This is a genomic window from Neobacillus dielmonensis, assembly GCF_000612665.1.
Classification (GTDB): domain Bacteria; phylum Bacillota; class Bacilli; order Bacillales; family Cytobacillaceae; genus Neobacillus; species Neobacillus dielmonensis.
Map to the genome: position 1 here is coordinate 1 of NZ_HG942041.1, position 56659 is coordinate 56659.

At 39.5% G+C, this 56659-nt stretch carries 61 protein-coding genes, 1 tRNA gene and 5 pseudogenes (1 of these 67 cut by a window edge); 44 read left to right on the forward strand and 23 right to left on the reverse strand.

The features are described 5' to 3' along the window. Positions 1–186 precede the first annotated feature (186 nt). Together BN2425_RS04325 and BN2425_RS04330 are read right to left on the reverse strand one after the other, a co-directional pair. Positions 187–978, reverse strand: a complete 792-nt coding sequence (locus tag BN2425_RS04325; protein ID WP_042455454.1) for a GNAT family N-acetyltransferase — start codon at positions 976–978, stop codon at positions 187–189. Positions 979–1004: 26 nt separating this feature from the next. Next, a complete protein-coding gene (locus tag BN2425_RS04330; RefSeq protein ID WP_074433006.1) occupies positions 1005–1520 on the reverse strand; it encodes an NUDIX hydrolase in 516 nt (171 codons plus the stop codon). 320 nt (positions 1521–1840) lie between these two features. Between BN2425_RS04330 and BN2425_RS04335 the strand changes: the two genes are divergently transcribed. Further along, entirely contained in the window at positions 1841–2359 is a 519-nt protein-coding gene (locus tag BN2425_RS04335; RefSeq protein ID WP_042455457.1) for a YbaK/EbsC family protein, read from the forward strand. A 117-nt stretch (positions 2360–2476) separates the two neighbouring features. Continuing rightward, positions 2477–3880, forward strand: a complete 1404-nt coding sequence (gene pdxR / locus BN2425_RS04340; protein WP_042455459.1) for a MocR-like pyridoxine biosynthesis transcription factor PdxR — start codon at positions 2477–2479, stop codon at positions 3878–3880. Positions 3881–3930: 50 nt separating this feature from the next. Here pdxR and BN2425_RS04345 read toward each other — a convergent pair whose 3' ends face one another. The 3 genes from BN2425_RS04345 to BN2425_RS04355 all read right to left on the reverse strand — a co-directional run bounded on the left by BN2425_RS04345 (position 3931) and on the right by BN2425_RS04355 (position 5865). Continuing rightward, positions 3931–4431 carry a GNAT family N-acetyltransferase gene (locus BN2425_RS04345; protein ID WP_042455463.1) on the reverse strand — a complete coding sequence of 167 codons (501 nt, stop codon included), beginning with the start codon at positions 4429–4431 and terminating at the stop codon, positions 3931–3933. 6 nt (positions 4432–4437) lie between these two features. Continuing rightward, positions 4438–5328, reverse strand: a complete 891-nt coding sequence (locus BN2425_RS04350; RefSeq protein ID WP_042455465.1) for an alpha/beta hydrolase — start codon at positions 5326–5328, stop codon at positions 4438–4440. Positions 5329–5460: 132 nt separating this feature from the next. Continuing rightward, positions 5461–5865, reverse strand: a complete 405-nt coding sequence (locus BN2425_RS04355) for a hypothetical protein (protein ID WP_319922064.1) — start codon at positions 5863–5865, stop codon at positions 5461–5463. 229 nt (positions 5866–6094) lie between these two features. On the opposite strand from BN2425_RS04355, the gene BN2425_RS04360 reads away from it, so the two are divergent. Continuing rightward, the gene (locus BN2425_RS04360; RefSeq protein ID WP_042455468.1) at positions 6095–6643 is read left to right on the forward strand and encodes an isochorismatase family protein; all 549 of its coding nucleotides are present in this window, start codon (positions 6095–6097) and stop codon (positions 6641–6643) included. Between the two features lie 160 nt (positions 6644–6803). Next, the gene (locus BN2425_RS04365) at positions 6804–8282 is read left to right on the forward strand and encodes a hypothetical protein (RefSeq protein WP_042455471.1); all 1479 of its coding nucleotides are present in this window, start codon (positions 6804–6806) and stop codon (positions 8280–8282) included. A gap of 259 nt (positions 8283–8541) precedes the next feature. Here BN2425_RS04365 and BN2425_RS04370 read toward each other — a convergent pair. After that, positions 8542–8615 (reverse strand) — tRNA-Pro (locus BN2425_RS04370). 204 nt (positions 8616–8819) lie between these two features. On the opposite strand from BN2425_RS04370, the gene BN2425_RS04375 reads away from it, so the two are divergent. The 3 genes from BN2425_RS04375 (at position 8820) to BN2425_RS04385 (ending at position 10528) form a co-directional block, all read left to right on the forward strand. Continuing rightward, positions 8820–9296: a GNAT family N-acetyltransferase gene (locus BN2425_RS04375; RefSeq protein ID WP_042455476.1), complete on the forward strand. Its 477-nt coding sequence runs from the start codon at positions 8820–8822 to the stop codon at positions 9294–9296. A 148-nt stretch (positions 9297–9444) separates the two neighbouring features. After that, positions 9445–9894, forward strand: a complete 450-nt coding sequence (locus tag BN2425_RS04380; protein WP_052352772.1) for a hypothetical protein — start codon at positions 9445–9447, stop codon at positions 9892–9894. Positions 9895–10036: 142 nt separating this feature from the next. Then, positions 10037–10528 (forward strand): GNAT family N-acetyltransferase, encoded by a 492-nt coding sequence (locus BN2425_RS04385; RefSeq protein ID WP_042455479.1) that lies wholly within the window; start codon positions 10037–10039, stop codon positions 10526–10528. Between the two features lie 55 nt (positions 10529–10583). Here the strand turns inward: BN2425_RS04385 and BN2425_RS04390 are convergent, their stop codons facing one another. Together BN2425_RS04390 and BN2425_RS04395 are read right to left on the reverse strand one after the other, a co-directional pair. Beyond that, positions 10584–11201: an RraA family protein gene (locus tag BN2425_RS04390; protein ID WP_042455628.1), complete on the reverse strand. Its 618-nt coding sequence runs from the start codon at positions 11199–11201 to the stop codon at positions 10584–10586. Positions 11202–11406: 205 nt separating this feature from the next. After that, positions 11407–12084 (reverse strand): SOS response-associated peptidase, encoded by a 678-nt coding sequence (locus BN2425_RS04395; protein ID WP_042455482.1) that lies wholly within the window; start codon positions 12082–12084, stop codon positions 11407–11409. Positions 12085–12360: 276 nt separating this feature from the next. Between BN2425_RS04395 and BN2425_RS04400 the strand changes: the two genes are divergently transcribed. Next, the gene (locus tag BN2425_RS04400; protein ID WP_042455485.1) at positions 12361–13134 is read left to right on the forward strand and encodes a TerC family protein; all 774 of its coding nucleotides are present in this window, start codon (positions 12361–12363) and stop codon (positions 13132–13134) included. Positions 13135–13177: 43 nt separating this feature from the next. Here BN2425_RS04400 and treR read toward each other — a convergent pair whose 3' ends face one another. The 3 genes from treR to treP all read right to left on the reverse strand — a co-directional run bounded on the left by treR (position 13178) and on the right by treP (position 17088). Then, on the reverse strand, positions 13178–13894 hold the full coding sequence (gene treR / locus BN2425_RS04405) for a trehalose operon repressor (protein ID WP_042455487.1): 717 nt from the start codon (positions 13892–13894) through the stop codon (positions 13178–13180). Between the two features lie 17 nt (positions 13895–13911). Next, positions 13912–15579 carry an alpha,alpha-phosphotrehalase gene (treC, locus tag BN2425_RS04410; RefSeq protein WP_042455490.1) on the reverse strand — a complete coding sequence of 556 codons (1668 nt, stop codon included), beginning with the start codon at positions 15577–15579 and terminating at the stop codon, positions 13912–13914. A gap of 84 nt (positions 15580–15663) precedes the next feature. Further along, positions 15664–17088, reverse strand: coding sequence for a PTS system trehalose-specific EIIBC component (gene treP, locus BN2425_RS04415; protein WP_042455493.1), 1425 nt, complete (start codon positions 17086–17088; stop codon positions 15664–15666). A 452-nt stretch (positions 17089–17540) separates the two neighbouring features. On the opposite strand from treP, the gene BN2425_RS04420 reads away from it, so the two are divergent. Together BN2425_RS04420 and BN2425_RS04425 are read left to right on the forward strand one after the other, a co-directional pair. Further along, positions 17541–18095 (forward strand): GNAT family N-acetyltransferase, encoded by a 555-nt coding sequence (locus BN2425_RS04420; protein ID WP_195891899.1) that lies wholly within the window; start codon positions 17541–17543, stop codon positions 18093–18095. Between the two features lie 32 nt (positions 18096–18127). Beyond that, on the forward strand, positions 18128–18535 hold the full coding sequence (locus BN2425_RS04425) for a VOC family protein (RefSeq protein WP_042455496.1): 408 nt from the start codon (positions 18128–18130) through the stop codon (positions 18533–18535). Positions 18536–18588: 53 nt separating this feature from the next. On the opposite strand, the gene BN2425_RS04430 is transcribed toward BN2425_RS04425, so the two are convergent. Continuing rightward, positions 18589–18981, reverse strand: coding sequence for a thiol-disulfide oxidoreductase DCC family protein (locus tag BN2425_RS04430; protein ID WP_042455499.1), 393 nt, complete (start codon positions 18979–18981; stop codon positions 18589–18591). Between the two features lie 147 nt (positions 18982–19128). On the opposite strand from BN2425_RS04430, the gene BN2425_RS04435 reads away from it, so the two are divergent. Next, positions 19129–19500: a DUF2500 domain-containing protein gene (locus tag BN2425_RS04435; RefSeq protein ID WP_052352773.1), complete on the forward strand. Its 372-nt coding sequence runs from the start codon at positions 19129–19131 to the stop codon at positions 19498–19500. A gap of 93 nt (positions 19501–19593) precedes the next feature. On the opposite strand, the gene BN2425_RS04440 is transcribed toward BN2425_RS04435, so the two are convergent. After that, a complete protein-coding gene (locus tag BN2425_RS04440; protein ID WP_042455502.1) occupies positions 19594–20688 on the reverse strand; it encodes a DUF4236 domain-containing protein in 1095 nt (364 codons plus the stop codon). A 212-nt stretch (positions 20689–20900) separates the two neighbouring features. On the opposite strand from BN2425_RS04440, the gene BN2425_RS04445 reads away from it, so the two are divergent. Further along, positions 20901–22379, forward strand: a complete 1479-nt coding sequence (locus tag BN2425_RS04445; RefSeq protein ID WP_042455505.1) for a pyruvate kinase — start codon at positions 20901–20903, stop codon at positions 22377–22379. Positions 22380–22452: 73 nt separating this feature from the next. Here the strand turns inward: BN2425_RS04445 and BN2425_RS04450 are convergent, their stop codons facing one another. Next, a complete protein-coding gene (locus BN2425_RS04450) occupies positions 22453–22539 on the reverse strand; it encodes a YjcZ family sporulation protein (RefSeq protein WP_235714569.1) in 87 nt (28 codons plus the stop codon). Positions 22540–22798: 259 nt separating this feature from the next. On the opposite strand from BN2425_RS04450, the gene BN2425_RS04455 reads away from it, so the two are divergent. The 4 genes from BN2425_RS04455 to BN2425_RS04470 all read left to right on the forward strand — a co-directional run bounded on the left by BN2425_RS04455 (position 22799) and on the right by BN2425_RS04470 (position 25532). After that, the gene (locus tag BN2425_RS04455) at positions 22799–23404 is read left to right on the forward strand and encodes a flavin reductase family protein (RefSeq protein ID WP_042455507.1); all 606 of its coding nucleotides are present in this window, start codon (positions 22799–22801) and stop codon (positions 23402–23404) included. 53 nt (positions 23405–23457) lie between these two features. After that, positions 23458–24075, forward strand: a complete 618-nt coding sequence (locus BN2425_RS04460) for an alpha/beta hydrolase (protein ID WP_042455510.1) — start codon at positions 23458–23460, stop codon at positions 24073–24075. Position 24076: 1 nt separating this feature from the next. Beyond that, a complete protein-coding gene (locus tag BN2425_RS04465) occupies positions 24077–25045 on the forward strand; it encodes a ring-cleaving dioxygenase (RefSeq protein ID WP_042455513.1) in 969 nt (322 codons plus the stop codon). Between the two features lie 139 nt (positions 25046–25184). Beyond that, a complete protein-coding gene (locus BN2425_RS04470; protein ID WP_042455516.1) occupies positions 25185–25532 on the forward strand; it encodes a hypothetical protein in 348 nt (115 codons plus the stop codon). A 144-nt stretch (positions 25533–25676) separates the two neighbouring features. On the opposite strand, the gene BN2425_RS04475 is transcribed toward BN2425_RS04470, so the two are convergent. After that, positions 25677–26384 carry a hypothetical protein gene (locus BN2425_RS04475; RefSeq protein WP_042455518.1) on the reverse strand — a complete coding sequence of 236 codons (708 nt, stop codon included), beginning with the start codon at positions 26382–26384 and terminating at the stop codon, positions 25677–25679. Positions 26385–26587: 203 nt separating this feature from the next. Here BN2425_RS04475 and BN2425_RS04480 point away from each other — a divergent pair, with 203 nt between their 5' ends. Then, the gene (locus BN2425_RS04480; protein WP_042455521.1) at positions 26588–27526 is read left to right on the forward strand and encodes a ring-cleaving dioxygenase; all 939 of its coding nucleotides are present in this window, start codon (positions 26588–26590) and stop codon (positions 27524–27526) included. 221 nt (positions 27527–27747) lie between these two features. Here BN2425_RS04480 and BN2425_RS04485 read toward each other — a convergent pair whose 3' ends face one another. After that, positions 27748–28311, reverse strand: coding sequence for a CBO0543 family protein (locus BN2425_RS04485; RefSeq protein ID WP_042455524.1), 564 nt, complete (start codon positions 28309–28311; stop codon positions 27748–27750). 197 nt (positions 28312–28508) lie between these two features. Here BN2425_RS04485 and BN2425_RS04490 point away from each other — a divergent pair, with 197 nt between their 5' ends. From BN2425_RS04490 to BN2425_RS04525, 8 genes and pseudogenes are all read left to right on the forward strand, one after another. Further along, entirely contained in the window at positions 28509–29276 is a 768-nt protein-coding gene (locus BN2425_RS04490) for an SDR family NAD(P)-dependent oxidoreductase (protein ID WP_042455527.1), read from the forward strand. 92 nt (positions 29277–29368) lie between these two features. Then, complete coding sequence (locus tag BN2425_RS04495; protein WP_042455529.1) at positions 29369–30016, forward strand: GAF domain-containing protein; 648 nt, start codon at positions 29369–29371, stop codon at positions 30014–30016. A gap of 24 nt (positions 30017–30040) precedes the next feature. Next, complete coding sequence (locus BN2425_RS04500; protein ID WP_042455532.1) at positions 30041–30397, forward strand: helix-turn-helix domain-containing protein; 357 nt, start codon at positions 30041–30043, stop codon at positions 30395–30397. 177 nt (positions 30398–30574) lie between these two features. Next, positions 30575–31576 (forward strand): annotated as a pseudogene (locus BN2425_RS22220) (IS1595 family transposase). A gap of 108 nt (positions 31577–31684) precedes the next feature. Then, a complete protein-coding gene (locus BN2425_RS04510; RefSeq protein ID WP_052352774.1) occupies positions 31685–32848 on the forward strand; it encodes a serine hydrolase domain-containing protein in 1164 nt (387 codons plus the stop codon). A gap of 592 nt (positions 32849–33440) precedes the next feature. Then, a complete protein-coding gene (locus BN2425_RS04515) occupies positions 33441–33749 on the forward strand; it encodes a hypothetical protein (RefSeq protein WP_042455536.1) in 309 nt (102 codons plus the stop codon). Positions 33750–34299: 550 nt separating this feature from the next. Beyond that, positions 34300–34689: a MerR family transcriptional regulator gene (locus BN2425_RS04520; RefSeq protein ID WP_042455539.1), complete on the forward strand. Its 390-nt coding sequence runs from the start codon at positions 34300–34302 to the stop codon at positions 34687–34689. A gap of 71 nt (positions 34690–34760) precedes the next feature. Then, positions 34761–35573: an NAD(P)-dependent oxidoreductase gene (locus BN2425_RS04525; protein ID WP_074433008.1), complete on the forward strand. Its 813-nt coding sequence runs from the start codon at positions 34761–34763 to the stop codon at positions 35571–35573. Between the two features lie 354 nt (positions 35574–35927). On the opposite strand, the gene BN2425_RS04530 is transcribed toward BN2425_RS04525, so the two are convergent. Next, on the reverse strand, positions 35928–36284 hold the full coding sequence (locus BN2425_RS04530) for a winged helix-turn-helix transcriptional regulator (RefSeq protein WP_042455542.1): 357 nt from the start codon (positions 36282–36284) through the stop codon (positions 35928–35930). Between the two features lie 168 nt (positions 36285–36452). Between BN2425_RS04530 and BN2425_RS04535 the strand changes: the two genes are divergently transcribed. The 3 genes from BN2425_RS04535 (at position 36453) to BN2425_RS04545 (ending at position 39756) form a co-directional block, all read left to right on the forward strand. Then, positions 36453–37199: an SDR family NAD(P)-dependent oxidoreductase gene (locus BN2425_RS04535; RefSeq protein WP_042455544.1), complete on the forward strand. Its 747-nt coding sequence runs from the start codon at positions 36453–36455 to the stop codon at positions 37197–37199. Between the two features lie 503 nt (positions 37200–37702). Then, on the forward strand, positions 37703–38860 hold the full coding sequence (locus BN2425_RS04540; RefSeq protein WP_052352775.1) for a sensor domain-containing protein: 1158 nt from the start codon (positions 37703–37705) through the stop codon (positions 38858–38860). 59 nt (positions 38861–38919) lie between these two features. Next, the gene (locus tag BN2425_RS04545; RefSeq protein WP_042455547.1) at positions 38920–39756 is read left to right on the forward strand and encodes an EamA family transporter; all 837 of its coding nucleotides are present in this window, start codon (positions 38920–38922) and stop codon (positions 39754–39756) included. Between the two features lie 137 nt (positions 39757–39893). On the opposite strand, the pseudogene BN2425_RS04550 reads toward BN2425_RS04545, so the two are convergent. Continuing rightward, positions 39894–40220, reverse strand: a pseudogene (locus BN2425_RS04550) (thioredoxin family protein). Between the two features lie 290 nt (positions 40221–40510). On the opposite strand from BN2425_RS04550, the gene BN2425_RS04555 reads away from it, so the two are divergent. After that, entirely contained in the window at positions 40511–42454 is a 1944-nt protein-coding gene (locus BN2425_RS04555) for a CoA-disulfide reductase (RefSeq protein ID WP_042455551.1), read from the forward strand. 21 nt (positions 42455–42475) lie between these two features. Here the strand turns inward: BN2425_RS04555 and BN2425_RS04560 are convergent, their stop codons facing one another. Then, on the reverse strand, positions 42476–42670 hold the full coding sequence (locus BN2425_RS04560) for a hypothetical protein (protein WP_042455554.1): 195 nt from the start codon (positions 42668–42670) through the stop codon (positions 42476–42478). Between the two features lie 264 nt (positions 42671–42934). Here BN2425_RS04560 and BN2425_RS04565 point away from each other — a divergent pair, with 264 nt between their 5' ends. The 11 genes and pseudogenes from BN2425_RS04565 to BN2425_RS04615 all read left to right on the forward strand — a co-directional run bounded on the left by BN2425_RS04565 (position 42935) and on the right by BN2425_RS04615 (position 50415). Next, on the forward strand, positions 42935–43312 hold the full coding sequence (locus tag BN2425_RS04565; protein WP_042455557.1) for a rhodanese-like domain-containing protein: 378 nt from the start codon (positions 42935–42937) through the stop codon (positions 43310–43312). 15 nt (positions 43313–43327) lie between these two features. Further along, complete coding sequence (locus BN2425_RS04570) at positions 43328–43591, forward strand: metal-sensitive transcriptional regulator (RefSeq protein WP_042455559.1); 264 nt, start codon at positions 43328–43330, stop codon at positions 43589–43591. 82 nt (positions 43592–43673) lie between these two features. After that, positions 43674–43901 (forward strand): sulfurtransferase TusA family protein, encoded by a 228-nt coding sequence (locus BN2425_RS04575; protein ID WP_042455562.1) that lies wholly within the window; start codon positions 43674–43676, stop codon positions 43899–43901. A 54-nt stretch (positions 43902–43955) separates the two neighbouring features. Then, entirely contained in the window at positions 43956–44435 is a 480-nt protein-coding gene (locus BN2425_RS04580; protein ID WP_042455563.1) for a DsrE/DsrF/DrsH-like family protein, read from the forward strand. A 39-nt stretch (positions 44436–44474) separates the two neighbouring features. Then, the gene (locus tag BN2425_RS04585; RefSeq protein WP_042455566.1) at positions 44475–44837 is read left to right on the forward strand and encodes a rhodanese-like domain-containing protein; all 363 of its coding nucleotides are present in this window, start codon (positions 44475–44477) and stop codon (positions 44835–44837) included. A gap of 23 nt (positions 44838–44860) precedes the next feature. After that, positions 44861–45157 (forward strand): rhodanese-like domain-containing protein, encoded by a 297-nt coding sequence (locus tag BN2425_RS04590; protein ID WP_042455568.1) that lies wholly within the window; start codon positions 44861–44863, stop codon positions 45155–45157. 49 nt (positions 45158–45206) lie between these two features. After that, a complete protein-coding gene (locus BN2425_RS04595) occupies positions 45207–45782 on the forward strand; it encodes a sulfurtransferase TusA family protein (protein ID WP_042455570.1) in 576 nt (191 codons plus the stop codon). Positions 45783–45795: 13 nt separating this feature from the next. Next, entirely contained in the window at positions 45796–46191 is a 396-nt protein-coding gene (locus BN2425_RS04600) for a DsrE/DsrF/DrsH-like family protein (protein WP_042455572.1), read from the forward strand. 49 nt (positions 46192–46240) lie between these two features. After that, positions 46241–47368 (forward strand): annotated as a pseudogene (locus BN2425_RS04605) (MBL fold metallo-hydrolase). A 54-nt stretch (positions 47369–47422) separates the two neighbouring features. Then, positions 47423–48199 (forward strand): sulfite exporter TauE/SafE family protein, encoded by a 777-nt coding sequence (locus BN2425_RS04610; protein WP_042455573.1) that lies wholly within the window; start codon positions 47423–47425, stop codon positions 48197–48199. Positions 48200–48363: 164 nt separating this feature from the next. Beyond that, positions 48364–50415 (forward strand): thioredoxin domain-containing protein, encoded by a 2052-nt coding sequence (locus BN2425_RS04615; protein WP_042455576.1) that lies wholly within the window; start codon positions 48364–48366, stop codon positions 50413–50415. Between the two features lie 22 nt (positions 50416–50437). Here BN2425_RS04615 and BN2425_RS04620 read toward each other — a convergent pair whose 3' ends face one another. Then, complete coding sequence (locus BN2425_RS04620; RefSeq protein WP_042455578.1) at positions 50438–50773, reverse strand: hypothetical protein; 336 nt, start codon at positions 50771–50773, stop codon at positions 50438–50440. Positions 50774–50841: 68 nt separating this feature from the next. After that, on the reverse strand, positions 50842–52011 hold the full coding sequence (locus BN2425_RS04625) for an MFS transporter (protein WP_042455581.1): 1170 nt from the start codon (positions 52009–52011) through the stop codon (positions 50842–50844). A gap of 225 nt (positions 52012–52236) precedes the next feature. Here BN2425_RS04625 and BN2425_RS04630 point away from each other — a divergent pair, with 225 nt between their 5' ends. Then, positions 52237–52743, forward strand: a complete 507-nt coding sequence (locus BN2425_RS04630) for a DUF3291 domain-containing protein (RefSeq protein ID WP_042455584.1) — start codon at positions 52237–52239, stop codon at positions 52741–52743. A gap of 127 nt (positions 52744–52870) precedes the next feature. On the opposite strand, the pseudogene BN2425_RS04635 reads toward BN2425_RS04630, so the two are convergent. Further along, a pseudogene (locus BN2425_RS04635) lies at positions 52871–53942 on the reverse strand (ABC-F family ATP-binding cassette domain-containing protein); the annotation flags it as partial. A 159-nt stretch (positions 53943–54101) separates the two neighbouring features. On the opposite strand from BN2425_RS04635, the gene BN2425_RS04640 reads away from it, so the two are divergent. Together BN2425_RS04640 and BN2425_RS04645 are read left to right on the forward strand one after the other, a co-directional pair. After that, positions 54102–54578, forward strand: coding sequence for a hypothetical protein (locus BN2425_RS04640; RefSeq protein WP_042455587.1), 477 nt, complete (start codon positions 54102–54104; stop codon positions 54576–54578). Between the two features lie 77 nt (positions 54579–54655). Then, positions 54656–54913 (forward strand): spore germination protein, encoded by a 258-nt coding sequence (locus tag BN2425_RS04645; RefSeq protein ID WP_042455590.1) that lies wholly within the window; start codon positions 54656–54658, stop codon positions 54911–54913. Positions 54914–54934: 21 nt separating this feature from the next. Here the strand turns inward: BN2425_RS04645 and BN2425_RS04650 are convergent. Beyond that, a pseudogene (locus BN2425_RS04650) lies at positions 54935–55399 on the reverse strand (solute carrier family 23 protein); the annotation flags it as partial. 315 nt (positions 55400–55714) lie between these two features. Between BN2425_RS04650 and BN2425_RS04655 the strand changes: the two are divergent. Beyond that, on the forward strand, positions 55715–56659 hold the 5' portion of the coding sequence (locus BN2425_RS04655; protein WP_042455592.1) for a DUF262 domain-containing protein. 756 nt of this gene lie beyond the right edge of the window; only the first 945 of its 1701 coding nucleotides appear in the window; its start codon is at positions 55715–55717; its stop codon lies beyond the right edge, outside the window.

Sequence of the window (56659 nt, forward strand, 5' to 3'; positions counted from 1 at the left end):
CGCCGAGGAGGCTCCCCGGCACGCCCGCGGAAAGCGAAGCACCTGGAGCGGAAATCAATAGGCCCCATTGCAGGCGATAATCAATTCTAAAAATCATATTTTAATTCAAGTAAAATGAAAAATTGCCGAGAAAAATAACCTTTCTCGACAATCTGAGGGAGCTTCGATAAACGAAGCTCCCTTTTGTTAACCCTGTTGAATTTCCTTAATGCTTTTGCCTGATAGAAAAGCATGTCCTGTTACAAGCTTTCCTGCAGTTTCAAATCCATATCTAGCATAAACTTTTTCCACTCGCTCGTTAATGGGGAACACCCAAAAATCTTCTATTCCACGTTTTTCTACTTCTTCCTGCAAGAAATAAATCAGTTCACCGATTAGTCCCTTGCCCCGAAAAGCCTCCAGGGTGGCTACACTCTCCATTCGTGCCTGCCCGTCGTGCGCGAATATGCTGGCAGTCGAACAAGGGATGCCCTCATAACGAAGCAGGTAATGCGTGTAAAATGGATGGTTAAATTCTTCTGCAAGAGCTTTTTCTCTTACTGCTCGACCACCGAGTTCTTTTATGCTGCACTCAATTTCCAAAGCCTCATTGTAATTGGACTCAGTTACTGTTTCGATGGTCACTTTTTCATTTTTACTGCCCTGATGTTTTATTCTACTCCAAATCTGAATGGGGCTGACTAATTCCTCATATCGAAATCCAAATCCACTTAATTCCTTTAAGAACGGTGATAGTTCATCCAGATTGTAAAGGTAAAATCGTGGGATGATGTTCTTCTCTTGATAAAAGCGAAGCACTTCTTCTATTACCGCTTTTGCATTCTTAGGATTTTCACTAATCTCGGCGTGATTGGCATCATAATAGACCGGTTGATTCATATTGTAAAACAGCTTGCCCCAAGAGGTGTTAATTCGGTTCGTGAACGTATCTAGGTAAACTGTATCTAGCTCTAAGACTTTTTTTAAAAGATGGTTCATAACAAAGCCTCCAATTATCTATTTTTTTAGATCGTTTTATTAGAATTTAAATTTACCAGCCATTGATCTTTCCACTGATAAAAAATTTCACTTGAGGAATCCTGGTAAAATATCTCCTTAGGATAGGGTAAGGCCAGCTCTGGCATCGTATCAGGGCTGAAATAACGGAGTTCGGCTGTTTCGTTGTCCATTGGGTTGAGGTTTCCACCCACAACTTTGCAGTCAAACATGAAAATATTGTACTCAACCTTGTGCCCATTTGGGTATTGGTAGCGGAAATCCTTGCCGCCAAACACTCCCAATAGTTTTTGTGGGACAACGAAAAATCCCGTTTCCTCCCAAACTTCACGAATAATAGCCTCTGCAGGTGCTTCGCCTGGTTCGATTGCCCCAGCAGGCAGACTCCAGTGTTCTCCATTGCCTTTGTATTGAAGCAAAATCTCACCAGATTGATTGCGAATAATTCCAGCTACACTTGGCATGAAAATTAAGTCACTGCCAACGCGGTCCCGCAGTTTTTGGTAATACTTAGACATCGCCATGTTACCACCCAACCTTAACCTAACGTCTCTAATCTTTCTATAATATACCAGATAGATAAGTAGATAGTTAGAAACTATAAAAAATTTTTTTCAAAAGAGGATATAAGCGAACCCTAGTGATAGGTATGTAACAGCTAACAATCGAATATCAACTTGCTTTCATTATGCTATCAATGTAATAGAATGAACTATCATGCAAAATAGCAAGAAAATGACGTCTTTGCTGCTTTAAAACAAAAAAGAGGTAAAGTGTTTTTGTAGTATTCTTATGGTAAAATTGTTATTATACATAATAGTTTGACAAGGAAAGGACGAATAACATGTCTTTGGAAAGCGTTAAGGCCCATTTTCAACAATGGAATCGAGAAAATGATATTATGGAATTTGAAACTTTAAGTGCCACTGTCGAACAGGCAGCTGACACAATTGGCGTCATTCCAGCCCGCATTGCGAAAACCTTGTCGTTTAGAGGCGAAGATGATCAAGCAATCTTAATTGTGGCAGCTGGCGATGCTAAAATCGACAACAAGAAATTCAGACAAGCTTTTGGCTTCAAAGCCAGGATGTTGTCACCAGATGAAGTCTATGAACAAACGGGCCACCTTATTGGCGGAGTTTGTCCATTCGGCCTAAAGAAAGAACTTGATGTTTTTCTGGATGTATCGATGAAACGGTTTGAGACCCTGTACCCGGCTTGTGGCAGCAACAACTCTGCAATTGAACTTACCTGTCAAGAAATTGAAGAATACTCCTTTGCCAAGGAATGGGTAGATGTCTGCAAGGGCTGGGAAGAAGCCGTACAACGGGAAGAGGCAGCAGTCAGCCAAACTCAAAATTAAAATAGTTATATAAAAAATAGCAATCGCCACTGATTGCTGTTTTATTTTTTTATAAGAATTTTATCGTATACTGGTATAATCAAAATAATCAGTTACCAACTAAAGCGGGGAAAATTTATGATAGAAATTACGCCAGTATTGGATCCTTCAAGCCGGGTCCCATTGTATATGCAACTGTCAGATTATATCAAATCAGAAATTCTATCAGGGCGAATAAGACCACAGGAAAAACTGCCATCCAAGCGTCATTTGGCAAACTATTTGGGCCTAAGTTTAAACACCATTCAGGCTGCTTATGATCAATTGAACGCTGAGGGGTTTGTTAAAAGTAGACCACGCCAAGGATTATTTGTGGCAGAATTGGAAGATGAGTTTTTTAAAACCGAGGACACGCCTCATCTCGAAATAGAAACACCCTTCATCAAATCGGATGAAATAAAAATCGATTTTAATTCAGGCAGGGTGGATTTAGCCCAGTTTCCTTATGCTGCATGGAGAAAATTGACTATTCAGTCTCTCTATGAAGATCAAGCTGGGATCTTTTATAATGGAGAACCACAGGGGGAACGGAATCTTCGTGAAGAAATAGCGAAGCATCTTTTCGCTTCAAGAGGAGTCAAGTGCACAGCGAAACAAATTATCATTGGGGCGGGGACCCAGTATTTAATAGGAATACTCGTTTTATTGCTTGGCAATGGTACTGTTTATGCACTAGAAGAGCCAGGGTTTCATCGTGCGCGTACCGTATTGGACCATCACGATGTACCACATGTTCCTATTCCTTTGGATGAAGCGGGGATGGACATAGGAGCGTTGCAAAAAAGTGCTGCCACTGTTGCCTACGTGACCCCATCACATCAATTTCCAATGGGGATGGTTATGCCGACAGCTCGCAGACAGGAACTTTTGAATTGGGCAGAAGTCGTGAATGGCTTTATTATTGAGGATGATTATGATGGAGAGTACCGCTACAAAGGGGTACCGATTCCGTCTTTGCAGGGGCTTGATGCAAATGGCAGGGTAATCTACCTAGGGACTTTTTCAAAATCCTTGATTCCTTCCATAAGAATCAGCTATTTGGTCTTGCCGCCTGCACTACTTAAAATCTATCAAAATAGGTTTACAATTTATAAGCAGACCACATCAAGGCTCCACCAAGAAACTTTATTTCGGTTTATGAGTGAGGGATATTGGCAGAGTCATTTAAATAAAATGAGAACCTTATACCGCAGGAAACATGAAGTTCTGTTGGCTGCTATTGATCAATTGTTAGGAGAGCAGGTTGAGATGATTGGTGAAAAATCAGGTCTTCACATCGTTTTAGCGGTAAAATCGAACATGTCGGAGGACGAACTAATTCTGGCTGCTAGGAGAGTGGGGGTCAAAATTTATCCTTCTTCACTTTACTATACGCACCATACAGAACAAGAGGTACCTAAAGTGGTCATCGGTTTTGGTGGATTAACAGAATCCGAGATTGAGGAAGGAATTTATTTGTTAAAAAAGGCATGGGGAATCTAAATAGAATGGCATCTGGTATTTGCCGGATGCCATTCTATTTATAAGTGTGCTTATGAAAGTAGTTTTCCCATGTAGTACTCGTCAATATAGTTTCCATCAATGATTAACGAGTGCCGTTTCACCCCTTCTATTTCAAAGCCCATTTTTTTATAAAGGGCTACTGCGGCCTCGTTATGGCACATGACCGTAAGTTCCAGTCGATGAACCTGGTTAGCAGCAGCCCAGTTTTCTAATTCGGTAAATAATTGTGTGCCAATACCTTTCCCTGTGTAGTCTTGGAGAATTCCAACAACGATATAGGCGCTGTGGACAATTCTTCTTTTACCTTCACGAATTGCTGCAAGATGGCCCACCAGTTTCCCATTTGACTCACAGACCAAGATTGTCGACAAATCTTCCGATAAAAGATCCTTGATTCTTTGGGTTTGCTTTTCCACCGTTGTTTTTCGTTCACCAGGTTCAAATAACATAAATTTTGTTTCGGTATCCAGCGTTTTGCATAATTCGAGATAACTCTCTGCGTCCGAAAGTTTTATTTTTCTAACTATCATTTCGATTTAAAGCCGTTCTTGGACAAATTCACCAATTTCATCGATGGATTGTTGACCTTCCGGGATTGCAAACGTTTGGAACACATGCCACATATCATCCCAAACTTTCAATGTAGCATCTCCGCCGGCAGATTGGACTCTGTCGACTAGACGGACGGAATCACTGAGAAGAATTTCATCGTTGCCAACATGAACGAGCATGGGTGGTAATCCGCTTAAATCTGCATAAATGGGGGAGACAATTGGATTTTTTGGATTTAGGTCACGAATATATAGTGCCGGGGCGAAACGGGTTTGGTCTGGCTTTAACCATGGGTCGGCAGCTGCTCGTGATTCCATTGATTCTCCACTTCCGGCCAAATCTGTCCAGGGAGATAAGAGAACAGCCAATGCAGGTAAGGTTTCACCTTCATTTTTTAGGGTAAGGAGGGTTGATAGCGTTAAGCCTCCGCCGGCAGAATCACCGCCAATAATTATTTTCTCGGGTGATATGCCAGTAGCAAGCAGCCAGCGGTAGACTGTTAAGGCATCTTCGAGGGCCGCTGGATAAGGATGTTCTGGGGCAAGCCGGTATTCAGGAACTAATACTCGAGCACCGGTAGACCGCGATAATTTGGAAGCCAAATACCGATGCGTATTGCAGCTGCCCATTATGTATGCACCGCCATGTAAATATAAGAAAACTCGGTCACTTTCCGCATTTGGGGCAGTCACCCATTCTGCTGGTATGTCCTCAATTAACAGTTTTTTAACATGAATGTCATCAGCTACAGGAGTTAAGCGGGATAAGGCTTCCAATCCTTGACGCGCTGCAGTGATGTCTGTTGCGGAAGAAGCTTGATTACCCATGGAAGCTTTTAAAAATTGCTTTATCAAGATACTTTCTTGACTTGCCATGATTCTTTCTCCTCTCAATTTAAAATGTATAATCATTTATGTAATTCTATATTGTTTTAGTATTTCCTCTATTATATGAAAATAGTAACTCCGAATTAATAAAAAAACCCCATTTAGGGGGAGTGAACGATATTACCTTGGAGTTACTGGTTTTACAGAGATGGCGGGGGAAACGGTTGTCGCGACGCATCCTTCTAGTTGTTCGGGGTTAATCAGCCCCAAACTGAGTGCCGCTTTTATTTTCTGATCATCTGGCTTTTTGACGATTTGGATCAAGTCATTTAATTGCAGTTCCTCTAGTTTCCTAACCGTTTCATCCTCTATATATTTTTCAGTTTTTCTGATGAGCCTTTGGAGTTTGTAACCGCTAATCGTGATTTCTCCTTTTCGGTCTGAACCCACGAGAGAATTAAAATAATCTTGGAACACATCCTTTAGCTCATTCATCTCTAGTTCAATTTCCTTTTTCTGTTTATTTAGTTCGTAATACCTAACTAGCATATCCCCTGTGATCAAGGTTTGTTCATGTTTTGTCACAACCCCGCCTCCTTAGCGAACGTATATTCTATATTATGGTCTATAAGGATAAAGTAGTACTTCATTTAGGTAACCTTTGGGGAGAATTTTTCGTCATTTTTTTTAAAGGACTGTAAGATTCTATAATGTTGTTATTTTTTTGGAGGGACTGTTATAATCAAATAGTTCCAATTAATGGGAATTCTTACGGATCTAAAAGACTATAATTCTATGATTGGGAGTGGATAATATGAACGAAAAGAAAACAGCATTATTGCTTATTGACTTGCAGGTAGGACCACTATATGGGGTGTATAAAAGGGAGGAAACGTTAACTGTCATTCAAAGTATGATTAAAAAAGCGGAAGAGGAGAATATGCCGATTTTATACATCCAACACGAGGAACAACCAGGCGGATTTTTAGAAAGAGGGACACCATTTTGGCAGTTTGCTGAAGGATTTACACCCAAAGCATCCGATTACGTCATACATAAACAAAGCACTGATTCCTTCTTTGAAACTTCGTTGCATCAGGAGCTAACCACACTTGGAATTACAAATTTGCTAGTAGCGGGAGTCAGAACAGAGTATTGCGTAGACACCACCTGCCGAAGAGCAATCACTTTAGGCTATGACGTTACATTACTAGCTGACGGCCATACAACCGCCGATGGAGCCATCCCTGCAGAACTCATCATCCAACACCATAACCATAACCTAAGCACCGTAAAAACAACTGCCAACCACATCACAATAGCACCATACAAAGAACTATCCCTCAACACTTTACAACGTTAAATCGGTGGGGGCCTGTCCCCCAGTGCTTTACAGTGCTAAAATTGTTGGGGGGTTTATGTTCCTGGATTGTGACTCTCGTCGTTCTGAGTTCTCTGTCGGCCTTCATTCTGTACTTTTGTAATAATCAAGGGGTGCAAAAATGCAAAACTAGGAGGTCACTATGGAGCTGCAATTTGTATTTGATGATGATGTGTTTACGTATGCTATTTCCAACGGAGAAATGGATCAATTTTCACAGCATCTTTCTTTGGCTAATTCCAGCTTAACTGTAAATTATACGAGGAAGACAGATGTTGTGCATGGTATTCTTAATAATCAAGAAATCGTTATTATTGGTCTGTGTGTGGATGCCTATGGCGATATAGAGCGTAACGATATTCCTGCATTCTTTTTGGCTCAGAAGTTTGAACAAGTGGAACGTGCCTACAAGTTTTTCAACTGCTTTGCCGGAAAGTACGTAATTCTTTTTCGTGATGGCGAACAGGTCTATCTATGGGGAGATGCGACTTGTACAATACAAATCAACTATAGTTTTGCTACAGATGAAAGTGGTGCGGTTTGTGCAGCGTCTCTCGATAAAATTGTGGCATCCTATTTTCAATATCGGATTTCCGAGTACTCTACAAAAATCCGACTTGGCTCTGATTTTTCACAACCCATGCCTGCTGATTTAACCATGTATGCCGAGGTTAAAGCACTGCTCCCCAATCATTACCTTGATTTATTTGGCAAAAAAGCAGTTCGTGTCGGCCTGGATGTAACCCCCGCAAAGACGCACATAGAACTTAATCATATTATCGAGGTTTCTATTAAGCTGATTGAGCAAATCGTCCGAGAGTATGCAAAATTTTATGAGATTATTTGTCCGCTTACTTCTGGCTATGACAGTCGATTGGTGTTTTCCTTTCTAAAGAAGCAAAACCAACATGTGCAATGTTATACCTTCAAGCACAAGGGCTTTACTACAGAAACGGACGATATGCTCATACCTGCCAAGATATGTGAATATTATCAACAGCCTTATTCCGTTGTTGAGGATCTTGTCGCACCAGAGGATTATGTCCAGGAAATATTTGCTGTCGCGGGTGATTATAATGCCGAGTCCACAATTAATTTGGCCTGCACATTTAACTCTGCCTTTTTGGGAAAGGCACTTATTAATGGTGATATTATTGACCAAATAGGAAAGAGCCTCTTGGGGCATGCAATTCCGAATCGACTTGCAAGTGCAGCCTATTTGCGGTGTAAAGTTCACAACCGGGAAAAACAAACGAAACAGGTGATTGAACAATATCTAGATGGCCTCAGAGACTACGGCGAAAGTAAGTATGTTTTTGACCTGTTCGCAATGGAAAGCCGGTGCGGCCGATGGGCTAGCCAAGGTGGTGCGCTGTATGCACTTTGTGGCATTACATCTCTTAACATCTTCAATTGTAGGGAACTTATATTAAACTGGGTATCAGTTCCACGAAAGCTTCGTTCTAAGAAGTGGATTCATCAAGAAATCTATCGCGTCAATGATCAAAGACTCCTGCAATTTGCATTCAATCCATCCTCTAAAACAGATTTCCTAAAAAAACACTGGATCTTATTTTATATCGCGACGTATGTAAAACAATTTTTATACCAAATGCGATAATTTTGCACAAGAAATAGAACCCTCGGCATATTGAGGGTTCTTAAGGTTTACCAAACCAAGAAGTGGGGAATTAATTATTATGCCATTTGTTGCCTATAAAGGTGCAACTCTATATAACAAAAAAGACTCGGTATTTGGAAATTTCAACCCACGTTCCGAGTCTTTTTAAACCTTTTCAATAAATTTCCACTACGTTATTTTTGAGCATAAAAAAACGATACAGCAGCCGACAATGTATCAACTGCTGTATCAGTAAAAGTCGGAAAGACAGGACTTGAACCTGCGACCCCCAGTACCCCATACTGGTGCTCTACCAAGCTGAGCTACTTCCCGGTATAGTAAGTCTACGATTTTGGTGGATTAATCTGATTATACAAAAAACTAAGATTTCATTCAAGATTAAATTAAGCTTATGTCTGGAATTTCGTTTGGGTTTTGAACAGGAATTTTGCGATTTGTGTCGAATTATTAATTTGCTGGTTGTTTCTAGATTTCTTGAGCCAGTTCCACCTAGGTTATTGTACAGGAGGACTTGACATGGAAGTAATCTCAACCGATGAGATTGATAAAAGCAGACTAACCAAGTTCTTCATTAAGCATTGGGGCAGCCCTGTAATGGTCATCTCAAGTGGTATGTATCAGTGCAATGAATTGGATGGGTTTATCGTTGTAGATGATTGCAATGAATTCTTAGGCCTCATCACTTACTTAATTAAAAACAATGAATGTGAAATTATTTCTCTTGATAGTATAGTAGAAAATATGGGAATCGGAACCACTCTGCTGCATCAAGTTGAACTGACGGCAAAGTCTGCTGGATGTAGCTGCTTAAAATTAGTAACAACCAATGACAATCTCCGCGCATTGGAATTTCACCAAAAACGTGGGTACCAATTAAGCGCTATTTTTGTAAACGCGGTTGAGACGGCAAGGAGGATCAAACCAGAGATTCCTTTCGTTGCCGATAACGGTATTCCCATTCGCGATGAAATTCTACTAGTAAAAACGATCTAATAACCCATTACCTCGATAACTTTTTGTTAGTTCTTAAAGAATTTCTCTCCATGGTATCAGTTTCGCCTGAAAATAGGGAATTTGCCTAACCCTAAATTTGATTTTAGACATAGTCTAGACTGAAACCTATAAAAGGAGAGATGCTCTCATGTATAATCAACAACCTATTGGACCTTTAAATGGTTATAGGGAATCTCCCGATTTACATGGTTATGGAACGATGGCTGATTTTCATGGAATGAACCCTATGGCAGGAAACCCCGGAATGGGATATCATCCGGGAATGATAGGCCATAGCGGAATGGGATATCATCCGGGAATGCCAGGTCATAGCGGAATGGGGTATCATCCGGGAATGCCAGGTTATAGCGGAATGGGATGGCATCCGGGAATGCCAGGTTATAGCGGGATGGGAGGACATCCTGGTATGACAGGTTTTGGCGGTATGGGTGGAAGTCCAGGAATGGCAGGCTTGGGGAGCTTTCCTCTTACCAATATCAATCAAAGCCCGGGATATTGGGGATATCCAGGGTATTCTGGATATAGCGGATACCCAGGATACCCCGGTTTCCCTGGCTGGCACGGCAGACCCGAATAAAAGAGAAATCAATTAATATGGTCTATAGTGGAAAGGATGCTGCATAAAGTGTCCTTTTCCATTCCTTAACTGTTGAAAGTTAGGTTTGTCTATTACATAGCAAGAATAGTTTCAAATTTTAGATATAGATGGTGATCGTCTTATGAATCCACAAAACTTAATCAGATTGGAATTTTATCGTCCTGCCTATAAGCAGCAAATAGAAACTTATGTACTACCCGAGGAACAAGCACAATTTACCGCACAACCTCTGGATGCACTAGCAGTATGTGAACAGGATGCCGAGCGCTTTCCGGTGCTCATCTTCTCTAACGATTCACTAGCTGGTTTCTTTGTCCTCCATGGCTGGGGAGGAGTACAACAATACTATGACAATGAGAAAGCTTTACTTTTAAGAGCCTATTCCGTGAATCCGTCCTTTCAAGGAAAAGGCATCGCCCAGGAGTCATTAAAATTACTGCCCGAATTTGTCAAAATCCATTTCCCTGAAAAAAATGAAATCATGCTGTGCGTTAATTACCATAACACACAGGCTCAGCATGTTTATAAAAAGTCTGGGTTTCAGGACAGGGGCCTAAGAGCGATGGGAAGAAAAGGGGAAATGTTCATTTTCCATTTGAGACTTTCATATTAACCTCTTTAAAAAATCAAAAAAGCCGGATGTCCAGCTCTTTTAATTTTTATGGAGTTTATTGAGACAGTAACTTGTCTAAGTGTTTTTTCGCGGCCTCTGGATTTCCAACTATCTTTGCTTCTCGTTCCTCATCTTTCTTTAATTTTTCCACGGCTTTTGCTAAAACTTCCTGTTCCACTGTCTGCGGAACCACTACAACACCATCCGCATCGCCAACGATGAGATCACCTGGTTGAACGGAGATATTCCCGCAGGAAATCGGGATATTAATTTCGCCGATTCCAGCCTTGCCGCTGGCTGCAACAGTCGTTCCCTTACAAAAGACAGGGAAGTTAAGTTGTTTAATTCCGACAATGTCGCGAATCACGCCATCAACGACTAAACCGCCAATACCAAGGGTCTGCATCATCCCGACAACAAAGTCTCCAGCAATCGCACGATAGGTATCACCTTTAGCATCCACCACTAAAATATCACCTGGTTTCGCTTCACGGATCGCTTTTAGGACTGCCAGGTTATCTCCGACTGGAATTTGCACGGTGAAGGCTCTTCCAGCAAGCTTGTATTCTTCTTTTAATGGTTTAATCGAAGGGTGGAGATTGTTTAAGCCATTCATGGCGTCCGAGATACAGGTTGTAGGAAGTAAGCTAAATTGGGATACGAAACGATCCATCATGGGTTTCCTCCAGTTCTTATTGGATTCTTCTATTATATAACAGTTGTGAATCTATTATAAAACAACAGAAAGGAGGAATCAAAATAAAAGAAGAGCAGCCAAGGCCGCTCTCAAAAGAAGGAATAACTAAATGGGTTACAATACTTTATGCTAGTGCTTGTTCCATCATGTAGTAAACTTGTCCTGTGTTCAAAAAATGGGTTCAACAAATTTTTTGAATTAGTTCAATTGAATTATTTTTGGGCGAATTTACCAATGGAGAGACCTGGTAGGCTTCCATTGCATTTGGATCAAACGGTACTAACAGCCTTTGTAAATCATCGAGGTCATTGGCAGCAGGATTTAACCATATTTTTTCGTCCTCTTGTTTTAAAATAACCGGCATTCGGTCATGAATGGTTGACATAAGTTCGTTAGGGGCGGTGGTGACCACCGAGCAGGAAAAGACGGATTCCCCATTGGGTGATTTCCAATGTTCCCATAGTCCGGCCATACCGAATAAATCTCCCGTTTTCAGTTTAATCCGCATCGGCGTTTTTGATTTATCTTCATGTCGCTTCCATTCGTAGAAGCTATCGGCAACAATTAAACATCGTCTTTTTTGGTATGCCTGACGAAAGCTAGGCTTTTCCCTCAATGTTTCCGCTCTCGCATTAATTAGTTTGTAACTAATCGACGGGTCTTTTGCCCAAGAGGGGACCAATCCCCATTTTAAAAATCCCATCCTATTCGTCTTGCCGTCATTTATAACGGCTAATACCGACTGCGACGGGGCAATGTTATAACTTTGGACGTAGTTCTGTTCGTCTAGGAATGCTTGTATGTCAAAACGATCAATCAGTTCGTCTACTGTTGCAGTTAAGGTAAAACGACCACACATCCTACTCACCTCATACTTTGGTAAAACTATTGTAGCAAAAAAATGGCAACTTACACAAAAGTGAATGCTTTTCCCGGTAAATCATAATATTTTTGAAACCTTTCCCGACTTTACAGCGTAAGTATACTATAAGATGCAGCCGTACTGGTTCCATTTTATTTTTCCCTTAGTGGCCACTGAGGAAAACGAAAACAAATGTATTGCAATCATACAAAAACTAGCAGGGACCTGTTTAACAGAATAAGAGTTTAATAATTTCTTGAGGGAGGACATGAATTGGAAATTTGGCAGCAAGTGCTAGAAACATATGCATCATTTTTTGATTGGGGGATGTGGGTCGAAGTATTATCGGACCCTGTTTCCTGGGGGTACATAGGGACTTTGGTCATTTTAGAGGGGCTGCTTTCGGCAGATAATGCCTTAGTTTTGGCAGTCATGGTGAAACACTTGCCGATGCAGCAACGCAAAAAAGCATTGACCTACGGGTTGCTGGGCGCGTATATCTTCCGATTTATCTTTATTGGATTAGGTATGCTTTTGATTAAGTTCTGGTGGATCAAAGTACTTGGTGCGGCTTATTTAGCTTGGCTGGTCGTCAAACATTTTTGGCTGGGCGAGAAAGAGGAAGATGCGGAGGGAATCAAGAAAGATGGTTGGCTGGTTCGAACCTTCGGAGTGTTTTGGGGGACCGTTATTTCAGTTGAGTTAATGGATATTGCCTTCTCAGCAGACAGTATTTTAGCTGCATTTGCTGTTTCGGAGCAGGTTTGGATTCTTCTTATTGGTGGTATGCTTGGCATTCTCATGATGCGGACAGTTGCTAAGTTTTTCTTGGTTTTAATTGATAAAATACCGGAATTAGAAAATACAGCCTTTATTCTTATTGCGATTATTGCGGTTAAAATGTTTGCTAGTGTGTTCGGTCTTCACATTGATCACCTTGTTTTTTTCGGCATATTAATTTTGGCGTTCCTAGCCACATTTATTGTCCATTATCGCAATGAAAAAAAGAAAATACAGACAGAAACAGCAACTGCAAAAGAAAAGTAACCCATGCAAAAAACCTTATCCGATCTGAACGGATAAGGTTTTTTTATGAATGAGACCGGCGTGCAAAATCAACAAACCGAAATTTATCTGGGCGATGTCTCGATTCCGTGTACTGAAATAGGCTAGCGTCATCCAAATAAACATGACTTTTAATGACGACGACATTATGGTAGCCTTCAAGGTCGAGAAGGGAACGGTCTTCATCAGTCGGCTCCTCGACCACAATTTCTTTTTTGGCGAAGCTGATGGTCAAGTGTAACTGATTTTCAAGATACTCATAAATCGAGTGTTCACCGATTTCTGGAGTGATGTCCGGAACGTACTTTTTATTTAAAAAGTCTTTATCTAATATAATTTTTTCGCCGCCGATTTCCCTTGTACGAACAATTTTCCATACCTGATCTTTGGAGGAGAGCTGCAGCTGTTTCTTGATAAAATGATCGGGTTTAATCAATGAAAATGCATTAACAATTGTCCGATGACTGCTGTTCAGCTTATCCGCTAATTCTTTGAAGCTGACCAGTCCAGAAATAGGGAAATCGAACTTATTGATATCAATGACAATCGAACCTTTTCCGCGGACCTTTTGTATATAACCATTTTGTGAAAGTAAGTTTAACGCTTTACGAATGGTCTCGCGTGACGTGTTAAACTGTTCTGCCAATTCATTTTCTGAAGGTAAAAGCGTCTTGGGCATAATCTTTCCGCTTTTAATTTCCTCTACAAGGGTATTATAGATGGTTAAATACTTGTTGGTCATAGTAAAGCATCTCCAATTTACTTGTGCAAATAATAAATAATTGATTCATACGGGCGCAGCGGAATTTCCCGATTGAGCGGAGCTGTGTCGTTATAATTAGAGAGTAACACCTTCACCTCATAACCATCAAGCGTAAACTGTTCTGGCAGGACAACGGTTGTATCGGTGCCATAAAAATTGCTGATTACTAACAACTTTTCGGTCTCGTGATTTCTTACATACGAGAAAACTTGTTCGTCGTTTTCTAATAAAAGCTCATAGTCGCCATCGGTAATAATGGAATATTCTTTTCGCAGTTGAATTAGTTTTTGATAATGATAAAAAATGGAATCTTGGTCCGAAAGAGCCTTGTCCACATTGATATTCTCATAGTTTGAGGCCGTAGAGATCCATGGTGTTCCAGTTGTAAAACCAGCATGTTTATCGGCCGTCCATTGAACCGGCGTACGTGAATTATCACGGGACTTTTGCTTTAAGATTTCAATGATATCTTCTTCAGCCATGCCTTTATTTTTCAATATCGTATAAATATTAAGGGACTCAACATCTCGGTAGTCATCAATTGAGTTAAAATTTGGATTGGTCATCCCAATTTCTTCCCCTTGATAGACAAAAGGAGTTCCCTGCATCATATGCAAAGTCGTCGCTAACATTTTAGCTGATTCTTTTGGATACTTTTGGTCCTCACCGAAACGTGACAAAGCCCGCGGTTGGTCATGATTGTTCAGGAACATTGCATTCCATCCGCCGCCTCGATTCATTTCTACCTGCCATTGGGACATGATTTTCTTAAGTGCAAGGAAATCAAAATCAGCTTTGACCCACTTTTCACCATTAGGGTAATCAACCTTCAAATGATGGAAACTAAAGATCATATTGAGTTCTTGGCGATCCGGATTGGTATATTTGATACAGTTATCAATCGACGTAGAAGACATTTCTCCAACCGTCATCATGTTATATTTGGAGAATACTTTCTGATTTATTTCATGTAAAAATTCATGAATTCTCGGTCCATCGGTATAAAATTTACGACCATCCGTTTCATCCTGCGGGAATTGTTGATCTTTGGAAATTAAATTGATGACGTCCAGTCTGAAACCATCGACGCCCTTTTTTAACCAAAAATGCATCATTTCATAAATCGCGTCACGGACTTTTTCATTTTCCCAATTTAAATCCGCTTGGGTGACATCGAATAAGTGAAGGTAATATTGGTCTGTCGTTTCATCATATTTCCAAGCCGATCCGCCGAATTTGGATTCCCAGTTCGTAGGGGGCTCGCCATTTTTTCCATCCTTCCATATGTAGAAATCCCTGTATGGATTGTCTTTAGAAGAACGGGACTGCTTAAACCATTCATGCTCCGTGGAGGTATGGTTAATGACAATATCCATAATGATTTTGAGTCCGCGCTTATGAGCCTCTTCAAGCATATGGTCAAAGTCATCCATTGTTCCATATTCCTCATAAATTTTATAGTAATCGCTAATATCATAGCCATTGTCCCGCTGCGGGGATTGGTAGATAGGGGTGAGCCAAAGTACATCGACACCGAGTTCCTTCAAATAATCCAGTTTTGCCGTGATGCCTTTAAGGTCACCGGTACCATTCCCGGTTGTATCGTAAAAACTCTTTGGATAAATCTGATAGACAACTGCGTTTTTCCACCATGCTGTTGACATCTACTAAACACCTGCCTGTAATTGTTGATTTATTCTAATGTGGAAAAGGAGGGAGACTGTCTCCCTCCTTAATGGAGTGCATGATTATTTCTTGAAAGGTACCTTTTTCAAACCAACCTTTGCAAAGATGAGTGTTAATACGAATGGAATCACAATTGCAATGGCCATACATATTGCAAACATTAGCATGTGTTTAGGTTGTATAGAAAGAATACCTGGAAGGCCGCCGACACCGATCGAGTTTGCCATAACGTCACTGCCAACGGAAACAATCGCGGCAATCGCCGAACCAATCATAGCTGCAAGGAATGGGAATCCGTATTTTAAGTTGATCCCAAACATTGCTGGTTCGGTAACCCCTAGGTAACAAGAAATTGCTGCAGGGATTGAGACTTGTTTTTCCTCTTCATTCTTGCGGTTTACATAGATCATCGCAAGTACGGCTGAACCTTGTGCAATATTGGATAGAGCAATCATTGGCCATAGGTTTGTACCGCCAAGCTCGCTCATTAACTGTAGGTCAATGGCATTGGTCATATGGTGTAATCCTGTAATTACAAGTGGTGCGTAAGCGAATCCAAAGATTGCGGCAAATAACCAGCCAAATGCAGATGTTAAGCTAGAATAAACAACATTAGAAATCCAAGAACCAATTGTCCAGCCGATAGGGCCTAAGATTGTATGAGCAATTAATACAGTTGGAACTAATGCTAAGAATGGTACAACAATCATGGAAATCGAATTTGGTACAACTTTGCGTAATCTAGTTTCTAAAAAGGCTAGAACCAATCCGGCTAAAATGGCTGGAATGACTTGTGCTTGGTAACCGATCATTTGGACTTTTGCAAAACCAAAGTCCCAAACTGGAATATCTTTAGCGCCTGCCACTGCATAGGCGTTGAGTAATTGTGGTGACACGAGTGTAATACCTAAAACAATACCGAGAATTTGCGATGCGCCCATTTTTTTGGCTACCGACCAGGTGATGCCGACTGGCAGGAAGTGGAATACCGCTTCACCAATCAACCATAGGAAGGAGTGAACACCCGCCCAGAATTGCGATACTTCCACAATGGTTTTGGTACCGCCTTCCAAAAGTTTAATGTCACCGATTACATTTCGGAAACCGAGAATTAAACCGCCGACAACGAGTGCTGGGATTAATGGGGTAAAGATATCGGCAAGATGAGCCATTACACGTTGCAGCCAGTTCATGTTTTGCTTTGCTGCTACTTTGGCATCTTCCTTGGTCGTTCCGTCAACACCAGCGATTTTTGTGAAATCATTATAAAAGCTAGCGACTTCATTTCCAATAATGACTTGGAATTGTCCTGCTTGTGTGAAAGTTCCTTTTACAAGCTTCATGCCTTCTATTTTTTGCACATCAGCTTTACTAGGATCATTTAGAACAAAGCGCATTCTTGTGGAACAATGCGTTACGGCTGCAATGTTATCATTACCGCCAATATGCTCCAATAATTCTTTGGCTGAATCAGTGTACTTTGACATTATATTTCCCCCTTAAATGGTCAATGCACCCATTTTTTAGTGTGTAAGTTTATCTCCACTTTATACAGCGGTTTCATTTTTAGGTCAACCTGTATATACAAGTTTTGACTACGGTTTCATTCTAACTTGTATATACAGGTTTGTCAACGAAAATATTATCATATTTATCCCATGAAAATCGTTCCAGTAGATACTAAAATTATCCAGTGGAATATAGCTTTAGAATCAGTTTTTTCTTTATTGCGTTAAATCGTTGAAAGAATTTTTAGATAATGGTAAAATATACATGTTTAAATTCTTCTGAGTTTAGACCTCCTAATTTGAGTGCTTTGTCAAATTGGCGAAGTACTTGTTGGGCCTTTGAGCATTTGTTCAAGGGCTCCTTTTTTGTTTTAATGCTTATATGCTATGATAAAAGGGCACTAGAACACTTTTTTTGGGGGATTATTAAGGTGGAGTTCAGCACTTCTGAAAGTTGGAACCCAGAAGTCTGGGGGAAGGTCAAAAAAATTTACCAACAAGCATTTGCCAATAAAGGCGGAAAACCAGAAAAAGTGATCCGTCATATGTTTTTGAAAGGTCTTTGCTCCTTACATCTTGTTTTTATAGGGGGGCAGGCTGTTGGTTTTGCTTTAACGGGAGCTTTAAAGGGAAGTCGCTGCTTAATTATTGATTATTTGGCTGTTGACCAAGCTTTTAGAAATCATGGTATTGGATGGAATATGGTTTGCTACCTCATGAATTGGGCATCTGATATGGGCCGGTTTGACAGTATTATTATTGAGGTGGAGGCTGAATATTCCGTAGAAAACAACCGCCGCAGACAATTTTGGCAACAATGCGGTTTTTCTCTCACAGAATATATTCATCATTACATATGGGTATCAGAACCTTATCAGGCTATGTACCGGCATTTAGAGCCGAATTCTGCGGTCCGTGAAGAGGGAAAAGAGCTGTTTCGCTATATCAGTCAGTTCCACAAGGAAAGTTATAAGGGAATGAAATAATCTTAACAAAGCATAAATTAGGAGGATTATAAATGAGAGGACAAGCAACACCTTATTTTATGTATAATGGAAATTGCCGGGAGGCGCTGGAGTTTTATAAAAATACATTTGGGGGAGAAGTATCTGATTTACAAACCTATGAACAAGCGGGGTATAAGGTACCAGGGGCTGAACATTTGCTTATTCACGCCCGCTTCCGTAAAGATGATTTGTTCATTATGGCCTCAGATGCATCACCGGGTTCTTCCATCGTGATTGGGAATAATATTTCCTTAGCTTTAGACTTTGAAAGTGAGGAAGAAATACAGGAAGTATACGAAGCGCTTCGGAAAAACGGAAGTGTTCATATGGAGTTGCAGGATACATACTGGGGCGCAAAATATGCTAAGGTGAAGGATGCCTATGGGATCAGTTGGGACTTAAACTATCAAAAATCATAATGTTTGTTGAAAGCACCAGGTTTGGTGCTTTTTTGTTTGGTCGAAGCCAATCATTATTCTAAAAATCGATTCTTCCATTCCGGTAATGGGAGCATGCAGCTTTCCCTTTTTCCAAACCATTTATAGCGGTTACGGGCTATGATTTTATACAAAAGATCCCGAATCGGCCGTGGAATGAGGAGCAGTGCACCAAGCAGCTTCCAGGCTCCTTTTAAATGAAGACAAACTCTGAGGGCAGCAGTTGACTCCATAAACGGTTTACCATCTTCTATGAGTAAAAAGCTATTCAAGCTGGTCGGAAGGTTATATTGTTTTAATAGTTTTTGTCCCATGTCACCTTGTAGTGAGGCAAATTGAAAAGATCCGTTTGGATCTCGTTTTAAAATAAATTGGACGCTGCCAGTGCAAAGATTACAAACCCCGTCAAACAAAATAATTCGCTCCATTTCTCTCACCACCAGCTGCTTTCATTTCATTTCTAGTTTACCATCATTCAGCATGAAATAGATGAAATCTACATTTTTGGAAAAGGTTTGTGTATCCAAATAAGCCTTGATATAGTGAAACTAAAGATAAAGAAGGGGAGCGGGAGAATGAATATTGATCAAGGGATGCAGATGTTTAATCTGATGAATATGTTGATTCCTATTTTGATTCTGATTATTTTTGGAATTATTCTTTTTTCATTTATTCGTAGTATAAAAGAGTGGAACTCAAATAATAAGCAGCCACGTTTACAGTCCTCGGTTTCCGTTGTTTCCAAACGGACGAAAGTAAGCGGTGGAGGACCAAATTCTCGCACATCCACCCGTTATTTTATCACCTTTCAATTTGAAAGCGGCGAACGAGCGGAATTCAAAGTCAATGGACGCGAGTACGGACAATTAGCCGAAGGAGATCGAGGCGAACTAACCTTCCAAGGAACAAGATACCTTAGATTTACTCGTAGCCAAACAAGTGCATAGAAGGAGACAGTCCCCTATTACAGTAAAGCGTTACCTCGCTGGGGGACTGTCCCCCAGCTGATTAATGCGTTAAAGCGCCTTTATGCTACCCGACTAATTTAATTCCTCACCAACGTCTTCGAAGCCTTGGGTTTTTTTGAATTTCATTTTGTGCAGGAAGTTTTCCAATGCGTCGGATGGATCTAATTGGGTAAAGTTTAGGCGACTTAGTGTTAGACGGTCATATTTGACCGATAAGATGGTGATTTTTTCGATGTGCCCGGTTGCTGGGTTGAGCCGATCCTCATATGCGTGAACATATACATGGGTGATCGGGAGCAGGGCCAGCATATCTCTGGCAATTCTTAAGGCACAGCTGCATACATAATCTTGATATATGTCATAATATGCTGTTTTTGTCAGGTTCTTTTCCGATAATTTTCCGGTTTTTGTGAGTGATAAGGCTTTGTTTGGAATGACCGATTCAGGATTTACATCAAATGAGACATGGATTTCATATGGGTTGTCGGTGCCAAATTCGAAGCCGCTTCCAAACTCCACTAAATCATCGAGAGGAGCCATTTCTTGGATAACTTGATAGTAGGCGTCAATGTCCCGGTTTAATACCCGTTCTGCCAGAGAATGCATATGGCTCCAACCATTTAACAGCTGTTGATCCTGTTCTTTCGCTCTTTCTACCTCTTCATGCAGCTGTCTTAGTTTACCTTCATCTCGGTTAAACAAGCGGTCCATAAGACCGGGTTGATAGGATTCTAGCTGCTGGCGGGCGGCCTGGGTATTGGGACCGTCTTGGCCATGCTGAAATGGCGGCTGGCGACGCAAAACCTCACGCCAGTCAATCGGATCATCACATTCATGATGGATGGAACGTATCTGCTCAAGCTTGTTTTCATATAAATCCACCTGTAATCTCGCATATTCCAATTCCTGCAGTTTCTGCTGTTCTCGTTGAAGCCTCGCTAACTCATTACGTCTTTGATAAGCTGGTGATTTATAGGATTTTCCCCCAGACGTTGTAGAATAAGATAAGCCCGATCCAGGAATCCCTACCGTTGTGGTTCTCCTGCCACTGCTGTTGATGGAGTACCTCAAACCGTGGCCGCCAAAGCTGACGCCGACCCCGCTTTTTCCCACATTCATTCTAATGCCAGGAGCAATTTTAAAGCTTTTTCTAAACCTTAAGCCCATTGCTGTTCCTTCTTTCAAATGAGGTTGTTTTTTAAAATTATGGCACTGTTCCAGGTTATTTACAATCAAATATCCTTAAATCTTGGGATGCTATCCCTGTTCATTTTGGAGTTACACCTGTCATATTACTTACATAAAATAAAAGCATTAAATAGGAAAATCAAATGTTTGGGATTCTAACTGATGAATTTCATCTGTAGGAGCGTAAAACAGTGACATTCGACAAGAAAGAAGAACTCATAGAACAAATTATTGAATTATATCTTTATTTGAAACAAATTGGTGAGCAAACCATTGGAAACTATCCTTTAACAGAGGGTGCTCTCAATCGTGATAATTTACTTGCATACCTTGCTTTACGGGAAAGAATTCCTGCTCAATTGGAACAACAGCTAGTGGAAAATGGATTAGCTTCGCTTTTACAGTCAAATGCCCACATCTTATATAGCCTCCATCGTATTTTGGAAAATTTAGGAGTTGAAGGTCTGCCATCAATTGAGCTTTCCACCATACCGCCAGCCTACTCAAAAGATATTCTACATTCACGGGTAAAAGCCTTGCTCGGAAAAAGGGGCAATTCGTCGATTATAGTTACCTTAGATGTTTCAATGATTCATAAACCGGACATTCTAGAGGACCTGTTGATGAATGGCATGTCCATCGCTCGAATAAATTGCGCGCATGAACATGAAGCAACATGGGAGCAAATGATTGTGGCCTTACGGAATGTAGAGAAAAGGTTAATGCAGGAAGAGAAAGTAGCCGAACGCTGCAAAATATTTATGGATTTAGCTGGCCCTAAAATAAGAATAGGAAAACTTCAAGGTAAAGGGATATTTGTTAAAAAAGGTGATTTGCTGCGATTGTATTTGGAGCAAGAACAAGTCGGGCATCCAGCAACAGGAGAATTTCCAGCCGGTGTACCTGTTTCCAACAGGAAGGCATTTCGAAACGTTCGGGTTGGGGACTCGATTTTTATTGATGATGGGAAAATTCATGGAAAAGTACAGCAAATCACATCAGAGTATATTCAGATAGAAATCCTTTTACCTGTCAGGCGGCCACAGAGAATAAAAGAACAAAAGGGACTTAATTTGCCTGATTCTTACATGAGTTTAAATGTACCCGCGCTCACTGATAAGGACACCCGCGATTTATCGTTTGTGACAAGGCACGCCGATATTGTAGGTTTATCCTTTGTCCATTCACCACTTGATTTAAAAAAACTAAGGGATGAATTGAAACGTCATGACGCAGCAAATCTGGCTGTAGTAGCAAAGATTGAAACCAAAGATGCCGTTCACCATTTAGCCAGAATTATCCTTGAAGGATTAAACTTCGAAATGTTCGGGGTAATGATTGCTAGAGGCGATTTGGCGATCGAGGTAGGGGCAGAAAACTTGTCTTATGTACAGGAAGACATTGTAGCGATTTGTAGGGCTGCGTATATTCCTGTTATATGGGCTACAGGGGTATTGGAAAGACTAACAAAAAAAGGAAGCCCATCTCGTTCAGAAATCACGGATGCAGTCCAAGGATTGCGAGCCGATTGTATTATGCTAAATAAAGGACCGTTTATTGTAGAATCGGTAAAGCTTTTAAACAAACTGATTAAAGCAGGTCATCCTGGTGGTATTTCACGGAGAACAGCAACCAGAAATAGACTAACTAATCAATATGGAATATTTTAAATGGATACAAAGAACGGCCTATTTTGTGTTTAGGCCGTTCTTTTGCTTAATCATTATAGTTTTAGGCTAGCAATTAATAATAGAAGCCGCCAACAAAGCTAGCACCTACAATGATCAGCAGAATAAAGAGGACAACAATCAGAGCAAAACCTGCTCCCATACCTGCACCTGCACCGCTCATACTTTCACCTCCCAATTCATACTTCAATACAGAATATGTAAAAAGGAAAATCGCGTATAGACAAACATGCCGTATCTGAACGGAAACATGTATAAAAATTTCCTTATTGTTGACAGAGAGTGGAGTATTACTTTACAATTATCTCGAATTCAAGATAAAGTCTAACAGTTTGATTTTCTTTTTTATCGTGTTAAAGTTTTTCTAAAATGTCCATTCACATATGAAAGGGATGATTTACTTGAAATCCATTGACCCTTCCGTCCAGTCAGACAGGGACAATTATAAATTATTAATCGGAAGTATTATTCCAAGGCCAATCGCGTTTGTGACTTCCATGTCAAATGAAGGAATCATCAATGGAGCACCGTTTAGCTATTTTAACGTGGTATCTTCAAATCCGCCGCTTGTCTCGCTATCAATTAGCCGGTCAAATGGTCGGCAGAAGGATACAGCCAGAAACATTTTAACCGAGAAAGAATTCGTGATCCATATCGTCGATGAACATAACGTTGAAAAAGTAAACCAAACGGCTGCAAGCCTTCCACCTGATGAAAGTGAAGTGGAACTTGTAGACTTTACCCCCGCCCCTAGTTTAAAAATCTCTGTCCCCGGAATAAAGGAAGCAAAAATCCGGATGGAGTGTATTTTAGAAAGATCGCTAGAATTAGGTGGTGAGGTGCCAAGTTGCGATTTTATCATCGGAAAAGTGGTTCAAATTCACATCGACGAGTCGATTTATCAAGATGGAAAGGTGGACCCACGTGGGTTGGCTGCTGTAGGTCGATTGGCAGGTCATGATTATGCGAAAATCGGTGAGATATTTACGATAGAAAGACCAAAATAGGTTTAGGTAACCAAAACTATGAGACCCTTAAATGGGGAAAGGGGATAAATAAAATGAAGCATATCTTCCAAAAAGGAAAAGATTCGTCACGGCCAACCTTGCTGCTGTTGCACGGCACGGGTGGCAATGAATTGGATTTATTGCCACTCGCGGGAATGATTGACGATCGAGCCTCTATTTTGAGTGTACGGGGGAACGTGTTAGAAAATGGCATGCCCCGTTTTTTCCGGCGTCTCGCAGAGGGAGTTTTTGATATTGAGGACTTGATTTATCGAACAAAGGAATTGAATGATTTTCTTGATGAAGCAGCACAGAAATATGAATTTGATCGGAATGCTATATTGGCCATCGGCTATTCTAATGGGGCTAATATTGCTGCCAGTTTATTATTCCATTACCAAAACGCATTGAGCGGGGCAATTCTTCACCACCCAATGGTGCCGAGAAGGGGGATCGATCTTCCTGATTTGTCTGGGAAAGCTGTGTTTATTTCGGCAGGAACCAATGACCCCATTTGTCCGCAGGAAGAATCAATTGAACTGGAATCGTTATTAACCCAAGCAAATGCTAAGGTGGAAATGCATTGGGAAAACCGTGGCCATCAATTGACCATTGACGAGGTAAATGCTGCTGCGGCCTGGTATAAAGAAACATATTTAGGGGGCAAATAGGATGGAATTATTGGGGCTGCACCATGTCTCGATTTTGACAGGGAAAGCGGAAAGAAATTACGAATTTTATACAAAGATCCTTGGCATGCGTTTGGTTAAAAAGACCGTTAACCAAGACAACACCGAATCGTACCATCTCTTTTATGCTGATGCGGAAGGTACTCCTGGCACAGAAGTTACTTTTTTTGATATACCTGGTTTAGGGCATACGTATCATGGAACTTCTGATATTTCGATCGTGTCTCTAAGGGTAAAAAGCACGGACTCTTTGCTATACTGGAAAGATCGATTTGACCGGTTTCGTATCGCCCATGGAGACATCGAACAACGAGCCAATCGTGACACTCTGGATTTTCAAGATTTTGAAGGTACTTCTTTAAGACTGGTCGCAGATAATGGCGAACAAGGTGTGCGGGCAGGGGTGCCATGGAAACAAGCAGATATCCCTCTAGAGCATGCAATCGTTGGCCTTGGACCGGTTACTCTAACAGTCTCTATTAGCGAGCCCACCATTGACGTCTTAACCAAAGTAATGGGGTTTCGCTATGTAGGCTCCTATCCATCTGGTACCGGAAATCACCCGGATATCATGGTTTATGCAACAGGAGAAGGGGGAAGCGGGGCAGAGGTCCATATAGAAACGCGACCGGATTTGCCCAAGGCTCGTTTAGGCCGTGGCGGTGTCCACCATGTAGCCTTCAGAGTCCCAAACGAAACAGAGTATGACCTCTGGGCTGACCGGTTAAAGGAACACCGTCTTCCAAATTCGGGAAAAGTGGAAAGATATTATTTTAAGGCACTGTATTTCAGGGAGCCAAATGGCATTTTGTTTGAGTTGTCTACGGATACACCTGGATTTGCGACAGATGAGCCAATGGAAACCATGGGTCAGGCACTGGCATTGCCGCCATTTTTAGAACCGCGCCGAAAAGAGATCGAAGAGAAGTTACGTCCACTAAATTTGGAGTAGAGAGGAAGAAGGCAGCCACCGCTGCCTTTTTTATGGTTGTTGGGGTTTTAAAAATCTACTTTTAACATCAACATTGTTCAATAGTGCTATAATTGAATATACAACAAGTCATTAGCATTTTAGAAAGGTCGTAGTCGAAATGGATTCAACCAACAGCAGAGAACTATTATTGCAGCAAGGAAAGAATGTATTGGCTAGTATGAAGGATTTATTGAACGGCGCGAAGAAAAAAGGCAAGGCACGTGCTGACCTATATGAAAAGTTTTGCGCCAATTTGCATTCGTTTAATGTTTATACCTACATGGATCCTTCCATTGAACAGATGGGAGAAGTTCAAGCTATTATACAAAAATTAGAGGCATTCAGTGCTGTGTTTGCGGAGGTAAGTACAGACATCGAGGCAAGTATAGATGTAAAATCTATAGAACACACCTATCAAGACATTTTGAAAGAATTTAACCAGATTGAAAAATTCCTTGGATTGTAGGAAGTGAAAGATTCCTCGGATGAGTTAAATAGGGAAGGTCCCTAACGCCCGAACCGAGCTCAAAAGAGCAAATAAGGTAAATAGGAGCTTCACAAAGCTATAAATAAAAAAGAACAAGGCAGTTATGTAAGCTGCCTTATTCGTTCACAATGGATTGTCAGGAATAAACGTCTTGATTTCATCTCCCAGAATGGATGTATCCCAGGGATGCCAGAAAAAAGTACTGCCGTCAAACTGAAGATCATACTTATAGGCAATTGGTCTGTCCGTATAAAAAACCATCTCGTAATAGAGAGGATCACCCTGGCTCGTATCCGGCTGAAAATTGGGGCTTTCTTGGCTGTCCTTTAATAGTTGAAGTAATTTTTGCCGTTCTTCCTGTTGATTGAATTCTGCTATTTTTTGAGTTCCTTCATCGGTATAAAGGTGATAAAATTCAATCCTGGTCACTTCATTGCTTGGCATGTCTTTATAATGCCATTGGTACTCCATATCATCGTTAGAATAATACACTCGATATCCATTTAAATCCGAAGAAGATTTTACTGCGAGTAAATTTGGATAGCCATTAATGGAGTAAATCTCTGTCCCCTTGGGGTGAAAGGCCGCGTCTCCGTCTTTCGTTTTATAGCTGGGATTGTTTACATTGTCTGCAACTTTGAATTTAACAGTCCCTACTTTTTCCCCGATATATTTTTCATCGGATAACACACCGTCATAAATTCCTAGATATTCTTTCCCATCCCATTTTAAAAAGTCAACCCAATCAATAATTGTATGACTGCCAAAAGGTGTGGAACGGCAGGCTGTTAGGAAAAATACCCCAATCACAAATAGCACCAGTCTCTTCAATCTAAACACCCCTTTACTCAATAGACGAAACGAACCACTATTTATTTCACTTTAAAGATAGCTATATTTTACCATTAAATATGTTCAGGTTGACTATAAATAAAAATAGAGATAAAATTATCTTGAATTAGAGAATTATCATTTCGAAATAAATATCCATGAAAATAGGACAAAATAGGTTTAACAAAGTAGGAGGGGATACCATGAGTAAGAAAACACTGGGCATTCACCATATCACAGCCATTGTTGGACATCCACAAGAAAATGTGGACTTTTACGCTGGCGTATTAGGGTTGAGATTGGTCAAAACAACTGTCAATTTTGACGATCCAGCAACCTATCACTTTTATTTCGGCAACGAAGAAGGCAAACCAGGGACGATTATCACCTTTTTTCCATGGCCTGATGCCTATAGAGGTGTTTTGGGAGATGGTCAGGTCGGTGTGACCACCTATGTTATTCCTAAAGGCTCACTAGATTTTTGGGAAAAGCGGATGGAAAAGTTCCAAATCCCTTTCACGAAAGCAGAGCGTTTTGGTGAACAGTATATCAAATTTGATGATCCTCACGGCTTACATTTGGAATTGGTTGAACGCGAGGAAGGAGAGGAAAATACCTGGGCTTTTAGCGGAGTGACTCCTGAAGTTGCCATTAAAGGTTTTGGTGGAGCTGTACTGTTATCGAGTCATCCGGAGAAAACAAGGAATCTGTTGGAAAAATTAATGGGTTGGGAGTTTGTTGGAAAAGAAGGGGACTTTGCTCGCTACAGGTCTGCCGGAGATATTGGCAATACCATAGATGTAAAATTAACACCTATTGGCCGGGGAAAGATGGGTGTCGGCACCGTTCACCATATTGCCATGCGTGCTGATCATGATGAAGATCAGTTAGAATGGAAACGGTATTTGGAAGCAAATGGTTATGGTGTTACACCAGTACGTGACAGAAATTATTTTAATTCGGTTTACTTTAGAGAGCACGGGGAAATTTTATTTGAAATTGCCACCGACCCTCCAGGTTTCGCGATTGATGAAACGAAAGAACATCTAGGTGAAAAATTAATGCTCCCTGAGCAATTTGAGCCGCATCGTGACCAAATTGAACGCATATTGCTTCCGTTTCAAGTTAGGGAGTTAAACTAAAAAACATGGGGGACGGCCCTTGTGCTTCAAAAAATGAAGCACATGGATTCCGTCCCCCTGTTTCATTTGATAGGACTTGATGGGATTTTAACCCATAAGATGCTCATGTCGTACAGGAGAGTACGATATGGCTGCTCTGCACATTGAGCTACAAGTCCTGTTATTAGTATAGAAAAAAATGGACGATTTATTCTAGGTGTCCTAAATAAATTTTTTATTGCTCATCCGGGCTGGTATGTTTTTGCGTATGTATCTCGGTTTGTTAACCAATGACAAAACATATAGATGAGCGCATAAATAGGAACAGAATAGTAGTATTCCCAGCCGGTCAACACGTAGAAACCGGACAATGAGAAGATCGGTTCACCAACGAAACTGGTTAACAAGCCGTGAAACACGGCTTTTTTCCATGGTGCAATACGAGGTTTTGTTTGAATGAGAAACATAATAGAAACAGGCAGCATACAAAAATTAAACGGCAGCCAGGCAGGGAAAGACGGTGTCAATTTTCCTGTATAGTACCATAATCCGAGTGCGGTACCCGTATAATCCAAACATACTGAAATTAAGATGGCAAATATACCAGCATACAATAGACGTTGGGTACTGTCCTTTTTGCGATAAAAGATCCAAAATATCCATGATCCAATGGATAACACGAAGGCAATCCACCAATCCCAATGAAAAACGGTCTCCTCCAGCCATAACCGTCCAAAATCTTGGTGAAGTTCATGAAACCTGTCAAATAGTGCTCCAACCTGGTCGATTTTCTCTTCCTTATTCATCAGACACCCCATACTGCAAATGATTCAAATCTGCCGATAGTTTTCACATTGACTAGTCATGTTATTCTAAAAAACATTTTCACCAAACGTTCATCAAATCTATGAAAAATAATCAAATCAAGTGAAAACGCCAAGCAAAAAATAACTTATAATAAGGTAAATACTATCATTTTGTTGAAAAAGCGAGGGAGCCAGCGATGAAACACGTCGTCATTACAGGGAGTACCAGAGGAATTGGTTACGGACTGGCGCAAGAATTTTTAAAAGCAGGATGTAAGGTAACGATCAATGGGAGAAATGATGCAAGTGTCGAGCATGCCATACATACACTTGAAGAATCATATAAAGATTCAGTTTGTGGATTTGCAGGTACTGCAGAAGATCGAAATTCAATGGAAAGGCTTTGGAATCTGGCGGAAAATCATTTCGGGAAAATTGATATTTGGATTAACAATGCTGGTATTGACCAAGTGAAAAAGTACTTTTGGGAAATGGATGCATCAGATTATGAACAGGTCCTGCGAACGAATCTATTAGGAGTCATGAATGGAAGCCATGTAGCGTTTCAACACATGTTAAAACAAGGAGAGGGCCAAATTTATAATATGGAGGGATTCGGCAGCAATGGCATGATGCGGGAAAAGATGACCATCTATGGAACCTCCAAAAGTGCGATTACCTATTTTACCCGTTCATTGGCGATAGAAGCAAAGGATACAAATATAAAAATGGGAACTCTAAGCCCCGGTATGGTAGCAACCGATTTTTTAAAGAAGTCACTGGACGAACACAACCAAAAAATCTACAACATTTTAGGTGACAAGGTCGAGCCGGTAACGCGATTCCTTGTGGCCCAAATTCTTAACAATCGGAAGAACGGTGCCAGAATCCAATGGTTGACCAATCCCAAAGTCATGTGGCGTTTTACTAAATCCCTTTTTGTTAAAAGAGATATCTTTCGTTAAATACTGTTCTACGTGTCTCTTACATGCATGTATAGATAGGGAGGCTTTCGGTAAACTATTAAAGGCAGTATTTAACAAACAAGGAGGAGCCAATGGATTTAGACTCTAGACTGGTTTATTCTTTAAAAAAATATAATGCAAATAAGAAAATCAGGGAGATGCTTTCTTCCATTAATCCTTTATTGGTAAAAAAAGAAACCAATATCCGGGTTCACCTGGAGGCGCTTATCAATCGTTATATTACTCAAGAAGAGTTTAAAGTAATTGAAACGAAGATGAAACTGGGTGAATTATGTTTGGATTTGGAAAACCATATACCTGATAGCTTTGTGACAATACTATTTTATTGTCCGGAGGAAAACAAAATTTATCATGGTGCCGGACCACAATTTCCTGTAGAATTTTTTGACTTTTTTAATGAAATTAATAAATTGAATGCTTTTAACAGCCAATGCGGTTCTTGTGGTTCAGCAGTCCATCAACGCAAAGTCGTAATTACCGATATTTTAACCGATCCGCTATGGGGACCATTTCGTGAGCATTTTATTCATCATGGTTTTCAAACTGGCTGGTCTATCCCTTTTTACCGAGATCAAGAAGTCATTGGAACCTTTGCGATTTATCATCAATTTCAAAAGACGGTTAGTAAAGAGGAGATTCAGCTGGTTCAACAAAAGGTTTCTGAATATCAAGATGCTATTTATTATATGTCTGAACGGTTTCTGGCAAAAGAGGCGTAATGATCGTAAAGGATGGGCATGAGAATGTTTGGTGAACGACTAAAAAAATTGAGACTAGAACATGGGCTAACGATGGAGGAGGCTGGAAGGAGACTAGGGATTAAAAAGTCCACTTATGCGTCTTATGAATCGGAATACAGGCAGCCTCCCTTAGAGAAATTGAAAGGAATCTCAAAATTATTTGGCGTTTCCGTTGATTATATTTTGGGACTTACAGATGAACGGAATATCCAGGAAACCTTACAGTATAAATTGATGGATGCATACAAAAAAGGTTTTCATTGGGATGGACAGGATATTCCTGAAGATGTTCTGCAATTAATCAGTCAAGTGTTAGAAGAACTTTCACAAAAACAATGGCAGCGTTACAAGGAAAGTTAGAATGGTTTAATACCGGACGCAAGAGAGTCTCTAATTTATGTTGGAGACTTTTTTGTTTTTAGCTCTGTTAATCGTTTATGTTGATATTCGGTAAAAAGAACATTTGTTCTATAATAAGCTTATGAGAACATATATGGGGCGGGGTTCGGAATGGCACTTAAGGACATTATTTAAGAGATCCAACAACTTAACGATGCAGATCAATTGCGGTTAAAAGACTTTTTCATAAAATCAATCGTCTCTTTTTCCACAAGCGGTCCCATCTTTAAAGAAATATCCGAACAGAAACATAAAGATGGCTACACCTGCACCCATTGCCATTCCACAACTGCTGTCCGCTTCGGAAAATATCGAATCAAAGCGGGAGCGAAAGTGATTGAACGCCAGCGGTACCGTTGTAAGGACTGCGGGAAGACATTTACGGATGTAACCAATACCCCGTTAAAAGGATCTCACCTTCCCCATAAATGGTTGGATTTTATCCATTGTATGATTGAAGGGTATTCTTTACGAAAGGCATCAGAGCTAATCGGCGTTCATAACGTCACCCTGTTCTACTGGAGGCACAAAGTTTTATCCGCCTTGAAGCAGATGGAGATTGACCATTTTTCAGGTATCGTCGAAATGGACGAGACCTATTTCCTGTACTCAGAAAAAGGGAAACGGAAGATAACTGGCCGCAAAGCCCGCAAACGTGGCGGTGCATCCAGATTCCGTGGCATCAGTAAGGAACAGGTCTGTGTATTGGTTGCGAGGGACCGCCAAAAACAAACCTACTCAAAAGTATTGGGACAGGGCCGCATTGTTAAATCGAAACTTGACCAAGCAATTGGTTCCAAGGTATCTGTTACAGATGCCTGGAGAGCTTTCAAAGCCTATGCGAAAGAAAAAGGGATTGAACATTACCCGTTTAAATCCGATGGTAAGGAACGGGTTAAAGGGCTTTATCATATCCAAAATGTCAATAACTATCACAGCTGTTTATAGGGCTGGATGAATCGATTCAATGGTGTGGCGACCAAGTACCTCGACCATTATTTGAGCTGGTTTCTGTTTCTGGATACGATCCGCTTCCGAAACGATTCTACAACTGTTAGTAAGATGATTGTCGAAAGCTGCTTATATCCGACTGTGGCGACTTATGGTAAATTGAGGTTATCTACGTTCAAAGTTTCATAAGCCTTGTTCAACTATCGGGACAGGTTTGTTGAAGAAGGATAAATAGAAAACGATAGAGAATTTATAAAGGAAACACGATTCTTCATATTTGTTTTTGGGGGGAAATTGATGGAAAATAATAAATATCTATTGAATGAAAAAAATTACATTCCTACATATTTTTCATATATGGTAAGAAATAAGTTTACAGTAGCATACAATGACTATCATTTCTTTTCAACAAAGAAACTCCCATTAGATAATAATCCATATTCTTTTAAAGAATCGCCAAATAAACTGGAATTTTCAACCCTTGAATACTTACATAAAGGAAAAAAAAGAATTGCTGACTTTAAACAGTTTATGGAGAATACAGGAACTACTGCATTACTTATTATTAAAAATGATACTATTTTTTATGAAGGTTATTTTAATGGACATAAAAGAAATACTCCTCAAAAGCTGTTCTCCATTACAAAATCATTTATTTCTACTCTTGTTGGAATAGCTATTGATAGTGGTTATATAAAAAGTGTAGATGATTTCGTTTCTTCGTATATACCCGAAATAAAACTAAGAAATATTAGAATCAAACATCTCCTTCAGATGGATGCAGGGATAAAGTTCAAGGAAGGTCATTTTCCGTGGAGAGATGAAGCAAAAGTTTACTTGTATCCGAATGCAAGGGAATTGGCACTGACCGTTGTAGAAGATACGAATGATACATTTTTTCATTATAATGATTATCATTTGTTAATACTAGGGCTTATTCTTGAAAGGACAACAGATAAAAGTGTAACAGACTTTTTTTATGAGAAGATATGGAGTCAGTTAGGAATGGAATTTCCAGGCTTTATGATATTAGACAGTGAAAAGCATTCATTTGAAAAGATTGAGAGTGGGCTAGTAATGACTGCAATAGATCTAGCTAAGTTCGGTAGTTTATATTTGAATAATGGGGAATGGAAGGGCAAACAGATTATTAGTAATGAATGGATTGAGGAATCAGTTAGTCCAAATAATGTGCCCACTAATGTTCAGCATTTCCGCTATTATCAAAACCAACCTTGGGGAAAGATGTGGTTTAATCAAAATAAAGCATATTATAAATATTTATGGTGGGGACATCTAAATAACAACACGAATAATGACTATTTTGCGTTAGGGGCATTAGGTCAAGTTCTATACGTTAGCCCAGAAAACAATACAATTGCTATTCGTCTTGGAAGAAAGTGGGGAGTTATGGACTGGTGGCCTACAATCTTATATAAATTAATAAATTCTTCAACCTGATTACATCGTGCATTTAATTAAATCCTTGTTGAATAGAAGATTGTGAAGGAGTGTACTTATGCTAACGGGTGCTTTTGCCTAAGATAATGATCGTTGCGGCGGTCATTTTTTTGTTATTGACTAAAGGGGCAGTTTATATAAGAAGGAATGGTATTATTAAGTTGGATTGTTTATTGGTCATCTTGGTGGAGGTATTTGAATCCCTTTAACGACTTATGTATTAAAATATTTAACACAAAATAAAAAATGGAGTAAAGTTTTATGGGCAAAAAGTCTTGATTTGTGCAATTATTGCTGCAATTCTTTCCGTTGTTATTCGTACCATACTTCGTGCCAATGGCATTCACAATCTTCTTAGCGAGAATACAACTGGTCAAGCATTTATATATTTGGTCAGTTATTCACTGATTTTCTTTGTTTTAAAAGAGAACCTAAAAGATAAGATTTACGGATTGGTAAAATCCTGTTTAACTAAGGGATTGTAAGAGTTTATGAACAGTTACTGCTTCCGCAGTTTATTCCTGAGACCGAGAAAATTGCAGTAGAGCTTTGGGGAGGCACAAAACAGGAGCCTAAAATTGTTGGGTATGAAGTGCTGGAGCGTAAGGAAGCATTAGAAGAAATTGATAATAGTAAAGTATTAGGTGGAAAAGGTGATGAAAAAGAGGTAAATATGGCATTAACCAATATTCGTGCAAATGTACCATTTTTACATGAAATCACTTCGAAAGAATTAAAGCCGTCTTTTGTTCAGCTGGATAACGATGGTCAACATTACTCAGTGTTAATTCACTACGCACTTCTTGACGATACTGTTGAGAATTCAAAGGTTATTTTCTTCCATCAGTATGAAAAAGGTTTTACAAGCACCTACGAACGAGGGGATTTCTATCATTTTTGAAGTATCTAGCCAGAATTACACGCCAAATGAAGTTAAGACGTTTATTGAGTCATTATCCCTTACATCAAAATAACATTGGAAGTTGTTAAACCAGCGTTTCTGTAATAAGCAGGAACGCTTTTTCACTAACGAAGCAGGTTAGTGTAAGAAGGAAGATTTATAATAAACAAGAATATAACTAATAACAAATTGATTGGAGGAAATCTATGTGTTTTTTTGAAATAAAGTTGCGATATTTTGAAGAAAGTCACGATGTTTTAAAGAAAGTTGTGAAGCATTTTCCCTTTAGATATGGATTATCTGAAGGGGTATTCTTATAGTGAGAGGAAAAGTGTTTCTGAACCAAAAGGTGTATTAGAGAATTGTTGAGTAACAATAGAGTTGTTCAGCAATCGGTCCATATAATTGAACAACACTTGGTAGTCAAATTGGATATTTATGTTAAAGTTATTAGAGATCTTGAAGGATGCAACAAGCGCATGGTTTTGACAATGGCTTGCTGAAATGATACTATAAACATAACGTTAACGTAACGTTTGGGGGATGAGCGATGAATGGACGCATGCGGATAGGTGAATTGACGGAACGAGCCGGAGTTACTCCGCGCACCGTTCGATATTATGAAAGCATTGGATTGATCCCTCCAGGAGAGCGTGAAGGTCAAGGGCAGCACTATTACACAGAGGAGACGCTCGCACGCCTAAGGAAAATTGACCAGTTAAAGAAGCTTAGACTTGGACTTGATGAAATTCGGGACGTTATCGATCTCTATTTCATTGATCCTAGTGGCGTACAGGCTAAACAGAAAGTGCTCGTTGTTCTGCGCCAACATCTCGCTGAAGTAGATCAGAAGATCAGAGGATACCAGCAATTTCGTGCTGAGTTAGAGGATCATATTGAACGTTTTGAGCGCTGGTTAGAAGAAAAAAAACCTCGATAGGTTTTTTTTTACCCAAAACATAACGTTAACGTAATGTTTTTAAACCAACTGATTCAGGAGGATTGATGCAAATGAGTGAAATGATCGGATTTATTGGACTTGGTAATTTGGGTCTCCCTGTGGCGTCCAATCTTTTAAACGCTGGGTATGCTCTCCGGGTGTATAACCGGACTGCAAGCAAAGCGGAACCACTGGTTGCTGAGGGGGCGCAACAGGTGAACCGACCGACTGACACCGTGACAACCGGTGGAATTGTTGTGACTCTTTTGTGGGATGATGGGGCTCTGGAAAGCATTGTGACAAGTCCGGGATTTTTAGGACAACTGGGACCAGATGGGATCCATATTTCTATGAGTACAGTGATGCCAGAAACAGCAAAGAAACTTGCAGCTATGCACGCACAACATGGCAGTGCCTACGTTGAGGCTCCCATTTTTGGGAGACCTGAAGCAGCGGCTGCCAAAAAGCTTTGGATTCCTTTTGCAGGGTCGCAGCAAGCTAAGAAACGAGTCCAACCCCTTCTAAAAGCGATGGGAGGTCAGGGTATCTTCGATTTTGGGGAGGAGGTCGGATCGGCAACGCTTGTCAAGCTCTTGGGAAACTTCCTGCTTACTTCTGCTTCATATTCTCTGAGGGAAGCACTTACGATAGCTGAGAAAAACGGTGTCGATCCAAAAGCCGTCGTCGACATGCTGACACAAACGTTGTTTCCAGCTCCGATTTATCAAAGCATTGGAAATAGGATTGCCGAGAAAAAAGAGGCAAATCAGAGTGAGATACCACTGAAGGATGTTGGTCTTTTGAAAAAGACAGCACAACAGGTGGAGTCACCTACACCGATCTCAAGTCTTTTACATGATCTGTTAAGAACTGATATGGAATAAAGTTTGATCGAACTTCAAAAAAACGTTGTGCCGTTAAAGGGCGCGATTGTTGAACAACTTAGATAGGAAATGATCAAACTTTTTTATAAAAATTGAACAATACTTCACAAAGAAAGAGCCCATTTTGATCAATTTTTTTTTCAAAATAGGTTCTTCTTATTTATCATAAAATACGGGTTTGTGAGGTATTTTTGATCAAACTTTCTTTCAAATCAACACGTTTTTAACTACATTAAGGAAGCTTTAATGGTCTTAAAGAATCAGTCGAGGCCATCTACTTCGATTTAAAATGGCCAAATCTTAGTACAACAATAAAATACCTTACATATAAGGTGTTATAAGTTGGTTTCCTCATTAAGAAGCCTCTTCTGGTTGTACAATTTCATATTCACCTTCTGCATACTCTTGCTCCGCATAATGGCCTCCCCATTGACAGAGCTCCTGCAAGATAGGTTTAAGAGATTCTCCAAGTTCAGTGGATGAATATTCAACCTTCGGCGGTACTTGATTATACATCTTTCTGCTCACAAGTCCACTGGCTTCAAGCTCTCTAAGTGTTTGAATCAGCATTTTCTGAGTTATATTTGGGATAATGCGCTTTAATTCACTCGTTCTCTTTGGTCCATTCATTAAAAAGTATAATACAAGGCCTTTCCATTTTCCGCCAATAACTTCCTTTGTCACTTCAAACCCACAGCTAAATTTTTTCATGTCTAAAGCTCTCCATTCCACATTTATTACTTTTTAGTTACTATATCACAAAAAAGTGGGTACTTCCGATAATGTGCTTACTGAAGGATACTATATCTTGTAAGTTGTTCTTCAAGTACTTAAAGGTACTAGACATAAAATAAAATTGATTCTAAAGGAGTGTTAAGTATGGGTAAATTTGAAGGTAAAATAGCGCTTGTAACGGGTGGAACAAGTGGGATTGGTCTTGCTACAGCACAAAAATTTGTAAACGAAGGTGCATATGTTTATATCACGGGACGCAGACAAAACGAACTTGATAAAGCTGTTAACCAAATTGGCAAGAACGTAACCGGTGTTCAAGGTGATATTTCTAAGCTTGAAGACTTAGACAAACTATATGACATTATAAAGCAGGAAAAAGGTAAGTTGGACATTCTTTTTGCTAATGCAGGCACCGGCAACTTCCTTCCATTAGGTGAAATTACTGAAGAGCAGGTTGATAGAACGTTCGACATTAACGTTAAAGGAACCATCTTTACTGTTCAAAAAGCGTTATCACTATTCCCGAACAAAGTAGGTTCTATTATTGTAACAGGCTCTACTGCTGGATCAATTGGCAACCCAGCGTTTAGTGTATATGGAGCATCTAAAGCAGCATTAAGAGCACTAGTTCGCAACTGGATTCTTGACCTTAAAGGAACTGAAATCCGTGTAAATGTGGTTAGTCCAGGAGCTATTCTTACACCTGCCTACGATGAGCTTTTTGGTGATGCCCTTGAAGAAGTATTGGAAAATAGCAGAAACACTCTTCCAGCTGGAAAAGTTGGGACACCTGAAGAAGTAGCAAACGTTGTATCTTTCCTTGCTTCAGACGAAAGCAGTTACTTGACGGGTGCTGAATTATTCGTAGATGGCGGGCTAGCACAGGTTTAATTTCACTGCGCAGAGATTACAAATAGTCCCGAAAAAAGGTTAATGGGGATTTGCTTGAAGAAGTCGTATAAAAAAGTCGTTTTCCTTAAAGGACAGGGAATTCGACTTTTTTATGTTTGAATTTGATTAACGTTGTAAATTCGCATTTTCCTGGGGCTACCACTAAATGACCTGTAAAAAAGATTACTTTGTGAATAAATGTACTTAAAGTAACGGGGTGCTAATCTTCAATAAGGCTTTAAAACAAGGACCCCAAAGCGGGTCCTTGTTTTTATAATCATTTATCAACAATATTATTTAACATAGCTTTGTTTTTAAAAGAGAAACTATCCTTCTGTCTCAATTCTGGGCTCGCCAACTGGCGAGTTTTCTTTATATCTTAACGGCTAATTTCTGTCTACTTAACGCATACTATCATAAAAGTTTACTTTCCGTGACCCTGACATTATGGGGGAGCTTCTTTTTTTCATAAGCGAATGAATCTTTTTGAAAAGAGGATCGTTATGAGTACTCCGATTGACCGTGTTTTTCGTACCATGTTAGAGGATTCAATGGCCGGTTCCTATATCTGGCAGGATAACAAGTTTGTTTACGTTAATCCAAGACTGGCTGAAATGCTGGGCTATGAGCCAAAGGAAATTTGTGGGCAGGAGAATATTTTGAACCGGATAATCGCCCCTGATGAACTAGAAAAAATACGCAAAAAAGCGGCAAGGACTTTGACTGATGAACAAGGGGAAGATACTTTCCAAGTACAAATTAACAACAAACAAGGTTATAAACTTGTGCTTGATATTTATTCCAAAGGGACAACTTTTCAAAACAGCCCCGCCATTGTTGGCATTGTGATTGATATGACCAAACAGAATAACCTTTATTGTCAAAAGGTAGAACGGAATATGGAGACCGAATTATTAAAAGCATTGGAACGACAAGAATTTTTTCTGCATTTTCAGCCGAAAATCGACGGACATTCGGGGGTGATGGTGGGAACAGAGGCATTGCTGCGGTGGAGAAGCCCATCTTTGGGCTTGGTATCCCCTGGTGATTTTATCTCCTGTGCCGAGGACCTTGGATTGATTGTTCCCATTGGGGAATGGGTACTAAAAGAGGCCTGCAGGCAAAATAAGCAATGGCAGAGGCAGGGGTTGCGCCCCATTTGTGTAGCAGTTAACGTATCTGCTCATCAAATTTATCGAAGCAATCTCGTAGAAACCATCCAGCGGGTTCTAAAACAAACCGGATTAGAAGCAAAATGGCTGGAGATTGAAATAACAGAAGGGACCCTTATAAAAGATGGGCAAAGTGTCATCGAGACTCTAAAAGCGATCAAGGATTTGGGAGTTCAAATCAGTATTGATGATTTTGGTACAGGATACAGTTCTCTTAGTTATCTTAAACGGCTTCCCATCCATTCTTTGAAAATTGACCGATCTTTTATTAAAGACATTGACAAAAATCAGGATAATCAAAAAATTACAGAAGCCATCATTCAGCTAGCACATAGTTTAAACATGAAGACTGTTTGTGAAGGCGTAGAAACCAATAGTGAATTTCAAACGATAAAGACCCTGCAAACGGATGAAATACAGGGCTATTATATTAGTAAACCAATTTCAGTTGAGGATCATATTCCATTTTTTTCGAAAAAAATATTGTGAAATAATTGAGTTGTATTAGAATATAGGAGGATGATAAATGGAAAGAAAGAAGGAGCAACATGTGGGTCGCAGCTGCTTTTGTAACGATGCTTTGTTTTGGTGTAAATAATATTGTTTTTAAATGGAGTACAGGGAAAGGTTTTTCTAAAGTACATATTCAGTTTTTCTTTTATCTTGCCGCTTTTCTGCTTTCAATCAGTTATGGCATGATGGTTGGAATTGCGCGATTTAGCATGGTGTCTGTTTTACTTGGGGCGATGATTGGAATTCTTAATGCGAACGGAAATATCCAGATGTCCAAAGCGTTTGAAAATGGTCCGGCCAGTCTTACCTCGCCGCTGATTGGCATGAACACTATTATTCCGATTTTAAGTGCGGCGTTGATATTTCACGAACATATTTCGTTAATCCAGTGGGTGGGCATCATGTTAATGCTTGGCTCGGCGGTGATGATTCAATATTCGCCTTCCGTTGCGGCGAATACTCATTACTTGCCCTGGCTAACGAGAATTCTATTGGCGATCTTTTCGTTTGGTATCCTTGGAATTCTTATGAAAACATCTTCTTATTTAAATATCAATTCGTTAAACACCTTAATTTCCATGTATGGCGGCGGCACAGTGTACCTCGCAATCAATAGTTTCGTAAAGAGAGAAAAATGGCTCGGTTACGAAGCTAAAACCGGGGTGATGGTTGGCTTAATTAGCGTGATCGGCTACGCTAGCTACTTTTTTGCTTTAAATACGGGTACGGCCAGTATTGTTTTTCCAATTGTAAGCTTAAATTGTTTAGTCGTCGTGTTAGGCGGTTGCTGGCTATTTAAGGAAAAGTTAAAAACTTATCAAATGATAGGCGTATTATCGGCTTTACTAGGGATATTATTTACAAAGATATAGTATAACAGCTTTTCTGTTGAAGGATTTTAGCTTAAAGGAGACACTTGAATCTAAAGGATTTGTGTCTCCTTTTTTACGTTTAAAGACTCCGCAAGGTACACCTTAATCGTGCCACGGTACCAATAAAAGGCCCTTTTTTATTCTACCACCGCTTCATAGATTCTTTTTATATTCTTCTCTAAGACATCAGTGTGGACGATCCGAGCTTCTCTCAATACTTCTTTACCTTCCACAAACAGTAGAAGGACTGGAACAGTAAAGATTTGAAAATGCCCAGCTATCTCTGGAATCTCTTCAGCATCAATCAAACCCATTTTAATTTGTCTGAACTGGCTCAAAATTCCCTCAACCTGAGGAAGTAATGCGTGGCAGACACTTCACGTCTGATTTAATACATAAATAAAACTTAACTGGTTTTGGTTAATAAACTGGTTAACTTCTTCTAGTGAATGCAATTCTTTCATTTTGACAACTCCAATCCATCTGCAATCATATATCGGTTCTTACCGATATAAAGCTTACAATCAAATGTAATTATAACTTATAGTTTATGGCAGTTCTTAACTTTCAATTTTGAGAGATTCTCCTGCTCAAAGTTCTGGGGTTCTACCATCATTGTGAAGATAATGTGACAGTCCTTACCAAGGACTTTACATTTCTTTCTCATCTTATACAATACCCGTATAGGTATAAACCTATTGGGGTATATCTAATTGGACTCTAAACTTAGTCAACAAATATGGAGGGAATATATATGACACATAAGGTGGTAATCGTTGGTGGAGTTGCAGGAGGAGCCACTGCTGCGGCTAGATTAAGAAGAATTAGTGAGGAAGTAGAAATCGTTCTCGTTGAACGAGGAGAACATATTTCGTTTGCAAATTGCGGATTACCCTATTACATTGGTGAAACCATTAAGGACAGAAGTAAGCTATTAGTACAAACTGTAAAAGGAATGTCAGAACGTTTTCATCTTGATATTCGCAATTTAAGTGAAGTATTGAGCATTAATCCTGAGAACAAAAAAGTCATCATCAAGAATTTACAAAATAGTGAAGTTTACGAAGAATCCTATGATAAGTTATTACTATCACCAGGTGCAAGACCAATTGTACCACCAATCCCAGGCTTAAATGAAAACAAGACCCTATTTACTTTAAGGAATATTCCCGATACCGACAAAATCAAGAATCATGTTGATGTTAAGAATCCTCAAAAGGCAGTTGTTATTGGCGGCGGGTTTATTGGCATCGAAATGGCTGAAAACTTAGTAGATAGAGGGATCGACGTTACCATTATTGAAATGGCTAATCAAATTATGGCTTCCATTGATGTTGAAATGGCCAGTATATTACACACTCATCTAAAAGAGAAAGGCGTGAAGCTAATCTTAGAAAATGGGGTTCAGTCCTTCGCTGACCAAGGTAAGAAGGTTATCCTTTCTGATGGAACAGAAATCGAAACCGATATGACCATTCTTGCAATCGGAGTCAAACCCGAAAATGAGTTAGCCAAGACAGCTGGTTTAAAGTTAGGTGAGCGTGGAGGAATTGTTGTTAATGAATATCTTCAAACATCTAATGAAGATATTTATGCTGTTGGGGACGCGGTAGAGGTTGTTGATTATATTAGTGGTACCAAGGCCATGATTCCTCTTGCAGGACCAGCTAACCGCCAAGGACGCATTGCGGCTAATAATATGATGGGCAAAAAAGAGAGATATCAAGGAACTTTAGGTACTTCTATTGCGAAGGTTTTTGATTTAACGGTTGCGGCAACCGGCAACAATGAGAAAATATTGAAACGTTTAGGCATCTCCTATGAAGTCGTTCATATTCATCCAAGCTCTCATGCAGGGTATTATCCTGGCGCAGCACCGATTGCATTAAAATTAATTTTTGATAAAGAAACAGGAAAGATTTATGGCGCACAAGCGGTTGGAGCAGATGGGGTTGATAAGCGCATTGATGTGATTGCTACTGCCATTAAAGGTGAATTAACGGTTGAAGATTTAACAAATCTTGAATTGTCATACGCACCACCCTATTCTTCAGCAAAAGATCCGGTTAATATGGCTGGATATGTGGCTTCTAATCTCATGGATGGCGAATTGGAAATGATTCAGTGGCATGAAGTTGACGATATCGTTGCAGATGGAGCACTATTACTGGACGTTCGTGAACCTATGGAGCGTGAATTTGGATTTATTAAAGGATCTATTAACATACCGTTAAATGATTTAAGAACCAGATTAGAAGAACTTCCAAAAGATAAAACCATTTATGTCAGCTGCCAAGTCGGATTGAGAGGATATTTAGCAAGCCGGATTCTAAAAAACAATGGATATACTGTAAAAAATGTTGATGGAGGCTGGAAAACCTATTCGTCGGTATACGGAAGCAATATAAATAATAACGTTGAAACGAAAACAAATGATCATGGCGAAGCAGTTCTACAAAGTATCAATGAAATAAAAGTGGATACAGTGGTGGATGTAACGGGATTACCCTGTCCTATGCCAATTATAAAGCTTAAAAAAGGGATTGATTCCTTAGAAAGTGGACAAGTAATTGAGCTCCATGTAACGGACCGGGGAGCCTTAAATGATCTTCCAGCATGGTCAAAAACTGCAGGCCACACCCTTTTAAAAACAGAACAAGATGAAAAAATTATTAAATTTTGGATTGCAAAAAAATAAGGTTAAAAACAAAGGTAGCAATCATCGGCTACCTTCTATTTTAGATACTGCATAACTTTCAATATATGTTTCAAAAGCTGGATGAAATTCTTTTTGATAATGATTTTCTGGACATGTTTTTATGACAACTGAACTTAATACATTGGAGTTTTTGGTCTCTAATATTGTATTGCATATAGGACAATGTTCAATTAAAAGTTTTTTTAAAAAATGCATATCCAGCCTCCTATTCCGTTATTTCTTATGGATATACTAAGAATTATAAATCTTTTTCGTAACTTTTCCATAGTTATGATTATATTTATTGTATGGAGGTTAAAAAGTATTGGTGAATATTCAATCATTGGTTCTACCAATGGGGAAACCCATACAGTTCAGACATTTTGTCTATTCAAAAAGAATACAGTTGACTTCATACCCTAATGGGTATACTATATATCTAGTCAATACTGTTCCCTTCGCAGTTGAAGGAGGTTTTAGATGACATTTCTAATTGGATGTACAGTAGTTATACTATATTTATCGTATAAAAGATATTTTCCGGTGTTTGGTGTCCAATATATTCAATTTAATGAACTTGATCTTGATAAAATAAAGATTATCGATGTAAGAGATTATAATGAATCTTTCAAAGACCCAATCGAAGGTGCAATAAATTTACCGATTGCTTACCTGAAAAGAAATCATAATGAAATACCAGATCGTGATTTACATTTAGTTGTATCCAGTTTACTAGAAAAAAATATTGCCATCCGTTTTTTTAGGAAAAAGGGATATAAGGTGCTCGGATATACGATTATGAAGCCAAACAAGTTAATGCATAAGGAAAATAAATTTAAAATAGAAATGAATAGTTAAAGGAGGCAAGAAAATATGGATTATAATGAACAAGTGAAAAATAGAGTCAAACGTATTGAAGGTCAGTTAAGAGGAATTCTTAGGATGATGGAAGAAGACAAGGATTGCAAAGAAGTCATCACCCAATTATCCGCTGCAAGAACTGCTATTGATCGGACAATTGGTGTGGTAGTAAGTTCTAACTTAGTGGAGTGCGTTCAAAAAGCAAACGATACTGGAGATAAAAGCATGGAAGAATTAGTACAAGAAGCTGTTAATTTGCTAGTAAAGAGTCGATAAAAAAGGGTTGACGCCCTCTTTTATTTTCAATATTATTATACCCATAGGGGTAAAGGTAAATAATGTCGAGGAGGAACAAACAATGAATATCGTGAAAGTATTAGATGCAAAAGGTTTAGCCTGTCCAATGCCAATTGTAAAAACAAAAAAGGCAATAAATGAATTGGTATCTGGTGAAGTTTTAGAAATTCATACAACAGATAAAGGAGCCAAAAATGATCTGACTGCCTGGGCAAAATCAGGAGGACATGAATTATTAAAATTTGAAGAAGAAAATGGAATTTTAAAGTTTTGGATTCAAAAAGGATAATTTTTTTTAAAAAGTATAATACCCCAATAGGTATAAAACAGAGGAGGTTACCGCATGACAGAACAGAAAAAAACAACGATCGTTTTATTTAGTGGAGATTATGATAAAGCAATGGCAGCCTATATCATTGCCAATGGTGCAGCAGCTTATGACCATGAAGTAACCATTTTTCATACGTTTTGGGGATTAAATGCCCTGCGTAAAGAGGAAAATGTTCCAGTGAAAAAGGGCTTTATGGAGAAAATGTTTGGAAAAATGATGCCAAGAGGCGCGGATAAAATGGGTCTTTCCAAAATGAACTTTGCCGGTTTCGGTCCTAAAATGATTAAGGATATTATGAAAAAACATAACGCGATGCCACTTCCGCAATTAATCGAATTGGCTCAAGAACAAGAAGTAAAACTAGTAGCGTGTACCATGACAATGGACTTGTTAGGTCTTAAACAAGAAGAGCTATTAGAAAACATTGATTACGCAGGAGTAGCTGCTTATTTAGCTGATGCCGAGGAAGGTAATGTCAATCTGTTTATTTAAAACAAATGGATGTTCCCATTATAAAAAGGAGGTTATCGAATGGATTATATATATTATCTTGTTTTAGCCCTATTTTTACTTTTTATGTTGAAGAGAATCCTACCAGCAAAAGGTGTTAACCAGATCTCGACAACAGCATTAAAAGCCGAATTAAATGATAAAAACAAACAATATGTTGATGTCCGTACACCTGGTGAGTTTAAAGGAAACCATATTAGAGGTTTTAAAAATATCCCTCTTCAACAACTTGCCCAAAAAGCGGAGAAAGAACTTTCGAAAGAAAAAGAAGTAATTGTGATTTGTCAAAGTGGGATGAGAAGTGGGCAGGCTAGTAAGATTCTTAAAAAATTGGGGTTTTCAAATGTAACTAATGTAAAGGGCGGTATGAATGCTTGGTCTTGAACAATTTGAAGGAGGACAAAAAAATGAAAAGAACCACAGCAAAAGAGGTTGAAACATTATTAAATGAAGGAAAGAAATTAAATATCATCGATGTACGTGAAGTGGATGAGGTTGCTGCTGGAAAAATCCCAGGTGCCGTTAATATTCCCTTAGGGTTAGTTGAGTTTCGCATGCATGAATTAGATAAATCCAAAGAGTATATCATTGTATGCCGTTCAGGAGGCAGAAGCGGTCGTGCTGCGCAATTTCTTGAAAGTTACGGATATAATGTCATCAACATGGATGGTGGAATGCTTACTTGGGAAGGTAAAGTGGAATAAATTTTTTTATGAAAAATAATACCCTTGTAGGTATTAGGAGGATGTTCAATTGGAAAACTTGAAAGCAAACGTGATTTTAGATGCAAAAGGATTAGCATGCCCAATGCCTATTGTTAAAACAAAAAAAGCAATGAATTCCCTGGAGGCAGGACAAGTGCTAGAAGTTCAAGCCACAGATAAAGGATCCAAGGCGGACATGAAAGCATGGGCTGAAAGTACTGGCCATCACTATTTGGGGACGATTGAAGAAGGCGAAGTATTAAAGCATTATCTTCGCAAATCTTCTAAAGACGAAGCTTCTGAAAAGAAACATCCAAATGTTATCAATAATGAAGAACTTGAGAAAAAAATGGAAGCAAATGAGAACATTGTGATTATTGATGTTAGAGAAGCTGCGGAATATGCTTTTAACCATATTCCAAATGCACTCTCTATTCCATTAGGTGAACTGAAAGAAAGAATAAATGAACTAAATAAACAGGTTGAAACTTTTGTAGTTTGCCGCACAGGAAACCGCAGCGATTTAGCTGCACAGAAATTAGCAGCTCACGGTTTTGCAAACGTTATTAATGTTGTACCAGGAATGAGCGGTTGGATTGGTAAAACAACAGGGATCAATAAATAAGGAGGAATAAGTAATGACTAAAAGAGTAGCAATTATCGCAAGTAATGGTGGATTATTTGATGCATACAAAGTATTTAATATCGCAACAGCTGCAGCGGCAACTGATCAAGAGGTAGATATATTCTTCACATTTGAAGGATTGAACTTAATCCATAAAGAAGCCAACAAACAGCTTCCCATGCCAGAGGGAAAAGAGCATTTTGCGGATGGTTTTGCAAAAGCAAATGTACCTTCCATATCGGAATTAGCTGCAATTGCCCAAGAAATGGGAGTTAAATTTATCGGATGTCAAATGACCATGGATGTCATGGGACTAGAAAAAGAAGACTTTGTTGATGGAATTGAAGTAGGCGGCGCTGTCACCTTTTTAGAGTTCGCCAAAGATGCGGATGTTACCTTAACTTTTTAATTAGCCTATTTTTTTTATCATTATAAATACCATAGGGGGTAAAGGGGAAATGACTGTTAACGTAATGACTTCAAAAGAAGTTACGAAAAAAGTATTTAATAAAGAAAAGCTATTTGTTCTAGATGTCCGAAATGAAAGTGATTTTAACGATTGGAAAATCGAAGGAGAAAACTTTGAGTATTTAAATGTTCCTTATTTTGAATTGCTTGATGGTGTAGAAGAAATCATTGGAAAAATCCCTACCGATAAAGAGGTTCTTGTGGTTTGTGCTAAGGAAGGTTCATCTGTCATGGTGGCAGATATGCTTTCCGAAGCAGGTTTGACCGTTTCATATCTTAAAGGTGGTATGAAAGCATGGAGTGAACATTTAGAACCGGTTAAAGTGGGCGACCTGCAGGATGGCGGCGAAGTTTATCAATTTGTTCGTATTGGTAAGGGATGCCTATCTTACATGGTGGTGTCAAACGGTGAAGCAGCACTGATTGATGCAACTCGTATGACCGAGATCTATCTTGATTTTGCCGAAAGTATTGGCGCAAAAATCACAAACGTATTTGATACGCACCTTCATGCAGATCATATTTCCGGTGGACGTACAATTGCTGAAAAAACGGGTGCCACTTAATGGCTGCCACCTAAAGATGCAACAGAAGTAACCTTTGTTTACCAACCATTAGAAGACGGCAATGACATAAAAATCGGAAACACCACTATTAACATTCATGCATTATATTCTCCTGGACACACGATCGGCTCTACTTCCCTTATGGTAGATGAAAAGTTCTTGCTTTCAGGTGATATTTTATTCATAGATTCAATAGGAAGACCAGACCTTGCCGGTAAGGCAGAAGACTGGGTAGCTGATTTAAGGGAAACTCTGTATAAGCGTTATAAAGAATTATCAGAAGAACTGATTGTGCTTCCAGCCCACTTTATGATGATTGATGAGTTAAATGATAATGGCAGTGTAGCTGAAAAGTTAGGAATATTATTTGCGAAGAATCATGGTTTAAATATTGAAGACGAAAATGAATTCAGTAAAATGGTAACGGAAAACTTACCACCACAACCGAATGCCTATCAAGAAATTCGTCAAACCAATATGGGGAAAATCGACCCAGACATTGAACAACAACAGGAAATGGAAATCGGACCAAACCGTTGTGCGGTTCGTTAAATTTTGGATTAAAATGGGGAACCAGTACAGGTTCCCTTTTTTAAGGAGGACACCATGGATATTAGCTTTATCATTACGCTCTTCCTAATTGGATTTGTTGGATCGTTTATATCGGGGATGTTAGGTATTGGTGGTGCGATCATCAATTTTCCCATGTTATTATATATTCCAGTTTTACTGGGCGTAGGTCATTTTACGCCACATGAAGTTTCAGGGATTACGGCTATCCAAGTGTTCTTTGCGACAATTGGCGGTGTAATGGCTTACCGTAAAGGTGGGTTTTTAAATAAAACACTGATAGCCTACATGGGGATAAGTATTTTAATGGGAAGCTTTATTGGGGGATTTGGTTCCACTCATATGCCAGAAGGTGGAATTAATCTTGTTTATGGAATTTTAGCATTGTTGGCTGTGATAATGATGTTTGTACCGAAAAGAGGAATTGATGATATCCCTTTAGATCAAGTTAAATTTAATAAGTGGCTTGCTGCACTATTTGCTTTCATAGTTGGGATTGGAGCTGGAATCGTTGGTGCTGGAGGTGCTTTTCTTTTGGTGCCGATTATGCTTACGGTGTTAAAGATCCCGACAAGAATGACCATCGCCTCATCCTTAGCCATTACACTTATTTCATCTATTGGAGCGGTTACTGGAAAAATTTCAACAGGACATGTGGACATCTTACCTTCGATTATTTTGGTTGTAGCTAGTTTAATCGCATCACCGATTGGAGCTAACGCTGGTAAAAAAGTAAATACGAAAGTTTTACAAATCATTATGGGGATATTAATTTTTGCTACAGCCGTCAAAACTTGGTTGGAAATTTTATAAGCTCTATTTAAATAGCGATTTTTTTGATTTTTCGATTGTAACGATTAACTACTCATTTGGTTGTCTTTGTTTCTCCTAATTTATCGGTTTTGGTAAGACCTTTAGCTAATATTGGGGAAATATAGAGAAGAATAAGTTAGATTTGAAGAAAGAAGGTCAACAAATTGCCAGGTAAAGAAAATCCCAATAGACTTATAAGCGAAAAATCCCCCTACTTATTGCAACATGCCCATAATCCAGTTGACTGGTTTCCATGGGGGAAGGAAGCATTTGAAAAGGCGAAAACGGAAAATAAACCTTTGTTTGTCAGTATTGGTTATAGCACTTGCCATTGGTGCCATGTCATGGAACGTGAAAGCTTTGAAGATGAAGAGGTTGCTGCTCTATTGAATGAACGTTTCGTTTCCATTAAGGTCGACCGAGAAGAACGTCCGGACATCGATTCCATCTATATGTCAGTATGTCAGATGATGACCGGCCACGGAGGCTGGCCCATGAGCGTGTTTATGACCCCTGACAAAGTTCCTTTTTATGCTGGCACCTACTTTCCAAAAGAACCCAGATATGGACATCCAGGATTTAAGCAACTCATTGTAGGGTTGGCCGCGAAATACGCTCAGGATCCCGAACATATTCTCGAAGTGACTGAAAGTGTATTGCAGGCCTTGCAGTCAAAGAAACCGGGAGGGGCTTCATACCAGTTATCCAAAGCGGTCATCGAGGTATGTTATAACCAATTAGTGGAATCCTTTGACGGTAAATACGGCGGCTTTGGGGAGGCTCCCAAATTCCCGATGCCACATACACTAATGTTTTTGCTGCGTTATTTTAAATACAGCGGGGATGAGCATGCCCTTGACATGGTGATGAAAACTTTGGACGGGCTTGCTGCAGGAGGAATTTACGACCATATTGGCTTTGGGTTTTGCCGTTATTCCACGGACGAGATGTATCTCGTGCCGCATTTTGAAAAAATGCTTTATGACAACGCTCTGATGACCATTGCCTATACAGAGGCTTTTCAAATCACAAAAGAAAAACGTTACAAAGAGACGGCAGAACAAATAATCACCTATATTCTTCGGGATATGCAGCATCACGAAGGCGGTTTTTACTCGGCAGAAGATGCCGATTCTGAAGGGGTGGAGGGGAAATTCTACGTTTGGTCACCCGAAGAAGTCATGACTGTTCTTGGTGAACAATTAGGAGGATTATATTGCCAGGTTTACGATATCACCAGACAAGGGAATTTTGAGAATAAAAATATCCCCAATCTAATTGGAATTGACCTCGAGCAATTTGCCCTTCAACATGGTCAAACACCGGAAATCATTGTAAATCAATTGGAGGAGGCAAGAAAAAAGCTGTTCCAATATCGGGAAAAGCGTGTTCATCCATATAAGGATGATAAAATTTTAACCGCGTGGAATGGATTGATGATTGCTGCCCTTGCAAAGGCTGGACGTGTTTTCGAACGGGAGGATTATAAAGAGGCTGCGGGAAAAGCCATGCATTTCATGGAAGCAAACCTGATTGTTGATGGACGCCTTATGGTACGGTACCGTGACGGAGAAATCAAGAATAAGGGTTTTATGGATGATTATGCTTTTTTGGTCTGGGCTTACATGGAATTGTATGAAAGTACCCTGAATTTGATCTATTTAAAAAAGGCAAAATCCTTAACCGTAGATATGATTGATTTATTCTGGGATGACACCGCCGGAGGTTTCTTTTTTACCGGCAAAGACAATGAGGAGTTATTGATCCGTCAAAAAGAAACTTATGACGGGGCCATTCCATCCGGAAACAGCGTGGCCGCCATGCAGATGCTTCGCATAGCTCGGCTGTCGGGGGATTTTGAATTGGAGGAGAAGGTACAAAAGATTTTTCAGGCATGTGATGAAGAATTAACCAGCTATCCTTCCGGTCATACGTTTCTTCTACAATGCTATCTAATTACTCAAATGTCTATGAAGGAGGTAGTGGTGTTAAATCAAACGGAAACCAATTCGTTCGTGAGAGCACTTCAAAAAGATTTTCATCCGGAGATTACCTTTTTAATCAGTGATAATCAAGAAACACTTGCAGCAATTGCTCCATTCACGAAAGATTATCGTCCGATTGACAACCAGATCACCATTTACGTTTGTGAAAATTTCGTTTGCAATCAGCCAACAACAGACCCAGTCCAGGCATTTCAACAAATTAATACCTGAAGCAAAAATAAGACCGCTCTCATCAGCGGTCTTTATTCTTGCTATAGTCATAATATTTTAACGTATCTTCTTTTCCAGTTGGCTCGTTGCTGACAATCTTTCCATCCTTATCGCGGACAATTTCGTACTCTTTGTAGGTTTCGATAATATACCCATCCTTCTTTTCTGTTTTCTCCAATTTTTCCACCACCTCAGGATCATCGGCAGATGGCTTAACATCTACTGGTTCTGCAATAACCGGCTGATCTGCGGTATAGGAGTAATTGATATTTAGAATCGAAAAGGGTGAATCAAGGTAGGCCGCGAAACCTAACGTAATAATAAGCAATCCTACATAAAGCATGGGTCGTTTTTTCATGATCCTGTCTCCTTTGATCATTGAATCTCCTACCCCATTTTATGCATGCCCTGTCCAAACATATTCCATTAAGATTCATTTGAAAGATTTGTTCTGCCTAATTGCGGGCGAAATACCAGGAACAAAATAATCGCTGCTGCCGTAATAATAATTCCGGATAGGTAGGGGAGGCCTGTCCCTAGCAAATACAGCCAGCCGCCCAGTGTCGGTCCGATAATCCTTCCAAGTGAATCAAATGAGGATAATAGGCCCGTTGAACTGCCATGATTCGAACCCGACATTTTTGTAATAAGTGATGAGACGCTTGGACGAATGACACCATTACCAAGTCCAAAAATAGTTAAATAGATCGCAGCTGTCGTAAAGTTATCAACAAGCAAAATCAACCCAAAGCCAATGGCCGAGACAACCATCCCGCCTAAAATGACGGCACTTTCGCCAAATTTCTTGGTTAATTTCCCCACCATGCCGCCTTGCACAAAGGCACTGCCTAATCCCATTATCATAAAAATATAGCCAAGCTGTCTAGAATCCAAGCCAGCTTTTTGATCAGCAAAGTAGGCGAAAGTAGCTTCCAAACCTGCTAGTGATAAGGAAATTAATAGCTGGACAAAAAATAACACAGAATTAGCGGCGTGGAACGACTTCCAAATCGATTGCCGAGCTGCTTGCTGTGATTCATTCCTTTGTTTCGATTCCTTTAATAATAGGAACACAAGGAATACGGTAACTAAGGATGATGCGCTGGCAATATAAAACGGCAAACTTAAACTAATTTTTGAAAAAATCCCGCCAACGGCCGGACCGAACACGAAACCTAAACCAGTGGCGGCCCCGACGATTCCCATGCCTTTGCCACGGTTTTCCTCAGTGGTGATATCGGCCACATAAGCCATGGCAGTCGGCATATTGGCAGAAGAAAGAATGCCACCAATGATTCGGGCGACAAATAACATCCAAAGACTCGTAGAAATCGCTTGAATAAAGAAGGAAAGGGCAAGTCCGGCAATTCCAATCATCATGACAGGCTTTCGGCCAATCCGGTCCGAAACCTGTCCCCAAATCGGGGCAAAAATAAATTGCATCAACGAATACACGGACATTAACAGTCCTAATTCGGTAGAGTTTGCCCCCATTTCTTCTGCATAAAATGGCAGCACCGGAATGATGATGCCGAAGCCAACCATCACCAAAAACATGACAATAAATAAAATCGGCAACGCCGTTTTTGTTTGCAAAATTGGTTCACTCCTCTTGTCGATTAAAAGATACTTCTCTTATGTATTAATGAAACCCATACACCATTATGACCTAGCAAGGTCTTCCTTTGCAACCAATTTTATGCACCATTTGTTCTCATCAATTAGACTAGGAAAATAGTCCGATTCCTATGTTCCTAACGATAAAGAAATTTGGTATGATTACTCTGAAGTGTAATTTTATACCAGTTAGGGGATGAGGCCATGAAAAAGAAATGGGAGAAAGTGTTGGATCCAAACAATAAGTATGGCGGCGCATTTATTTTAGGGGAAAAGGACATTGAAATACCGCCAGATGCGGTGATTTCAGTGACCAGAGGGGAGCAATTTAACATTCCCCGGCTAGTTATCAATGGCTTTTTAAATCAGATGATTATGAAGGCAATGAGCAAAAATGAAAATCTGCTATATGCTGAATTGAAGGGACAGTTGGAGGGCGGCATTGGCCAGACGATGACAGTGTGGAGAACAGGGAAGGAAATGAATTCATTCCGAACTAGCGGGTCCCACAATATGGCCAGGAAGTTTTTTAGCTGGGTATTTTACAGTGGCAAAGTACAATCCTACTTTTTAACATGGAAAGCAAATGGACACATCCCGACCTATGAAGAGGCCTCAGAAATCGTCACCACATATGGTAGACATTTTGATGGGGGGAAATTGGTTAGAAAAGCTTCCCAACCAGCTAATATTGATAAAAGGCCAAGCTAATTCAATTTAACAAAAAAGGCGGCATTTGAAGTCATTATTTAGAGTTTGAATCGAAAAAATATCTGTGCGGCAAAAAAAACGGTTAGAAAATAAGAAAACCCCGCTCATTAGTAAGCAGGGGGAAATATTATACCGTTAATTGTGACCATTCTTCCACATTCCATACCTTGGTCACCCAATATTCGTAGAAATCAGGTTCATGGCATACAAGCTCAACTGTTCCTTTATAAGCTTTTAAAGCCCTCTTCATTTCAGCCCTAGCATCAATGTCTAGGTGATTCGTAGGTTCGTCAAATAAAATTCAGTTGCTTTCTGTCATCATCAGTTTACAAAGGTGAACCTTCGCTTGCTCACTACCGCTTAATTGGCTCATCCCGGGAGATAAGATCATTTTTCAAACCGCAACGAGCCAAGGCGGCACGTACTTGGTGTTGATCCATATGAGGGAACGCATTCCAAACATCCTCAATTGGCGTGATGTTCCCAGGTTTGACTTCCTGCTCAAAATAAGAGGGATAAAGGAAATCACCACGTTCTACTTTTCCACCAAGCGGGTCGATTTTACCAAGCATCGTTTTAAGCAGGGGTGATTTTCCAACCCGTTGCAGACAATGATGGCAACTTTTTCTCCGCGTTCCAGAGTCATATTCATTTTTGGCAGCAGCGGCTGAGAGTAGCCGATTTCTAAGTCACTAGCTTCAAACACATAGCGACTGCTGCTCCTTGATTCTTTAAATTTAAAGGTCGGTTTCAATGCTGTTTCAGGACAATCGATCCGCTCCATGCGGTCAAGCTGTTTCTGGCGGCTCTTTGCCCGCCCGGTCGTTGAGTACCGCGCTTTGTTTTTCGCAATAAACTCTTCTTGGTTTTTTGATAAATTCCTGCTGTTTTTCGTAAGCATTTATATGTTGATTCTTATTGATTTCTGCCAGTTCCAGGAACTTCTCATAGCTGGCCGTATAGCGGGTCAGTTTAGAAAACTCTAGTTGAAAAATCACATTTGAGACATGATTCATAAATTCTGTATCATGGGATATTAAGATAAATGCATAGAGATAATCCTTTAAATAGGATTGCAGCCACTGGATATGTTCTACGTCCAAGTAGTTTGTCGGCTCATCCAATAGTAATACTTTTGGCTGCTCCAACAGCAATTTAGCGAGTAAAACCTTGGTGCGCTGTCCGCCGCTTGAGCCGGAAGAGGCAGGCTTTCAGGACAATGTATAGGCTTGTATCCTTTTTGGGTAAATTAAGGAAAATGCACTGGTAAATTTGACTGTTGATTTCCGCTCCAATCAACAGAGTTAAAAAAGTCAACATGATCATTAAACAGAGCCAAGGAAAAAAGGGATACAAATATGATTGGACTTATTATCGCTATTATAGTATTTAATTATTTTGCTTTTACAGGGAAGAACCGTTTGACGGGGAATCAAATGCTCCACATTTGGACATTTACGGTAGCGTTTCAGACTTTATTTGATTTATTTGTTGAATTTAAGTACCAAGCCTATTGGTATTTTAATCAAGATATTAATTGGTCAGGAATTTTGCCCCATTTACTTATTGTCCCACAAGCCAATTGGATTTTCCTAAAGTGGTTTCCCTTTCGTGCAGAACGAGTGAAAAAGCTGCTGTTCTTTTTCTCTTTTCTCCTTTTTATTTTGCTTTATGAGCTTGTGACGCTGCTTCCAGAGCCATGGGGATACTTTCGCTATGGGTGGTGGACGATCTGGCATGCGGTGATTATTGATCCCATTCTGTTGATCATCTTATTGGGTTATTATAAATGGGTCTGCAAGCTGGAAAAACGTGTTCATCACCATTATAAATAGTGAAACTGTCCCTAATGAAATCGCATAAGCATCCAGTAAACTTGTACATATAATGAATGTAATGAGGAGGGGATAGTTTGGCAGCAAATCTCGATGGGGTTTCAATCGGCACCGTATCTGGAGGAATTGTGAACTTCGGTGGGGCGGTATATATTTCTCCTATTTCGATTACCAATTCTACAACTGGTTCTGGGTCAGAAAATTCCGGACAAGCTGTTGCAACGAATTCAGGGGTAGGTTCTACCGGTTCAGGCATTTCCAGTCAAAGGATAAATCCTGGTCTCCAGCAAGGTGTTGCAAGTTTAATGGATGTAATAAGACGGAGCTTAGTCTGACTCCGTCTTATTTTTTTGTTCTTATGAAACTTTTAGCTCTTGACTTGACTGATTTTGTTTCATTGGCTTTTTCGCAACATTAAATACAAGATTAAGTATAATGGCCGTTAGGCTTCCAGCAACAATACCGCTGTTGGAGAGAATCTTGATGGTTTCAGGAAGCTTGGCAAACAAGTCTGGAACTGTGGTAACGCCCAGTCCTACCCCAACGGAGCAGGCAATAATCAATAAATTTTCTTGTGAAGAAAAATCAACCTTGCTCAACATTCTGATTCCAGACGCAATAACCATACCAAACATCGCAATCATTGCACCGCCCAAAACTGAGGTAGGGATGACCGTTGTTAAAGCTGCCACTTTTGGAAGAAAACCTAAGAATACGAGTATTCCACCGACGGTATAAATGACTCGTTTATCTTTTACACCAGAAAATTGGACAAGCCCGACATTCTGCGAATAAGTTTTGGTGAATTCAATGCCTGAGAAGCTTATCAAATCAAGGTTTTTCTAAAACAAAATATCCAACATTCCATAAAGTATCCTACATTTTCCTAACATATATATTATAACTAACACAGGTAATTATTTCAAAACAGAAAGGCATTATATCATTAACACAATTTAGATATTCATCAAGGTACTATTATTTATATGAAGTATTATTTTCTAACAAGAGAAGTGCTCGGGGATGATTTTTGCGAAAAGTATTTTTTTCACATCGTGGATGCTCCTAAAAATTGAAAACTTGAAAAACATTGTATAATATAATAATTAGTACATAAGTAAGCGGAGGTTTTATATTTGAAATTACTCGAGGCAGATACAAAAAAATTAGAGTACCTGCTAAATTTGTCCTATGGTACTTTATACATACCTTATAGTCAACGTCCATACGAATGGAAATTCCAACAAGTGCTACGACTATTCAACGATTTCCATTCAATCTACAAAAGTAATGATACAACTAATAGTCATATATTGAATTTTATAACGATTCAGATTGATGAAGAAGATGAAAATAAAAAATACATTTATGATGGTCAGCAAAGAACTGTCACTTCACTTCTTATCCTATCAGCCTTAATAGATGAACTTAGGGGGATGGATATCAATGCCCTAAATTCTGCAACTCAATTAACTAACTTGTATTTGTTCACTTCTCACTGGAGAGATGCATCTGCAACGAATTACAAAGTTATATTTGATAATCCAAGTGCAAACTTTATGCTTCATGAACACATCTTTAAAGGGCAGCCAATACCTACTGGTTATGTGTTTAGCGACTATGATAAGGCTCTTTTTGATAATTATAATTATGTTAAAGACCTAGTTCACGATAGGTTTGGAAGTACCCCTACTAAAGAAGAAATCTTTAGATTCATTGATGTAATTTTGGATAGGATTTTAGTAATTATTATTGAAACATCTTATGAAAATATAGCAGAAGAAATGTTTGAAACCCTAAACAGTACTGGTTTACTGATTGAGGATTTCTATGTACTTAAAAATGCTCTTATTAGATCATTAGACGAAGAAACAGTTAAACCTATTTGGTCTACAATAGAAATAAATACTGATCGTGTCAATAAAAGCAGATTTCTGCATACCTATGTCAATGCAATAAATGGTAAGACTTCCTCAAAGGATTTATATAATAGAATTTCTCTCTTAAGAAACTTAGAAGATCCTCGGACTGCTAGTGATTTTCTTGATGAACTAAAAGAAACGTCCGACATTTTTATGAAG

What these genes read in the sequence shown, in the direction of transcription:
- BN2425_RS04325 (WP_042455454.1), bottom strand. Translation starts at nt 978, where the DNA reads ATGAACCATCTTTTAAAAAAAGTCTTAGAGCTAGATACAGTTTACCTA.
- BN2425_RS04330 (WP_074433006.1), bottom strand. Translation starts at nt 1,520, where the DNA reads ATGGCGATGTCTAAGTATTACCAAAAACTGCGGGACCGCGTTGGCAGT.
- BN2425_RS04335 (WP_042455457.1), top strand. Translation starts at nt 1,841, where the DNA reads ATGTCTTTGGAAAGCGTTAAGGCCCATTTTCAACAATGGAATCGAGAA.
- pdxR (WP_042455459.1), top strand. Translation starts at nt 2,477, where the DNA reads ATGATAGAAATTACGCCAGTATTGGATCCTTCAAGCCGGGTCCCATTG.
- BN2425_RS04345 (WP_042455463.1), bottom strand. Translation starts at nt 4,431, where the DNA reads ATGATAGTTAGAAAAATAAAACTTTCGGACGCAGAGAGTTATCTCGAA.
- BN2425_RS04350 (WP_042455465.1), bottom strand. Translation starts at nt 5,328, where the DNA reads ATGGCAAGTCAAGAAAGTATCTTGATAAAGCAATTTTTAAAAGCTTCC.
- BN2425_RS04360 (WP_042455468.1), top strand. Translation starts at nt 6,095, where the DNA reads ATGAACGAAAAGAAAACAGCATTATTGCTTATTGACTTGCAGGTAGGA.
- BN2425_RS04365 (WP_042455471.1), top strand. Translation starts at nt 6,804, where the DNA reads ATGGAGCTGCAATTTGTATTTGATGATGATGTGTTTACGTATGCTATT.
- BN2425_RS04375 (WP_042455476.1), top strand. Translation starts at nt 8,820, where the DNA reads ATGGAAGTAATCTCAACCGATGAGATTGATAAAAGCAGACTAACCAAG.
- BN2425_RS04380 (WP_052352772.1), top strand. Translation starts at nt 9,445, where the DNA reads ATGTATAATCAACAACCTATTGGACCTTTAAATGGTTATAGGGAATCT.
- BN2425_RS04385 (WP_042455479.1), top strand. Translation starts at nt 10,037, where the DNA reads ATGAATCCACAAAACTTAATCAGATTGGAATTTTATCGTCCTGCCTAT.
- BN2425_RS04390 (WP_042455628.1), bottom strand. Translation starts at nt 11,201, where the DNA reads ATGGATCGTTTCGTATCCCAATTTAGCTTACTTCCTACAACCTGTATC.
- BN2425_RS04395 (WP_042455482.1), bottom strand. Translation starts at nt 12,084, where the DNA reads ATGTGTGGTCGTTTTACCTTAACTGCAACAGTAGACGAACTGATTGAT.
- treR (WP_042455487.1), bottom strand. Translation starts at nt 13,894, where the DNA reads ATGACCAACAAGTATTTAACCATCTATAATACCCTTGTAGAGGAAATT.
- treC (WP_042455490.1), bottom strand. Translation starts at nt 15,579, where the DNA reads ATGTCAACAGCATGGTGGAAAAACGCAGTTGTCTATCAGATTTATCCA.
- treP (WP_042455493.1), bottom strand. Translation starts at nt 17,088, where the DNA reads ATGTCAAAGTACACTGATTCAGCCAAAGAATTATTGGAGCATATTGGC.
- BN2425_RS04425 (WP_042455496.1), top strand. Translation starts at nt 18,128, where the DNA reads ATGAGAGGACAAGCAACACCTTATTTTATGTATAATGGAAATTGCCGG.
- BN2425_RS04430 (WP_042455499.1), bottom strand. Translation starts at nt 18,981, where the DNA reads ATGGAGCGAATTATTTTGTTTGACGGGGTTTGTAATCTTTGCACTGGC.
- BN2425_RS04435 (WP_052352773.1), top strand. Translation starts at nt 19,129, where the DNA reads ATGAATATTGATCAAGGGATGCAGATGTTTAATCTGATGAATATGTTG.
- BN2425_RS04440 (WP_042455502.1), bottom strand. Translation starts at nt 20,688, where the DNA reads ATGGGCTTAAGGTTTAGAAAAAGCTTTAAAATTGCTCCTGGCATTAGA.
- BN2425_RS04450 (WP_235714569.1), bottom strand. Translation starts at nt 22,539, where the DNA reads ATGGGAGCAGGTTTTGCTCTGATTGTTGTCCTCTTTATTCTGCTGATC.
- BN2425_RS04460 (WP_042455510.1), top strand. Translation starts at nt 23,458, where the DNA reads ATGAAGCATATCTTCCAAAAAGGAAAAGATTCGTCACGGCCAACCTTG.
- BN2425_RS04465 (WP_042455513.1), top strand. Translation starts at nt 24,077, where the DNA reads ATGGAATTATTGGGGCTGCACCATGTCTCGATTTTGACAGGGAAAGCG.
- BN2425_RS04470 (WP_042455516.1), top strand. Translation starts at nt 25,185, where the DNA reads ATGGATTCAACCAACAGCAGAGAACTATTATTGCAGCAAGGAAAGAAT.
- BN2425_RS04480 (WP_042455521.1), top strand. Translation starts at nt 26,588, where the DNA reads ATGAGTAAGAAAACACTGGGCATTCACCATATCACAGCCATTGTTGGA.
- BN2425_RS04485 (WP_042455524.1), bottom strand. Translation starts at nt 28,311, where the DNA reads ATGAATAAGGAAGAGAAAATCGACCAGGTTGGAGCACTATTTGACAGG.
- BN2425_RS04490 (WP_042455527.1), top strand. Translation starts at nt 28,509, where the DNA reads ATGAAACACGTCGTCATTACAGGGAGTACCAGAGGAATTGGTTACGGA.
- BN2425_RS04495 (WP_042455529.1), top strand. Translation starts at nt 29,369, where the DNA reads ATGGATTTAGACTCTAGACTGGTTTATTCTTTAAAAAAATATAATGCA.
- BN2425_RS04500 (WP_042455532.1), top strand. Translation starts at nt 30,041, where the DNA reads ATGTTTGGTGAACGACTAAAAAAATTGAGACTAGAACATGGGCTAACG.
- BN2425_RS04510 (WP_052352774.1), top strand. Translation starts at nt 31,685, where the DNA reads ATGGAAAATAATAAATATCTATTGAATGAAAAAAATTACATTCCTACA.
- BN2425_RS04520 (WP_042455539.1), top strand. Translation starts at nt 34,300, where the DNA reads ATGAATGGACGCATGCGGATAGGTGAATTGACGGAACGAGCCGGAGTT.
- BN2425_RS04525 (WP_074433008.1), top strand. Translation starts at nt 34,761, where the DNA reads ATGAGTGAAATGATCGGATTTATTGGACTTGGTAATTTGGGTCTCCCT.
- BN2425_RS04530 (WP_042455542.1), bottom strand. Translation starts at nt 36,284, where the DNA reads ATGAAAAAATTTAGCTGTGGGTTTGAAGTGACAAAGGAAGTTATTGGC.
- BN2425_RS04535 (WP_042455544.1), top strand. Translation starts at nt 36,453, where the DNA reads ATGGGTAAATTTGAAGGTAAAATAGCGCTTGTAACGGGTGGAACAAGT.
- BN2425_RS04540 (WP_052352775.1), top strand. Translation starts at nt 37,703, where the DNA reads ATGAGTACTCCGATTGACCGTGTTTTTCGTACCATGTTAGAGGATTCA.
- BN2425_RS04545 (WP_042455547.1), top strand. Translation starts at nt 38,920, where the DNA reads ATGTGGGTCGCAGCTGCTTTTGTAACGATGCTTTGTTTTGGTGTAAAT.
- BN2425_RS04555 (WP_042455551.1), top strand. Translation starts at nt 40,511, where the DNA reads ATGACACATAAGGTGGTAATCGTTGGTGGAGTTGCAGGAGGAGCCACT.
- BN2425_RS04560 (WP_042455554.1), bottom strand. Translation starts at nt 42,670, where the DNA reads ATGCATTTTTTAAAAAAACTTTTAATTGAACATTGTCCTATATGCAAT.
- BN2425_RS04565 (WP_042455557.1), top strand. Translation starts at nt 42,935, where the DNA reads ATGACATTTCTAATTGGATGTACAGTAGTTATACTATATTTATCGTAT.
- BN2425_RS04570 (WP_042455559.1), top strand. Translation starts at nt 43,328, where the DNA reads ATGGATTATAATGAACAAGTGAAAAATAGAGTCAAACGTATTGAAGGT.
- BN2425_RS04575 (WP_042455562.1), top strand. Translation starts at nt 43,674, where the DNA reads ATGAATATCGTGAAAGTATTAGATGCAAAAGGTTTAGCCTGTCCAATG.
- BN2425_RS04580 (WP_042455563.1), top strand. Translation starts at nt 43,956, where the DNA reads ATGACAGAACAGAAAAAAACAACGATCGTTTTATTTAGTGGAGATTAT.
- BN2425_RS04585 (WP_042455566.1), top strand. Translation starts at nt 44,475, where the DNA reads ATGGATTATATATATTATCTTGTTTTAGCCCTATTTTTACTTTTTATG.
- BN2425_RS04590 (WP_042455568.1), top strand. Translation starts at nt 44,861, where the DNA reads ATGAAAAGAACCACAGCAAAAGAGGTTGAAACATTATTAAATGAAGGA.
- BN2425_RS04600 (WP_042455572.1), top strand. Translation starts at nt 45,796, where the DNA reads ATGACTAAAAGAGTAGCAATTATCGCAAGTAATGGTGGATTATTTGAT.
- BN2425_RS04610 (WP_042455573.1), top strand. Translation starts at nt 47,423, where the DNA reads ATGGATATTAGCTTTATCATTACGCTCTTCCTAATTGGATTTGTTGGA.
- BN2425_RS04620 (WP_042455578.1), bottom strand. Translation starts at nt 50,773, where the DNA reads ATGAAAAAACGACCCATGCTTTATGTAGGATTGCTTATTATTACGTTA.
- BN2425_RS04630 (WP_042455584.1), top strand. Translation starts at nt 52,237, where the DNA reads ATGAAAAAGAAATGGGAGAAAGTGTTGGATCCAAACAATAAGTATGGC.
- BN2425_RS04640 (WP_042455587.1), top strand. Translation starts at nt 54,102, where the DNA reads ATGATTGGACTTATTATCGCTATTATAGTATTTAATTATTTTGCTTTT.